Source organism: Actinomadura violacea, assembly GCF_017573465.1.
Taxonomy (GTDB): domain Bacteria; phylum Actinomycetota; class Actinomycetes; order Streptosporangiales; family Streptosporangiaceae; genus Spirillospora; species Spirillospora violacea.
On sequence record NZ_JAGEPF010000013.1, the window covers coordinates 56852 to 112841 of the forward strand.

Here is a 55990-nt window from a genome sequence, read left to right on the forward strand (position 1 = left end):
CCGCACATCGCCGCCGCCACGCGTTAGAACCGGACGAGGACTGCGGTGGCGTCGTCGTGGCGCTTGCCGCGCGCGAAGGTCTCCGACTCCTCCGCGACCCTGGTCCGCCGGACGAGTTCGCGCGGGCCCTCCTCGTCCAGGACGCGCAGGAGACCGTCCCAGTCCAGCCGGCCGAACCGCTCCACCAGCCGGGACGCGCCGTCGCTCAGCACCGCCGCCCGGCGCAGCCCCGCGACCGGGACCTCGCCGGTCAGCCCCTCGTACGCCGCCTCCGGCTTCGTGCTCGCCACCCAGAACCCGCCGGGGCTGTTGCGCGCCTTGCGGACGGCCTCCAGGGTGTAGCTCGGCAGCCGGTCCACCCGGTCGTCGCGGATCACCCGGACCTCCCCGACGTCCAGCACGATCGGCGAGTCCGCGAGCACGAACCACTCCACCGCCCCGCCGCGCCGGCGCAGCAGCGACACCGTCGCCGACGGGCTGTCCGGGTTCTCCAGGTCGCAGGTCCCGGTGTGCGCCTCGCCCGTCACCTTGATCGCCTCGGCGACCAGGTCCGGCAGCGGCTTGCCGTCCTCCATCGCCATCCGCGCCGCGATCTGCCCGCCGAGCCGCCGCACGAGCCAGGCCGGGTCGTGCGCGCAGCCGCTGTCCACCCCCGCCGGCGCCGTCGCCCCGTCCAGCAGCACGACCCACCCCGGGCCGGCCGCGACGAAGTCCTCGTTCGGCCGTCCCGGCGTCGCCTCGCTCACATAACTCACCTGCACGAAGCCAGGTCTACCCGCTCTGACCGCACCTGCCCGAAACGTCCAGGAAATCCTCACCCTCCGTCCCGGGAACCTCGCTCGGGACGGGGCCGGCGGAGACCGGCAGTGGGGACGGGGTCAGTAGACGAGCGCCTGCACGTCCGGTGCGGTGATCTCCTCGACGAACGTCGGGGCGCCCGCGATCCGGATGCCGGGCAGGACGTCGTCAGGGCCGATGTTCCGGCGCGCGGCGCACTGCGTGCAGAGCGTGACGCGCCCGGCGGCGAGGATCACGGCGAGCAGGTCGTCCAGCGGCGTCGCGTGCTCCAGTTCGAAGCCGGCGGCGCGGCCGGGCAGGGAGAACCACGCGGACTCGCCCGTCAGCCACAGCGAGATGGGGACGCCACTGGCCGCCGCGGCCGCGGCCACCGTGAACGCCTGGTTGCACCGCTCCGGCGCGTCCGCCCCCGCCGTCACCTTGATAACCAGAGGTCTCGCCATAAGGCGACTCTAGCCCCGCGCGCCCGCGTAGCATCGTGCGGCGTGGGCGGCATGGTGAACGCGGGTGTCCTGGTCCTCGCTCTCGCGCTGGTGGCGGTGGCGGCCGTCCTGCTGGCGGTGCGGCTCAGCCGCCTGAAGTGAGCCGCCGCCCGGAACGGCCGGCGGGCGTGCACGCGTCCGCGCCGCGGATGGAGCGATGATCCGCCCGCGCCGCTACGCTCGGTGCTCATGGAGTTCGAACTGCACCCCGACCTTGAGCCGCTGAAGTTCCTCCTGGGCACGTGGGAGGGCGCCGGCGTCGGCGGCTATCCCACGATCGAGGGCTTCAACTTCGGGCAGGAGATCTCCTTCACCCACGTCGGCAAGCCGTTCCTCGTCTACGCGAGCCGCAGCTGGCTGATCGAGGAGGACGGCACCCTCGGCCGCCCGCTGGCCATGGAGACCGGCTACTGGCGCCCCCGCCCGGACCACGGGGTCGAGGTCACGCTGTCGCACCCGACGGGCATCGTGGAGATCTACGTCGGCAACGTCGCGTTCAACCGCGTCGAGCTGCAGACCGACGTCGTGGCGCGCACCGAGTCGGCCAAGGAGGTCACCGCGGGGTCGCGCCTGTACGGCATCATCGGCGAGGACCTCGGCTGGGCCTACGACATGGCCGCCATGGGCCAGCCGCTCCAGTCGCACCTGTCCGCGCAGCTGAAGCGCGTCGGCTGACGGCCCGGGCCCATAGAGGCCCGGAAATGGAACGATCCCCGGACCTTCCCGCGGGTGCGGGGCGACGGACAGGACTGGTCCATCGGTCCGGGGATCGGGTAACTGCCTGGTATTCGCCGGTCACCGTCGCGACCGGTTGCCACCGCCCGGAGGCGGCGGCGCCGAGGCGGAACGGCGACTAGCGGACAGTCACCTCGCGAGTCCCAGAATCAACCATTTCTTGGACCACCTCCTTTCGCGCGTACTCCGCACGCTATGCGAGCCGCGGCCGTCGGGGCAAACGAGTTTTCGGCGGGCCCGTCCGGCATACACTCGGGGTATGGTCGAGTCGTGGCAGGAGGAGCTGCGGGCCAAGGGGTACCGGGTCACCCCCCAGCGGCAGCTGGTGCTCGAGGCCGTCACCAACCTCGAGCACGGGACCCCCGAGGACATCTGCACCGAGGTGCAGCGCACCGCCCGCGGCGTGAACATCTCCACCGTCTACCGGACGCTGGAGCTGCTGGAAGAGCTGGGCCTGGTCAAGCACGCCCACCTCGGCCACGGCCCGCCGAACTATCATCTGGCCGCCGAGGCCGAGCACATCCACCTGGTGTGCCGCGGCTGCCACACCGTCCAGGACGTCGCCCCTAAGGCCGCCGCCGGTCTGGCGGAGGTGCTGGAGCGCGATTTCGGGTTCGAGACGGACGTGCACCACCTCACGGTGTACGGGCGGTGCAAGGACTGCCGCGCGACATAGTCTGGCTCCATGGAGAGCCCGCTGCTGCAGTCGCCCGGGGCCGTCGCCACCGATGAGCCCGACCAGGAAGTCGCCGCGCACTACGGGGAGCCGTCGCAGGAGCAACGCGCGCTGGAACGCGGCGCGGCGTTCGTCGACCGCGGCGACCGCGGCGTGGTGCGGGTCTCCGGGCCGGACCGGCTGAGCTGGCTGCACAGCCTTCTGAGCCAGCACCTGGACGGGTTGAAGCCGTTCGAGCCGACCGAGGCGCTGCTGCTCAGCCCGCAGGGCCACATCGAGCACCACATGTTCCTGATCGACGACGGCGAAGCCGTGTGGATGCACGTCGAGCCCGGGCGGGCGCCCGCGCTCGCCGAGTTCCTCGACCGGATGCGGTTCATGCTGCGCGTCGAGGTCGCGGACGTGTCCGATGAGTACGCGGTGATCACCGGACCGCAGGACGGCGGCCTCGCGTGGCCGGACGTCGCGGGCACCTTCACCCGGATCGTCCCGCGGTCGGACGGCTTCCCGGACGGTCTCCGGCCCGCCGGCATCTGGGCGTACGAGGCGCTGCGGATCGCCGAGCGGCGCCCCCGGTTCGGCCTCGACACCGACCATCGGACGATCCCGCACGAGGTCGGGTACGTCGAGACGGCCGTCCACCTGAACAAGGGCTGCTACCGGGGCCAGGAGACGGTCGCGCGCGTCCACAACCTGGGGCGCCCGCCGCGGCGGCTGGTGTTCCTGCACCTGGACGGCAGCGTCGACCGGCTGCCCGCGCACGGCGACCCGGTCGAGGTCCCGGGCGGGCGGACGATCGGGTTCGTCGGGTCGGCGGCGCGCCACCACGAGCTCGGGCCGATCGCGCTGGCGCTGGTGAAGCGCAACGTGCCGGTGGACGCGGAGCTGCTGGCGGGCGGCGTGGCCGCGGCCCAGGAGGTCGTGGTGTCGCCGGACACCGGCGCCAACGCGCAGATCGATCTCCGGAGGCGCCCGGCAAATCGGGGGTAAAGCGGCGGCCCGCGGGGCAAAATCGTCTGATAACGACGATTTCTGACCGGCCACCGCCCGGGGAAGGTGGATTCCTGCCGATGGTCGCGAACCTGGGGAGAGAGAAGCCGCCGGCCGCGCGCCGGGGCGCCCGCCGCCGCCGTCCCCGCCGGGAGTCCGCCCTGCTGTGGTGGGCCCTGTTCGCGGCGGTCGCCGTCGCCGCCTGGTACCTGCACTCCTGGCGGGTCGCGCTGCTCGGACTGCTCGGCTGGTGCCTGTACGAGTTCCTGCTCGTCCCGACCCTGTGCCGGGTGCTGACGCGTCAGGGAGCCCCGTGCGTCGAGCGCGCGCGCGGACGGCTGTTCGCATGCGGCCGGAGCCACCAGCACGTGAAGAACGACGCGCTGTGGAAGCTCATCGGCATGCGCAACCCGTCCCGCAGGAAGCCCGACCCGGAAGACGGATCCCGCGACACCGGGGTGGTCGTCCACTCGGCGGACGTGCGCGGACGCCTCGTCCCGGCCGACCGGTCGATGATCCTGCTCGCGGGCGCGGGGACGGTCGCGAGCGTCGTCGGGATGCTCTACGGGTTCGGCTGACCGGCGCCCGCGGGCGCCGGTCATCGGCTGAGGGGTCCGCGGGCTCCGTTCAGATGTCGACGACGAGGGTGATCGGGCCGTCGTTGACCAGCGCGACCGCCATGTCCGCCCCGAACACCCCGGTCTCGACCTTCGCGCCGAGCGCGCGCAACTCCTGCACGACCGCGTCCACGAGGGGCTCCGCCACCGGGCCGGGCGCCGCCGCCGTCCACGTCGGACGCCGGCCCTTCCGCGCGTCCCCGTACAGTGTGAACTGGCTCACCACGAGAAGCGGCGCGTTCAGATCCGAACACGACTTCTCGTCCCTGAGGATGCGCAGGCCCCACAGCTTGGCCGCCATCCTGCGGGCCTTCGCCTCGTCGTCGTCGTGCGTCACCCCCACCAGGACCATCAGGCCCGGCTCGTCGATCCGCCCCACGACGCGCCCCTCCACGGACACGCTCGCCTGACCCACCCTCTGGACTACGGCACGCATGACCATGCATTCTGCCGCTTATGGGAGCAACGACGCTCATCACGGTGGCGCCCACGGGCGCGGAGTCCGCCAAGGCGGATGTCCCGGCCCTTCCCGTCACCCTGGATGAACTGGTTCAGACGGCCAAGGAATGCGAGGCGGCCGGCGCGGCCGTCGTCCACGTGCACATCCGCGACGACGACGCGCGGCCGACGCTCGACCCGTCCCGGCTGCGGGACACGGTCGCGGCGCTGAGGGAGAGCACGGGCCTTATCGTCCAACTGTCCACAGGGGGCGCGGTGACCGACCCCTATGAGGACCGCCTGCGCGTCCTGGACGCGGCGCCCGACATGTGCTCGCTCACCTGCGGGACGGTCAACTTCGGCGACGACGTCTTCATGAACCCGTGGACGTTCATGGTGGAGCTGTACCAGCGCACCCAGGAACTCGAAGTCGTGCCCGAGTTCGAGCTGTTCGACCTCGGCCAGGTGGCGTCCCTGCACCGCCTGCTGGACAAGCACGGACTCCCGTACGGCGGCCACGTGCACTGCGACCTCGTCATGGGCGTCCCCGGCGGCATGCCGGGCGACGCGCGCACGCTGGTCGCGGCCGTCGAGGCGCTCCCCGAAGGGGCCACGTGGTCGGCCACCGGCATCGGACGCACGTCCCTGCCCGTCCTGTTCGCCGCGCTCTCGGCGGGCGGGCACCTGCGGGTCGGCATGGAGGACACGGTCACCTTCGCCAAGGGGCAGCCGGTGACCGCCAACGTGCAGCTCGTGGAGCGCGCCGCGTCCGCCGCCGCTCTGGCACAGCGCCCCGCGATGCCCGCCGCCGACGCCCGGGCCCTCCTCGGCGTCAAGCGCCGCTGACCGGTTCGGTTATCCACAGAACACGGTTCGGGTTCACTTCGGTGCGATGGGTAACCACCATGGTGACACGCGGGCCCGCAGCGGCCCGCGTTCACCGACGACAGGGGGGGCGCAGTGCAGATCAATCCCGTACTTGTGGAGGTCGAGCGGTCCGGGTTCGTGGAGTCGCGGCACCGCGGCGCCGCGATCGGCCTCGGCGCCGACGGCGAGCCGGCGGTCCGCGCCGGCACGCCGGAGGAGCCGGTCTTCCCGCGCTCGGCCAACAAGCCGCTGCAGGCCGTCGCGATGCTGCGGTCCGGCCTCGACCTCGACGGCGAGCTGCTGGCCCTCGCGGCCGGCAGCCACTCCGGCGAGGACTTCCACGTCGAGGGCGTCGAGAAGATCCTCGCCGGCGCCGGCCTCGGCGCCGCCGACCTGCGCTGCCCCGTGCAGTGGCCGCTGGACCAGGAGACCCAGCAGGAGGTCGCGCGGACGGGCGGCGGCCCGTCCCGGTTCCGGATGAACTGCTCCGGCAAGCACGCCGCCATGCTCGCCACCTGCGTCGCCGCGGGATGGCCCACCGAGGGCTACCTCGACCACGGCCACCCGCTGCAGCTCGCCGTACGGGCCGTCGTCGAGGAGCTCACCGGCGAAACGGTCGGCGCGGTCGGCGTCGACGGCTGCGGCGCGCCCCTGTTCGCGGTGTCGACGGCCGGCGTCGCCCGCGCGTTCCGCGCGCTCGTCGTCGCCGCCCCCGGCACCCCCGAACGCCGCGTCGCCGACGCGATGCGCGCGCACCCGCAATGGACGTCCGGCACCCGCCGCGAGGAACGCCTGCTCATGGACGCCGTCCCCGGCCTGCTCGTGAAGTGCGGAGCCGAAGGCGTGGACGCCTTCGCCTTCACCGACGGCCGCGCCGGCGCCGTCAAGATCGACGACGGCGCCATGCGCGCCCGCACCCCGGTGACCGTCGCCCTCGTCCGCGCCCTCGGCATCGACCGCACCGGCGCCCTCGACGACCTGGCGACCGTCCCCCTCCACGGCGGCGAAGCCCAGGTGGGAGCCATCCGCCCGGCCCCCGAAGCCTTCCCGCCACCCCCCTGATCGCCCATCCCGGGGGTTGTGAAAGGCCCCGGCGGTGGGCCGGGGCCTTGACGGGGCTGGGATTCGGTCAGCTGCCGTGCTTGCGGTCCTTCAGGGACTCGACCTCGTTCTTCAAGGTCTGCGCCTCCTTGATGATCTTGGCGCGTTCCTTGAGGGTCTTGTTGGCCAGGCCCCTGCCGGTGGGGACGCGGGGCTCACGGCCCGGCTGCGGGTTCTCGTACCGGAACTCCTCGTCCTGCTCGGACGTGGGCGGGTAGCTGTGCGAGAACATGCCCGGGCGGTAGTAGTACAGGCCGCCCTGCTCCATGCCGCGGTGGTTGGTCTGGTCGTTGCGGCGCTCCGGGTGGACCTTCCTGGACGACGCGGTGACCGTGACGTAGAGCCAGGCCAGCAGGCCCACTGTCGCGAGCACCGGAATGATCCATGCCCAGAAGATCGGCCCGGTGGGGTCCGCGGTGCTGGCGTGGACCATGGCGAACATCCCGTCCACCTCCCGATGGTCGGCCGTTGCGGGGACGACTACGGGTGTGTCCGTTAATTCGCCGCATTAACCTCGGGCGCCGGTATTGGAGGTGGTGAGCCGAGGGTGCGGATGCGTCCGGCGGGCAGGCCGGGGACGGCGAGCGCCCCGCAGACCGCGAGGACGGCGATCATCGGGACGGTCCACCCGCCGGTGGCGTCGTGCAGGGCGCCGATGGCGAGGGGGCCGAGGGCCGCGATGATGTAGCCGACGCCCTGCGCCATGCCGGACAGCTGCGCGGCGACGCCCGCGTCGTGCGCGCGGAGCCCGATGAACGACAGCGCGGTGGCGAACCCGAGGCCCTGGCCGACACCGAGGACGACCGCCCACAGCCACACCGTGCCGATCGGCGCCCAGGCCGTCCCCGCGAACCCGATCGCGCACAGCGTGCACGTGAGGGTCACGAGGGGGCGCTGGTCGCGCATGCGGCGGGCCAGGATCGGGACGCCGAGCGAGCCGACCGCCTGGATCGCCGCGGTCAGCGCCAGGACGTAGCCGGCGGCGGTGTCGCTCATCCCGCGGTCCTGGCAGATCGTCGGCAGCCAGCCGAGCACGACGTAGGCCAGCAGCGACTGGAGGCCCATGAAGACCGTGACCTGCCAGGCCAGGCCCGTCCGCCACACCAGGCGGGCGGCGCCCGGCGGGGGAGGCGCGGACGGCGCCGAGCGCGCGGCGCGGGAGGCCCGCACCGCTTTCGGCAGCCAGATCAGGCCCGCGATCGCGGCGGGGACCGCCAGCAGCCCGAGCGGCAGCCGCCACGAGGAGCCGAAGGCGTCCTCGGCCGGCACGGCCAGCCCGGACGAGATGGACGCGCCGCCGCTGACCGCCAGCGTGTACACGGCGGTGACGGTGGTGATCGAGGCCGGGTGGTCGCGCTTGATGATCGCGGGCATCGCGATGTTGCCGATGCTGATCGCGATGCCGGCGACCAGCGACCCGGCGAACAGCGGGAAGGGGGCGTCCAGCAGCCGGAGCAGGAGCCCGGTGATCAGCAGGGCCATCGCGGCGACCAGCAGCGTCTCGCTGCGCGGCGGCCGCCGCAGGAAGGGGGCGACCAGGCCGTAGGAGCCGAAGAACGCCAGCGGCAGCGTGGTGAGCGCGCCCGCGGCCGTCCCGGACAGGTGGAAGGCGTCCTGGATCTCGGTCAGCACCGGACCGACCGCGGAGATCGCCGGCCGCAGGTTGACCGCGACCAGGACGATCAGCAGCACCGATCCGATCAGCCCGGTCCGCCGCGCCGTCACCGCTCCTCCCCGTGGCCGAGCAGGGCGTCCAGGACGGCGAGGGTCGGTTCGACGACCGCGGCGGCGGCCCGCGCTGCGGCGTCCGCGTCGGAGGCGATGATGGCGTCCAGGACGGCGCGGTGCGCGGCCGGGCCGGCCTCCGGCACCTCGTGGTCGAGGCGGACGGCGCGCATCGTCTCGCCCAGGCGGACGATGAAGAACCGCATCGCCTCGATGAGCACCGGGTTGGCGCTCGCCTCGGCGACGCCGAGGTGGAAGCGGGCGTCCGCGGCGCCGAACTCGGCGGCGCCGTGCTCGTCCGCGCCGGTCGCCTCGTCGCGAGCCCGCAGCAGTTCCTCGAGCCGTTCCAGGTCGGCGGGGGTGCGGCGGCGTGCCGCCAGCCGCGCCGCCTGCACGTCGTAGGCGAGCTGCACCTCGAAGACGTCCCGCACCGTCGCGTGCGCGACGCCACCGAGGAGCGGGCGCGGGTCCGCGCTGCTGCGCACGTAGGTGCCGTCACCGCGGCGCACCTCCAGCACGCCGCAGTGCGACAGCGCCCGGATCGCCTCGCGGACGGCGGGCCGGCTCACGCCGAGCTGCGCGGCGAGGTCCAGCTCGCCGGGGATGCGCTCGCCGACCGCCCAGGAACCGCCGCTGACCTGCTGCTGGAGCTGGTCGAGCACGGCGTCGACGGTCGAGCCGCTCGGGACGGGACTCAACGCCACCATGACCTCCCTCTGTAAGATGTCAGACATCTTACGAAACGCTCCCGCGGGCGGGAGGCTCGGGGGGCCGTGCGGGGGCGCGGGTCCCGGGCGTCCGGACGGTTGAAACCCGGACAGCGGGTACCGACCTGGGGCGAGGAGGTGTCGCCACATGCTCGGCAGTTCCGTTCACATCGGGGACATCTACCTGTACACGATCGGCCCGGTCGTGATCTTCCTGGCGATCGCCGGCTGGCTCTTCCTCACGATCTTCGCCTCGAAGGAGCGCCACCGGTCGGCGGGCCGGGACCCGCAGATGCCGAAGCGCGGCGACGTGACCGGCGGCATCCTGCGCGGCAGCCCGTCGCAGCGCAACCGGCGCGACCCGGCGCTCACCCCGGCGGAGCGGGAGCTGGCGCACCTGGAGGCCGAGCGGGAGGAGGCGGCGCGCCGGGAGGCCGCCGCACGCGACGCCGCCGAGCGGGAACGCGCCGCGAACGCGCGCGCCGCCGCCACGTGGCGCAAGATCGGCCCGCTCCGCTGGATCCACAAGCGGCACGCCGGGAACATCCGCCAGGCCAGGTGAAGGACGGATCCCCCCGAACGCGGCGCCCGCCGGAACGGACCACACCCACCCCACGGCCGGCGGGCGCCGTTCGAGCCCGCGGCGGGCGCCGAGACCCCTCCCGGCACCCGCCGCGGGTCCGCCCACGCCCGCCGCGGGGTCGTGGTCAGAGGCCTCGGGACTGGGAGATGGAGCCGGACGTGGCGAGGGTGAAGGTGCGCATCGACTCGGCGAAGTTGGACAGGTCCCACTCGGCGGGGCCCTCGTACCAGTAGAGGTTGTCGGCGCCCTCCGCGCGCTCGCCGGCGTCCTTGACCGTCTCGGCCCACTTGCCGACGACGTCGAACACGACCGCGTACGGCAGGAAGCGGGAGAACAGCGCGATGCGCTGGCGGGACGCGACGTCGTCGCCGTCCGGGATCGCGCCGCGCTCCAGGAACGCGCGGAACCCGATCGTGTGCGCGAGGACGGTGGAGCCGCGCGCGGTCTTGGCGGGCATGTACTGGCCGCCGTAGGCGAGCGCGGCGCCCGCGATGATCAGCGCGAGGCCGGCCAGCGCCCATTCGGTCGTGACGGCGAGCGCGACGGTCGCGGCGATGCCGAGGACGGTCAGCGCGATGCCGAACACGGTCCAGCGGGACCGGACGGTGTCGGGCCGCCGCGCGAACCAGCCCTGCTTCACCACGTCGTCGTACATGGCGGCGCGCACCTGCGCGAGCTTCGTGGCGAACGTGCCGCCGAGCTCGGACAGCTTCACCGCGTCGCGGGGCGCGCCGTCGCGGCCGGTCATCAGGGCGTCCAGCAGGATCCGCTCGTAGGGGAGCAGGTCGACGACGGGACGGTCGAGGCGGCGCAGCGTCCAGTCGAGGCGGCCGGTGCGGGCCCGGTCCTCCTCCTCGATCAGCAGGTAGCCGCGGACGGCGAGGTCGACGATCGTGGCGGTGACGTCGATGACGTCGGCCTGCTCGTCGATCAGCGTGCCGATCTGTCCGGGCCGGACCCCGTTCGGCGGCTCGAACTCGGTGCCGACGACCGGCGCCTGGTCGCCCGCGGAGGCGTGCTTGCCGACGACGCGGGCGTCGCGTCCGCGCAGCAGGTAGAGGGCGAGGACGCCGCCGCCGAGCAGCACCAGCAGGCCGAGCAGGACGCCGCCGGTGACCGCGTTGACGGAGAACGCGGTGGCGACCGTGTGCCGCCGCTCGTAGATCGCGTGGCCGCCGGTGGTGCCGGGCGGCAGCCCGGCGACGACGGTGAGGTACTCGCCGGGCAGCATCTCGCGCTGGGTGTAGATGCCCTGCGTGTGGGCGTGGTTGGTGTAGTACTGCGTGCAGCCGATGGTGCTCTCGAGCGGCCCGGCGAAGCAGTTGACGCTGCGGATCATCGCGGTGGCGTCGACGGTGGCGGTGGCCTCGTCGACGGGGACCCGCCAGCCGCCGGCGGCGGGCCAGCGCAGCTCCTCGGCGGAGCCGAGCTGGTCGATGGCGCCGCGCAGGTCGTATTCGAGGACGACGGTGTGCGCGCCGGTCAGCTTGCCGCCGGACACCTTGACCTTGGTGTCGGTGTCCCCGGACGAGGTGGAGACGCGGGTCGGGCCGCCGTCGGGGCTGGTCGCGCGGAGTGCGGCGAGCTGGTAGACGCGGTCCTGGGAGACGCTCTCGTGGGTGCGCGTCGGGAACGTCCGCTGGAATCCGGAGCCCCCGGCGAACTGGTAGACGATCGTCTCCTTGACGCGGACCACGCCGCCCTTGCCGGGGGTGAGGGCCACGTCGTCCTTCAGCACCCGCTCGGCCGCGGCGGCCTGCCGCGCCGGGGCCGCGGGGCGCGCGTCCGCCGATGCGGATGCGCAGGTCGCGACGGGGATGAGGGAACCGGCCGCCAGCGCGAGCACCACCGGTCGCAAACGACACAACGCCGCAAGAGCAGACATGGCCGCAAATGGTATCGGCAATGCGTGCGATGATTCTGCGCTATGGCAGGTCAATACCCCCCGCCGCCGGCGCCTCCGTACGGTCCGCCTGCCTACGGTCCGCCGCCGCAGTACCGGTACGTCCCGGCGCGCAGGCCGCCGCGCCGCAGCGCGGGCGGGACGATCACGGGGATCTTCGGCGGGCTGACGGCGGTCGTCGTCCTGGGCATCCTCGGGTTCTCGCTGTTCGGCGGCGAGGGCGGCATCGGCACGCACGTCCGTTCGGCCGCGCCGCGGACGGCGTCGCGCAGCACGGCGACCGACAACAAGCTGTACGCGACGGGCGCGCTGACGCCGGTGCACTGCGTCCTGCCCGGTCTGGTGCCGGGCTCGGCGTCGATGCGCCGGTTCATGAACGTGTTGAGCGACTGCCTGGACGCGTCGTGGAGCAAGCAGTTCAAGAAGGCCGGGATGCGGTTCGACACCCCGAACCGGGTGTTCTGGCAGACGCCGGGGTCGAGCCCGTGCGGGAGCTATCCGGCGCCCGGCGCGTCGGCGTTCTACTGCCCGGCGAACAACACGATGTACGTGGGCCTGACGAACGTGGTGGAGACGTCCGGCGGTGAGCCGCTGTCGCACTACGCGGTGTTCGCGCGGGTCATCGCGCACGAGTACGGGCACCACGTCCAGGACCGCGCGGGCATCCTGCTGTACGGCGACTCCGAGATGGAGAAGGGCGACACCGCGACCCGGACGGAGGCGAGCCGCCGCATCGAGCTGCAGGCGCAGTGCCTCGCGGGGTCGTTCCTCAGCTCGGAGCGGGCGACGCTGCCGATGACGCAGGCGCAGTACACCGCGATGATCATCGATGTGCGGGGGCGCGGCGACGAGCGGCTGCCGCCCGACCAGCGCGACCACGGGTCCGGGCGGCACTACGCGGGCTGGGTGATCGCCGGGTTCAAGGGCCGGGACCTGTCGGTCTGCAACACCTGGACGGTCCCGCCCTCCGACGTGAGCTGAGCCCCGCCGCGCCGGCCGCCGCCCCGCGCGGGCGCGCACCCCGCGCGGGCGCGCACTACTCACCGGTAGTTGAGCACCGGTACTCATGCCCGGCGCGCGCCGCCGCCGCAGACTCGTGGCATGACGAACTCCACTCCGCCCGCGCAGGCGGGCAGCGCCGCGTTCTTCGTCCAGGCCGCCATCTCGTTCGCGGTCTCCAGCATCGCCGTCGCCGCCGGCGTGATCTACCTGCCGGTGAGCGCGTGGGTCCGGGCGTTCCTGGCGCTCGGCCTGCTGTACGTGATCACCTCGACGTTCACGCTGGCCAAGTGCGTCCGGGACCGCCAGGAGAGCCACGCGGTCACCAGCCGCGTCGACCAGGCCCGGCTCGACAAGCTGCTCGCCGAGCACGACCCCTACGCCACCCCGTCCCTGTGACCCGAGGCCCGTCCGTCCGCCCGTCCGAGCGCGCAGAGCACCCGGCCTCCCGCCTGCCGGGTGCTCTGCGCGTTTCGGGACCGGAATGACAGCGGCCACCATCACCCTCTGGTCAATCGACGCCAGGGGCTCGCCGGGTCACGAACCGATGGTCTTCCAGAAGGCGCACTGGTGTTCCGCGCTGCGGTCGGTCCGGCCGATCGTGGTGGTCGCGAGTGATTGCACCCAACCGTCGCCCTGGAAGGGCATCCAGCGGGGTCGCCCGCTGCCGTTGGGGTCTCCGGTGGCGGCGAACCGGGTCCAGTAACCGATCATGGTCGTGGAGAGCCGTTGCTGGGCAGGCGTCTGCGGGCCGGGGAGCTGCTCGTCGTTGAACAGGTACTGCAGTTCGGCTCCGTGGAACGCGCCGGTGGGGAAGTTGGGTTCGGGCAGGGTGCTGAACCACGGCGCCGTCTCGTCCGCGAACTCGTAGGAGTAGAGCGCGGTGTGCGCGGCGAGTGCGCGGTCCCGGTCCTGGGCGGTGCATCCCCAGGCCCAGTCGGTCACGACCGCGGACAGCGCCTCGCCTGCGGAGTGGAACTTGGCGACCGGATACCGGGCCAGGACTCGCCGCAGGTCGGCCGGGCTGAACAGAGCGGCGAGCTGCTCGCGGTAGCCGTGCGGAGTGGTGACCTTTCCGGTGGCGGCCTCGATCGCCGCGGTGAACAGGCGGTGTTCGTCCCGAGTGGTTCCCTGCATGACAGGGACACGGTTGAAGCGACCGGTCGCGAAGGCGCGCTCCGGGCTGATTGGCAGGAAACCCCCACCGACGGTGGGACCCGACCCGACACCGACGTCGGACAGCTTGGCCAGTTCGCTGACGGGCTTGGCGCGCAGGCAGGCCGCCGCGGTCGCCGGGTTGGTGCAGCCGACCTTGGCCGCCACCTCGAGACCGTTCTTCTGACGGACGGCGCGGGGCAGCGGGAACCAGGTCGGAGGCCCCGGCGACCACTTCTCACCGGTGCACTGCGCGCTCTGCACGATCGCCCGCTGGAACAGCCCCGCCGATGTCGGCGCGGCGAGCTGGGCGCAGACGCTGGTCCCGCCCGCGGACTCGCCGAAGATCGTGACGTTGCCGGGGTCGCCGCCGAACGCCGCGGCGTTACGCTGCACCCAGCGCAGTGCGGCCTGCTGGTCTTCGAGACCGAAGTTCCCGGACAGGTTCCGGGCCTTGCCGTGGTCGAGTGCCGGGTGGTCCAGGAATCCGAAGACTCCGAGCCGGTAGTTCGGGCTGACCACGATCACGTCGCCGCCGGCGGCCAGCCGCTGCGCGCCGTACAGGCTGCCGGCGCCGCTGAGGAACCCGTTGCCGTGGATCCACACCATCACCGGCAGTTTGCGTTTCCCGGCGGCGCGCGGCGTGGTGACGTTGAGGAACAAGCAGTCCTCTGTCGTGCTGGGCTCGTCGATCAGCCCGGCGGCCTGGGCGCAGCGGTTGCCGGGCTTGGTGGCGTCTCGCACTCCCCGCCACGGCTTGGCCCGTTGCGGCGAGGCCCAGCGCAGGTCGCCCACCGGTGGCGCGGCGTACGGAATCCCCTGGAACACCCTGGCAGTCGAATCGACCCTGCCGTGGACGGCGCCGGCATCGGTCCGGACCACGGTAGAGGCGGCAGGGCCGTTGCCGCCGCGGTCCGGTGACAGCGCGTCGGCCGCCCCTCCGCCGGCGATCGAGCTCGAGAGCAACGCCGCGGTCAGCAGCACCACCAGACTGCCGAGCCGTTTGGCGCGCCGGCCCGGCGCGCGGTGTCGATGCAGCGGTTCCATGTCGCACTCCCCCTGACGACCCTTATTTGTGTGTGGGTCACACTAATCTAAGTGTGAGGCATACACGAAGTCAAGGTAGAGTCGGCGGAACAGGGATCCCCAGGTCGAGCGGAGGAGGCCACCGGATGCCGGCCACGGAGGACTCCGACCTGCCGCCGGGACTGGCCTTGGCGTGGGGCCTCCCCGCCAAGACGACCAAGCTCGGGCGCAAGCCGTCGCAGAGCATCGAGCAGATCGTCGGCGCGGCCGTCGAACTGGCCGATGCGGACGGATTCGGCGCCTTGTCGATGCCCAAGATCGCCCAGCGGCTCGGGCTGACCGCCAACGCGATCTACCGCTATGTGAGGTCCCGGGACGAGTTGCTGGTCCTGGTCGCCGAGGCCGCCTGGGGTCCGGCGCCCGACCTGGCGCCCGGGACGGAAGACTGGCGCGACGCGGCGAACGTGTGGACGCGGGCGATGATCGACCGGTGCGACGTCCACCCCTGGCTGTGCGATCTCCCCGTCCGCGGGGCCCCGGTGACGCCGAACCTGCTGGACTGGGCAGAGGCGATCCTGGAAGCGCTGACCGGCGCCGGGCTGACCCCCACCGAGGCCCTGGGGTGCGCGTTCGTGCTGGACGGCTACGCGCGGCAGATCGGCGGCATACGTCGCGACCTGCGGTACAGCACCGCGACTCCGACGCAGTCGGACACCGTGACCAGGTTCCTCCTGCCCCGGCTGCGCGAACGCGGTCACTCGGTCCTGGCGTCCATGATGGACGGCGACGACTACACCGACGACGTCGTCGAGGATGACGTCGCCTTCGGGCTCGACCGGATCCTGGACGGGATCGGCGTACTGGTCACGGCGAAACGCGCCGCGGAGTCTTAGGCGGCCGGCGCGCGAGGTCGATGCCGACCACCTTGGCGACGTGACGGTCACACGTGACTGTGAGGGGACTCACGGCGAAGTGCTAGCTGACGTGCTTGCAATAGCAAGCACTATGACGCAGGGTGGAGACATGGCAAGTTCGAAGGTCGGCTCGATCGGGGAGTACATCCGGGAGCAGCGGACGCGGGCGAAGATCTCGCTGCGCCAGCTCGCGGACGTCTCGGGCATTTCCAACCCGTACCTGAGCCAGATCGAGCGCGGGCTGCGCAAGCCGAGCGCCGAGATTCTGCAGCAGATCGCCAAGGGGCTGCGGATCTCCGCCGAGGCGCTGTACGTGCAGGCCGGAATCCTGGAGGAGCGCGAGGCCGACACCGACGTGCAGGCCGCCGTCCGGGCCGACCTTCTCCTCACGGAGCGCCAGAAGCAGGTGCTGCTCGACATCTACGAGTCGTTCCGCAAGGAGAACGAAGCCACCGGAGTGTTCGGAGCCGCCGAACACGACGCCCCAGAGCAGGACGGAAAGGAAGAGGTCGGATGACGCTGGCCAGCAGTCTCCGCGAGAACAAGGCCGTCTACGCCGTGGCCGGCGCCGGCGACCTCGCGGTCGAGAAGCTCCGCGAGGTCCCCGAGCAGGTGACGCGGTACCAGGACCGGGCCCGCGAGGCCGCGACCAAGGCGCAGGGCGAGGTCCGCGAGACCGTCGGGCGCTACCGCGGCGAGGTCCGCAGGACCGTGGACCGGTACCGCGGCGAGGTCGGCCGCGTCCAGGAGCGCGTCGACGCCAAGGACCTGCCCGGCGCGGCGGTCGCGTACGTGACCCACGTCGGCACCCTCACGGTCGGGTTCATCGACGAGCTCACCGAGCGCGGCAAGCGCGTCGTGCACCGCGAGGCCGCCGAGGCCGCCGCGATCGCCGAGGCGGACGCCAAGCCCGCGCCCAAGGCGCGCGCCGCGCAGCCGAAGAAGGCCGCGCAGGCCCGCACCACCAAGAAGAGCGGCGCCTGAGGCGCACCCGCCTGAGCAGCGGTTTCAGGGCCCGTCCGGGAACACCCGGGCGGGCCCTGACGTCTTTGTCTGTGAACGGGACGCGGCCCCTCGGCCCGCGGGCCCGGCCGCGGGCGCGCGGATCCGGCCCGTCCACCGCGGTTCCGGGCCCGGGCTGGACGGGCCGCATAGGGTTGGGACGCAAGTGTGCGCGACGCGAGGGTCGCCGTCCGAGACGAGCGGGAGTGCTGATCACCGATGGCGGACTTCAGTGTGCTGGACTACTTCTTCTGGCTGCTGCTGATCATCGCGTTCGTGATGGAGGCCTGGGCGCTGATCGACGCGCTGACCGTGCCGCAGGGCGCGTACGCGGCGGCGAGCAAGCAGAGCAAGAAGCTGTGGATGATCATCCTGATCGTCGCGGCGGTCGTCGGCGGCGCGTACGCGGCCGTGCCGTACGCGCTCGGCGTGCACCCGATCGCGCTGCTGCTGAACATCCTGCCGGTCGCGGCGTTCATCGCGGGCGCCGTCTACCTGGCCGACGTGCGGCCGGCCGTCGCCCCGTTCAAGAAGCGCGGCGGCGGGCGCGGCAAGACCAACATGGGCCCGTACGGCCCCTGGTGAGCGGCCCGCGGTCCTAGGGTGATCGCATGAGTGCGGAGACCCTCGGCCGGACGACCCGGCTGGAACTGGACGATCAGGCGCTGCGCGAGTGGGAGGCCGTCGTCCTCGCCGCGGACCCGGACGGGATCGTCCTGGACCGGTCGGCGTTCTACCCGGGCGGCGGCGGGCAGCCGCCGGACCACGGCGTCCTGCTGTGGCAGGGCGTGCAGACGCGGATCGCGGGCGTCCGCAAGGGCGATGACCTGGTGCTGGTCCCGGCGGAGGGCGATCCCGTCCCGCCGGTCGGCACGGTGGTACGCGGGGCGGTCGAGAACGAGCGCCGCACCGCGCTGATGCGCACGCATTCCGGACTGCACCTGCTGTGCGGGGTGGTGTTCCGCGACTACGGCTGCCTCGTGACGGGCGGCAACATGGAGCCGCTGACCGCGCGGATGGACTTCGATCTGCGCGAGGTGCCGCCGGGGTTCAAGCAGGCCGTCGAGGACGCCTGCAACGAGGAGGTCGAGGCGGACCGGCGCATCGACGTCCGGACGCTGCCGCGCGACGAGGCGTTCGCGATCCCCGACATCATCCGGACGGCGACGAACCTGGTGCCGGCGGAGGTGCGGGACGTGCGGATCGTCGACATCGTCGGGCTCGACACGCAGGCGGACGGCGGCACGCACGTCGGCTCGACCCGGCAGATCGGCCGGATCACGGTGGCGAAGGTGGAGAACAAGGGGCGCGGCTTCCGCCGCCTCCGCATCAAGATCGGCGACTGACCCCCTGCCGGACGGCGGGGAAGCGGGCCGGGCACCGGGAGCGGGCGCCTCCGCCCCCGGTGCCCGACGTTCTAGGGGGACGGTTCGTCCCAGGGGCGGTTCAGCTCGTCGACGGAGCCGAGGCCGTTCTCGACGATGCCGACGGCGCGGTCCAGGGCGGTGCGCATGGACAGCGGGTCCCAGCCGTGGCGGCGGCAGTGCACCACGACGGCCTGCATCCCGCCGACGGCGACGCCCGCCGCGGCGACGGCGTCGATCTCGTCTATGCCGGGGCACAGGTCGCGTAGCAGCCCCTCGATCTTCTCCTGGGTGTCGGTGAGGCGCTGCAGCGCGCGCGCCTGCAGGCCGGGGCGTTCCAGGATCAGCGAGATCTGGACGGCGCCGTACTCGCCGTGCTCGCTGACGATCGCCTCCAGGACGTCGACGACGCCGCGCCGGATCGTCTGCAGCGGGGACTCGCCGCGGACGGGGGCGGCCAGCCGTTCGGCGACCTCGGCGAGCCGGTCGTCGACCTCGGCGAAGACGACGTCCTCCTTGCTCGGGAAGTAGCCGAAGAAGGTGCGGGGGGCGACGTCGGCGGCGGCGGCGATGTCGGCGATCGTCGTCTCCTCGTAGCCGCGCTCGGCGAACAGCCGCAGCGCGGCGGACGCGATGGCGTGCCGGGTGCGGCGCTTCTTGCGCTCGCGCAGTCCGGTCCGCTCGTCCATGTGACGGACGTTACCACGACTGCAAAGTTGCATCTATTGCAAATATGCACGCAGACGTGCTGTTCTGCGAGCATGGCCGGATTCCTGGACGCTCTGGGGCGTTTCTGCGTGCGCCGGCGGCGCACCGTCTTCGAGCTCTGGTTCGCGCTGATGCTCGGCGCCGGCGTCCTCGGCCTCGTCCACGGCGGCATGTTCGTCCAGCAGAGCAGCCTGCCCGGGACGGAGACCCAGCAGGCGATCGACACCCTCGCGCGGGACTTCCCGTCGCAGACCGGGCCGACCGCGACCGTCGTGTTCGCGCAGACGCCGGAGGCGAGCCCGGCGGACTGGCGGGTCGCCCTCACCATCGGGCAGTCGATCGAGGACATCGGCAAGCTCGACCGGGTCGCGTTCGTCCAGAACCCGTACGTGCAGGGCATGGGCGGGCTGAAGGACGACAAGGCCGTCGTCGTGCAGCTCAACTTCAAGGGCACGATGAGCGAGCTGACCGCCGCCGACCTCGACGACCTCCGCCAGGCCGTCGACCCGGCCCGGATGACGGGGCTGGACGTGAAGTTCGGCGGCATCGCCGCGATGCTGCTCAACCAGCCGAAGACCGGGCCGCAGGAGGGCGCCGGGCTGTTCCTGGCCATGCTGGTGCTGCTGCTCGCGTTCGGGTCGGTGCTCGCCGCCGGCGTCCCGATCGTCGTGTCGCTGTGCGGGCTCGCCGTCGCCTACTCGCTGATCCACTTCTCCGCGTCGCTGTTCCAGGTCGCACCGACCGCGCCGGAGGTCGCGGCGATGCTCGGCATCGGCGCCGGCATCGACTACGCCCTGTTCATCGTCACCCGGTACCGGCAGCAGCTCGCCGAGGGCGACGACACCGAGACGGCCGTCGGGCGCGCGATGGCCCATTCCGGCCACGCCGTCGTGTTCGCCGGCGGGACGGTCGTGTTCGCGATCTGCGGGCTGTTCCTGTCCGGCGTCGCGTTCATCGGCCGGATCGGGCTCGCCACCGCGCTCGCCGTGGCGATCATGGTGGCGGCCTCGCTGACGCTGCTGCCCGCCGTGCTCGGCGCGCTCGGCCCGCGCATCGACCGGTACCGGCTGCCGCGCGTCCGCCCGGACCGCTCGTCCGCCCGCTGGACGGCCTGGGGCCGGCACGTCGACCGGCACGCCTGGCCGTACGCGATCGTCGCGACGCTGGTGCTGCTCGCCCTCGCCGTCCCGACGCTCAGCCTGCGGTTCGGCGTGATGGCCGACAGCATGTCGTCGAAGAAGATGGAGGCGCGGCAGGCCTACGACATCGTCGCGCGGGAGTTCGGCGCCGGGCACTACAGCCCGTTCGTCGTCGTCGCGGAGGCGCCCGGCCCGGAGCGGACCGTGAAGCGCAAGGCGCCGGTCGTGAAGGGACCCGAGGGGCTCGGCGGCCTCACCGGCCCGCCCGCCGAACCGGCCGCGCCCGCCGCGCCCGCGGTGAAGGGCGCCCCCGACCTGTCCAAGAAGCCCGACAAGCAGGCCACGCTGATCGCGCAGGAGCTCAAGCAGCGGATCTCCGAGGTGCCGGGCGTCGTGTCCGTCGGCGAGCCCGTCGTCACCGGCACCACCGCGACGCTGCTGGTCATCCCGCGCGACGCCCCGCACGAGCGGTCGACCACCGACCTCGTCCACCGGCTCCGCGACACCGCGATCCCCGCCGTCCGGGACGCGCACCCCGGCGCGAAGGTCTACCTCGGCGGCGAGAACCCCGCGATCATCGACCTCGCCGACACCGTCGGGTCGCGGATGAGGACCGTGGTCATCGCCGTCGTCGGCGTCGCGCTGCTGCTGCTGGTCATCGCGTTCCGCTCGATCGTCGTGCCGATCAAGGCCGCGCTGATGAACCTGCTGTCGATCGGCGCCTCGTTCGGCGTCGTCACCGCCGTGTTCCAGTGGGGCTGGGGCGTGCACCTGCTCGGCGTCGACCAGGCCATCCCGATCATGTCGTTCGTGCCGCTGTTCATGTTCGCGCTGATCTTCGGGCTGTCCATGGACTACGAGGTCTTCCTGCTGTCGCGGATCAAGGAGGAGTACGAGCGGTCCGGCGACCCGCACGAGAGCGTGGTGATCGGCATCGGCGCCACCGCCCGGCTGATCACCTCCGCCGCGCTCATCATGATCTTCGTGTTCGCCGGGTTCGTCCCGCAGCCGGACCCGACCGTGAAGATGATGGCGCTCGGCCTCGCCATCGCGGTCGCCGTGGACGCGACGGTCGTCCGGCTCGTGCTGGTGCCCGCGCTGATGAGCCTGCTCGGCCACTCCAACTGGTGGTGGCCCGGCCGGGGCCGGCCCGTCCCGCCGCCCCCGCCGTCCCCGGCGCCTATCGCCGAGCAGCTCGAACTCGAACCGATCCCCTGACCGGCGCCCGTCCCATCGTGATCGGTAAGGGATAATGGGCGCATGACCGGGCAAGACGACCTGCTGTTCTCCATCCCCGAGTCCGGCTGGTGGAAGATCGCGGTCGCCGCGACGGCGTTCTTCCTTCTGACCATGCGCGCGCTGCCGTTCGGGCTGAAGATCCCCGCCGACGTGCGCGCCGAATGGGCCGAGCAGGGGCGGCGCCGCAAGTGGGCGTTCTACCTGCTGACCCCGCTGTTCGCCGCGGGTGTGCTGTCGATGAACCTGCTGCGCTCGGGCCCCGCGTCGCCGGTGCTGTTCCTCTACAGCGTCGCGTTCGCCGCCATCCCCCTCGCCGTCTTCCCCGTCCGCGGCCGCATGCTCCGGGCGTACCTCGCCCAGCGCGGCGCCCCGGACGTCCCGGAGAAGACCGACTGGCCCGCGGTGGCCTGGATCGTCGCCGTCCTGTCCGTGGTGCTCCTCGGCGCCGTCATCGCCCTGATGTCCTCCCCCTTCGGCCCGCCCTCCTGACGCCCGGACGGTGCGTCCCGCGCCGCGATGAGTTCCGCCGCGTCCGCCGGTCCACCTCTTCAGGCGACCACCGACGACCGTCAGGAGCAGCGAAGATGGGGAAGATCAGCACCTGCCTGTGGTTCGACGGCAAGGCCGAGGAGGCGGCGCGGTTCTACACGTCCATCGTGAAGAACTCGCGCGTCACCGGCGTCGTGCCGTACGGCGAGGTCGGCCCGAGCGAGCCGGGCTCGGTCATGATCGTGATGTTCGAGCTGGACGGCCAGCAGTTCATCGGCCTCAACGGCGGCCCGCAGTTCACCTTCGACGAGGCGGTCTCCGTCCACGTCACCTGCGACTCGCAGGAGGAGATCGACGAGCTGTGGGAGAAGCTCACCGCGGACGGCGGCGAGGAGGGCCCCTGCGGATGGCTGAAGGACAAGTACGGGCTGTCCTGGCAGATCGACTCGAGCGCCCTGCACGAGATGATCACCGCGCCCGACCAGGAGGCGGCGGCCCGGGCGACCAAGGTGATGTTCACCATGAAGAAGCTGGACGTGCAGGCCCTCCAGGACGCGTTCGACGGCAAGTCCTGACCGGCTGCCCCAGGGCGCGTGGCCGGGACCGCGGGTTCGGCGGTCCTGGCCGCGCGGCCTAGGCGTCCGCCGGGTCGCCGGGCGGGTTCTCGAGGAACCACTCCACGATGCCCGGCATCCGCGGCTCGAAGGCCCCGGGGACGGAGATGTTGAGCGCCCCCGCGCGCTCGTCCGTGCGGTTCTGGAAGTCGTGCGGCGTGCCGCCGGGCGCCACCACGAACGACCCCTTCGGCGCGTCGACCCAGTGGTCGCCCAGGAAGAAGCTCATCGTGCCGTCGAGGACGTAGAAGACGTCGTCCTCCGGATGGGTGTGCGCCCCCGGCCCCGTGGTGCGCGGTTCGAGCCACCACTCCGAGATCGAGTACCGATCGGCCGTCTCCGCCCCGTCCGCCTTGAACACCGCGTTGATGCGCCCCATGCCGTAGTGCCGGCCCTCGCCGGGCGCGCGGTGGACGGGACGCCGCTGATCCGAGTTCGCCTGCATCCCTGAACGGTAGGCATCCGAGGCCGCCCGGGTCTTGGACGAATGGGAAGCCCACGCCGCACCCCGCGGATCGGCCAGTCCTGCCTGCTCAGGTCCATTTGTTCAGTTATAACTGGACAGCTTGGCCTGATGAAACTACCGTGGAGGGCATGGACGAATCGGGCGGAACGGAACGCGCACCGGAAGGAGCCGCACGGCGGTGGCGGCCATGACCTCGGTGCTCACCCAGGTCGCGGGCTCGCTGCGCCGGCGCCGCCCCGGCAGGGGCGGCCCGCCGGACGGGTTCGACCGGCGGCTCCTCGCGCCGATGATGCTCGGCACCGTCCTGAACCCGGTGAACTCGTCGATCATCTCCGTCGCGCTGGTGCCGATCGGCGCCGCGTTCGGGGCCCCGCCGTCGCGCACCGCGTGGCTGATCTCCGCGCTGTACCTGGCGACGGCGATCGGGCAGCCGGTGGTCGGGCGGCTGATCGACCTGTTCGGGCCGCGCCGGCTGTTCCTCGCCGGGACGGCGCTGACCGGCGTCGCCGGGCTCGTCGGCATGCTCGCGCCGAACCTGTGGGTGCTGATCGGCGCGCGGGTGCTGCTCGGGTTCGGGACGTGCGCCGGCTACCCGGCGGCGATGTCGCTGATCCGCAGCGAGGCGCGGCGGACCGGGCACGACAGCCCGGCCGGCGTCCTCACCGCGCTCGCGGTGACCACGCAGACCATCGCGGTCGTCGGGCCGTCCCTCGGCGGGCTGCTGATCGGCGTCGGCGGATGGCGCACCACGCTCGCGCTCAACATCCCGCTGGCGCTGGCCGGGATCGCGCTCGGCCTCCTGCGCCTGCCCAGGACGCCGGCACCGGAACGCGCCGAGGGCGAGCGCCGCCTCGCGGGGCTGGACCTGGTGGGCATGGGCTTCTTCGCCGTCATGCTGATCTCGCTGCTGGTGTTCCTGATGGAGCCCGCCGTCGGGCACCTGTACCTGCTGGCGGTGGTCGCCGTGGCCGCGGCGGCCTTCACCGTCCGCGAACTGCGGGTGGAGGCGCCGTTCATCGACCTGCGCGTCCTCGGCGGCAACAAGCCGCTGCTCCTCACCTACGGGCGCGCGCTCCTCTCCTACATCGTCACCTACGCGTTCCTGTACGGCTACACGCAATGGCTGGAGGAGGGACGCGGACTGTCCGCGTCGCAGGCGGGGCTCGTGCAGCTGCCGCTGTTCGGGACCGCGATCATCGTCTCCACCCTCACCGGACGGCGCCCGGAGATCCGCGGGAAGCTCCTGGTCGGCGCGGCCGCCCAGGTCGCGGCATGCGCGCTGCTACTGGTCCTGCACTCCGCGAGCCCGATCTTCGTGATCGTGGCCGTGGCGCTCGTCATCGGCGTCCCGCAGGGGCTGAACAGCCTCGCCCTCCAGAACGCCGTCTACCACCAGGCCGACCCGGAGCGGCTGGCATCGTCGGCCGGGCTGCTGCGCACCTTCGGCTACCTGGGCGCCATCGTCGCGTCCGCCGCCGGCGGCACGTTCTTCGGGCAGCGCGCCGGCACCGCCGGGATGCACCACCTGGCCTGGTTCATGCTCGCCGTGTCCGTCGCCTTCCTGCTGGTGACGGTGCTGGACCGCTCCCTCGGCCGCGTCGGCCGAGCCACCCGAGAGATGGAGAAGTCATGACGAACACCGCTCTGCTCGCGATGGACCTGCAGAACGCGATGGTCGGGCGCATCGAGGACGACGCCTACCTGCCGCGCGTCGCCGGGGCCCTGGACGCCGCACGCAAGGCCGGTGTGCCCGTGCTGCACGTCGTCGTCGGCTTCCGCGAGGGCCACCCCGACAAGCACCCCCGCAACAAGGCGTTCGGGGCGCTGCCGGACGGCGCCTTCACCCCGGGCGACCCGAACGCCGCGATCCACCCCGGCGTCGACCCGCGGCCCGGCGAGTCGGTGATCACCAAGAAGCGGGTGAGCGCGTTCGCGGGCAGCGACCTGGACCTGGTCCTGCGCTCGCGCGGGATCGACCACCTCGTGCTGGCGGGGATCGCGACCAGCGGCGTCGTCCTGTCCACCCTGCGCCAGGCCGCCGACCTGGACTTCCGCCTCACCGTCCTCGCCGACGGCTGCGCCGACTCCGACCCCGAGGTCCACCGCGTCCTCACCGAGAAGGTCTTCCCCCGCCAGGCCGACGTCGTCACCGTCGCCGCCTGGACGGGAACCCTGACCGAAGGCTGAAAGAACGCCGAGTGGACGGGGAAGAGCGCGTTAACCCTGCGCTAACCTTCGCCGGCTCGCCTTCTGCCGCCGCCCCGAACCCGCCTATGGTGCGATGACCAGGGAAAACGCCGGTTTCTCAGCACTCTTGGGTTCGGGGAGGCACTTTCCGGGCCCGGGGAAGGGGGGCGGGTCCATGGCATCGAAGGTGATCCTGCACATCGGGCAGCAGAAGTCGGGCACCACCTACCTGCAGGACGTGCTCGGGCACATCGCGGAACCGCTCGCGCAGGAGGCGGGCATCCTCTATCCGGACTCGATCAGGGAGGTCCTCCCGGACGCGATCGAGAACCACGAGCGCGCGACCCGGGGGCTCCTCGGCGGCGAGTACCCGTGGGTCTCGGCCGGCGACGCGGCCGGGGAGCGCGACAAGTGGGTGCGGCTGATGGACAAGGTCCGCGCCTGGCCGGGCACGGTGCTGCTGTCCGCCGAGGCGCTCTCGGTGATCCGCTCGGCGGCCGTCGTGCGGCTGCTCGGCGAGTTCGGCGCCGCCCGCGTCGAGGTCGTGATCACCACCCGCCGGCTGGACCGCTCGCTGCCGTCGCTGTGGCAGCAGCACGTCCGCAACGGCCGGCACTCCACGATCGAGGAGTACTTCGAGGCGCTGGTCGAGCAGCGCGAGCGCGGCCCGCGGGCGATCGAGGAGGAGCTCGACCTGCACCTGTGGCGGGCGTTCGGGCTCGGCGGCCTGGTGCGGCGGTGGGCCGCCGCGGTCGGGCCGGACCGGATCCGGGTCGTGATCAACCCCGGTTCGCCGCCGGACCTGCTGTGGCGGCGCTTCGCCGCCGCCGTCGGCGCGCGGCACTGCGCCGGGCGGGCGTCCGACGATGTGCGGACGCGCCGCACCCACGGCGGGCTGACCAGCGAGGAGACCGAGCTGATGGTCGCGCTGAACCGGCGGCTCGACGATGCGGGCTGGAGCACCTTCGAGCGCCGGGCGCTGCGCGAGCAGATCCTGCTGAACGGCCTGCTGGTCCGCGACGAGCGCGGCGGGCCGGTCGCGCTCCCCGCCTCGGTGCGGGACCTGGTGACCGCGTGGGCCGAGGAGGACCTGGCCGCGCTCGCCCGCAGCGGGGTGGAGGTCGTGGGGCGGCCGGACGAGCTGCGGCCCGCGCCGGAGCCGCCGGACGTCCGCGCGCCGGCCTCGTCCGAGCAGGTCGCGGAGGCCGCCGCGGCGGCGATCATGGCGGTAGCGCCGCGCGGCCGGTACGGGCCGGAGCCGCGGCCGAAGACCCTGAAGACCTGGGTCCGGACGCATGTCCGGCCGGAGCAGGACGTCCCGGGCCCGTCGCGACCGGACGACGCCCCGGGCGCGGGCGCGCCGCAGCCGGACGCGCCGCGGTAGGCCCGGTCAGGCGGGTTCCGGGCCGGCGGCGGAGGGTTCGATCGGGAAGAGGATCGGGCTCAGCAGGTACTGGGCGCGGCCGGGCGCAGGGCCGTTCGCGAGCCGGGGCGCGATCGCGGCGCGCATCCCGGCGATCAGGTCGAGCAGCTCCTCCTCGCTGAGCCAGACGGCGTGCTGCCGGTATCCGACCAGGTCGGCGGCCGGGTCGCTGCCCTCGCGGTCGAGGTAGGCGCCGAACTCGGCGAGCAGGGCCGCGGTCGCCGCCGCGAACCCGCGCCGGTGGTCCTCGCGGGTGAGCGGCGCGTCCGGGTCGATCACGGCGCGGTCCTGGCGGAGCCGGTAGCGGCGCTCGACCGCGCCGCGCACCCGGCGCTCCCCGGCCACCTCCAGCACGCCGCCGCCGACCAGCAGGTCGACGTGCCGGTAGACGGTCGCCCTCGACACGTCCGGGATCCGCGCGACGAGGTCGGACGCGGTGAGGGTCCGGCCGCCGCGCATGGCGTGGACGACGCGCAGCCGGACGGGGTGGGCGAGCAGCTCCAGGGTGTCCATGGCCCTACGATCTCATCCGTGTTACCTTTCTCAAAATTGAGAGGAGTCGGGATGGGAGACGCGGGGGCCGTCGCGGCCAGGGTCGTCCGGTCGCTGCGGGACGGGCGGTTCGCCGAGGTCGAGGCGCTGTTCGCGGCGCCACTGCGGGCCGTCGTGCCGGCCGGGGCGCTGCGCGTCGCGTGGACGGAGGAGATCGCGCGCCACGGCGCAGTGACCGCGATCGGGGACCCGGCGGACGAGCCGCTCGGCACGGACCTGGTCCGGGTGAGCGTCCCCGTCGAGTGTGCGCGCGGGGCGCTGACCGTCGTCATGTCGGTGGACGGCGCCGGCCTGCTGAACGGGTTCCGCCTAGCGCCCGGCGGCGCCGCCGCGCCGTGGAGCCCGCCGCCCTACGCCGATCCGTCCGCGTTCGAGGAGCGCGAGGTCACCGTCGGCGACGGGCCCCTGGCCGTCCCCGGGACGCTGACCCTGCCGCGCGGGGACGGGCCGCGCCCGGGCGCCGTCCTGCTCAGCGGCGGCGGACCGTTCGACCGCGACGCCACCAGCGGCCCCAACAAGCCGCTCAAGGACCTCGCCTGGGGCCTCGCCACCAGGGGCGTCGCCGTGCTGCGCTTCGACAAGGCGACGCACGCCCACCCCGCCGAGGTCGCCGCCGGCCCCGGCTTCACCATGGCGGACGAGTACGTCCCGCACGCCGTCGCCGCCGCCCGCCTGCTGCGCGCCGAGCCGGGCGTGGACGGCGCGCGGGTCTTCGTCCTCGGCCACAGCATGGGCGGGAAGGCGGCGCCGCGCGTCGCCGCCGCCGACCCGTCCGTCGCCGGCCTGGTGATCATGGCGGGGGACGCGCAGCCGATGCACGAGGCCGCCGTCCGGGTGACGCGCCACCTCGCGTCCCTGACGCCCGGCCCGGACGCGGACGCCGCCGTCGAGGCCATCGCCCGGCAGGCCGCGAGGGTCGCCGACCCGCACCTGTCCCCCGGGACGCCGGCGGCGGACCTCCCCTTCGGCCTCTCCGCCCCGTACTGGCTGGACATGCGCGCCTACGATCCCGTGGCGACCGCCGTCGACGTGCGCAAACCCATGCTGATCCTGCAAGGCGGACGCGACTACCAGGTCACCGTCGAGGACGACCTGTCCCGCTGGCGGGCGGCCCTGGCCGATCGTCCCGACGTCACCGTCCGCATACACGACGCCGACGACCACCTGTTCTTCCCGGGCACCGGGCCGTCGACGCCCGCCGGCTACGACCGCCCCCAGCACGTCGACCCCGCCGTGATCGAGGACATCGCCGCCTGGCTGGACTCCTAGGGCCCGTCCGGCGCGCCGGACTCGTCGCCGAGGCCGAGCAGCAGCGTGCGCAGGAGCGCGGCGAGCCCGTCCTGCTGGTCCCGGTCGAGCGCGGCGAGGATGCGCCGCTCGTTCTCGACGTGCGCGACGACGGCGCGGTCGATGAGGTCGCGGCCGGCGGGCGTGAGGTCGACGATGACGCTGCGCCGGTTGCCGGGGTCGACGTCGCGCGTCACGTAGCCCTTGGCGACGAGCCGGTCGAGCCGGTTCGTGACGGCGCCCGAGGTCACCATCGACGAGCGGGCGAGCGTGCCCGCCGTCATGCCGCCGGGCGTGCCCGCCCGCCGGAGGGTGGCGAGGACGTCGAACTCGCCGCGCTCCAGCCCGAACTCGGCGAACAGCGCCTTGAGTTCGCGCTCGGCGATGCGGGTCACCCGGGTCAGGCGGCCGAGCACGCCCATGGGCGAGGCGTCGATGTCAGGGCGCGCGCGGGCCCACTGCTCCAGAACGAGGTCGACGGCGTCACGCCCCACCTAATTCTCCTCAACGTTGAACTGTTTGACATGAAGGTATCACCGGGTTACCTTCCTCGACGTTGAACATTTCAACGTTGAGAGGTTTTTCGGATGTCCTCCACCGACGCGCGCCCGCACTCGATCCTGCGGGCCTGGCTGGGCGTGGCCGCGATCACGGCCAGCCTCTTCACCTTCCTCACCACCGAGCTGATGCCCGTCGGCCTGCTCACCCCGCTCGGCACCAGCCTGGACGTCCCCGTCGGCGTCGCCGCGCTGATGGTCACCCTCTACGGCGTCTCCGCCGGCCTCGGCGTCACGTTCATCGTCGCCTGGACCCGCCGCGTCGACCGGCGCGTCCTGCTGTCCACGCTGCTGGCCGTCCTCACCCTCGGCAACCTCGTCACCGCCATCGCGCCGAGCTTCCCGCTGGTCCTGACGACGCGGCTCGTCATGGGCTTCGCCAGCGGCGTGTTCTGGGCCATCGGCGTGAGCATGGCGATGCGGCTCGTCCCGGAGCGGCACGCGAGCCGGGCGTCGGCGATCGTCATGTCCGGCATCTCGATCGCCACCGTGGTCGGCATCCCGCTGGGCACCCTCCTGGAGGACCTCACCAGCTGGCGGACCACGTTCCTCATCTGGTCCGGCCTCAGCCTACTGGTGTTCGCCGCGGTCGCCGCCGCCGTGCCGTCGCTGCCCTCGGCGAACGCCGTCTCCGTCCGCGAGGTGTTCGGGCTGCCGCTCCGGAACGCGCCGCTGCGGACGGTGCTGTTCATCGTCGTGCTGTTCGTCCTCGGGCACTTCGGCGCGTACACGTTCGTGCGGCCGTTCCTGGAGGACCACACGTCCGCCGCGCCCCTCTTCATCACCGCGGTACTGATCGTCTTCGGGATCGGCGGCGCCGCCGGGAACTTCATCGCCGGCCACACCGTGAACAAGAGCCTGCGCGGCAGCTTCGTCACCGGCAGCATCGGACTCGTCGCGTCCCTGCTGCTGCTCCTCGCGTTCGGCGACGGCAAGGCCGGCGCGGTCGTCGCCCTGGTCCTGTGGGGGCTGTCCTTCGGCGTCGTCCAGCTGTCCCAGGTCAACATGACCCTCGCCGCCGCGCCCGAGACGTTCGAGGCGGCGATGTCGCTCAACACCATGGCCTACAACACCTCCATCGCCCTCGGCGCGCTCTTCGGCGGGCAGCTCGCCGACAACCTCGGCGTCACCAGCGTCGTCTGGTTCGGCGTCGCACTGACCGCCGGCGCGCTGCTCCTGGCGCTCGGCACCGGCCGGAGGCCCTCACGCGCCGTCCCGCATGACGCGTCCGCCGCGGCCGCGCCCGCGCTGAAGGACTGAACGGCGGACGCCCCCGCTCGCCGCCGCCGTCACCGCGACCGCGGCGGCGAGCAGCGCCGCCCACCCGGAGAACAGCAGCAGCTGGACGACCGCGAGGCACGCGACGACCGCCGCCACCCGGACCGGCCCGCGCAGCATCCGGACCGCCGCGCCCATGCAGCCCAGGTAGACGGCGAGGAACAGCGCGGTCGGGACGGCGACGAACTGCGCGGTGCCGACCAGGCCGCTGCCGGCCAGGCCGAGCAGCAGCCCGCCGGTCGCGGCGATCGCGGCGACGAGGCCGGCGGGCCGCTTCTCCCCCGTCCCCGCGGGCCGCCACAAGGCCGACGCCATCGCCGTCGCGCCCGTCAGGTAGGCGTTGGTCGCGGCCAGCGTCAGGACGACCGCGCCGACCGCGGCGATGGCCCGCCCGCTCTCCCCGACCGCGACCTCCAGCAGGGCCGCCACCGGCACGGAACTCCCCGCCCGCGGTCCCAGCACCCCGACCGTGGCGGCGGCCAGCGCCAGGTAGAGGACGGCGGTCACGGCGAACGCGGCTCCCACGACCCGCGGCAGCTGCCGCCGCGGATTCCGCAGCCGCGCCGTCAGCGGAGCCGCGGCTTCCCAGCCAACGAACGCCAGCATCAGCGGCGACGCAGCGCGGACGATCGAGCCCCAGCCATGCGGCGCGAACGGATGCCAGTACGCCGACCGCGCCGACGGCGCCGCACCGCCGACGGCGAGCACCACCAGCGCGACCAGCACCGCGACCAGCACCAGCTGGAGTCGCACGCCCGTTCTCGCCCCGGCCAGGCGTATCGCCAGCACCATCACCAGCAGCACCCCGGCCGCCGCGAACGCGGTCCGGTGCCCCGCCCGCAGCAGCTCCGCCACGTACGCGCCGCCGATGAGGCACACCACGGGCGCCCCGGTGACGACCCCGCCGAGGAAGCACCACGCGGCCGCGCGCCCGGCCCACGGCCCGAGCCCGGCGGCCGCATAGCCAGCGACACCGCTCGTCGACCCCACGGTGGCGCCGAGACGGCTGAACACGATCGCGATCAGGCCGGACAGCACCAGCAGGCCGCCCCAGGCCAGCAGGGAGGCGGGCCCGGCGGCCCGCGCCGCCAGGCCCGGCAGAAGCAGCAGGCTGGGGCCGAGCAGAGCACCGACGTACAGGGCGGTGGCGCCGAGCGTGGACAGATCGTTCCGGTCCGAAGTCATGCCAGGAGCATCGCCCGAAATGCGCGGCACGCGATGGCACGTTCTGGCCTGTACGGCCTTGCGAACGCAACGCTGTGCCGAAACTGGTCGATTAACCTGCGTTCCATGCCGCAACAGGGTTACGACCGCATCGATCGCGCCATCCTCGACCGCCTCCAGCAGCACGGCCGCACCGCCAACGTCGACCTCGCCGAGGACGTCCGCCTCTCCCCCTCCTCCTGCCTGCGCCGCACCAAGGCGCTGGAGGACGACGGCGTCATCGCGGGATACCGCGCCGAACTCGACCGCGGCCGGCTCGGCCTCGGCCTCACCGTCTTCATCGCCCTGAAGGTCGACCAGCACTCACGCGAGACGTCCCGGACGATCGAGGCCGCGCTCACCGCCATCCCGGCCGTCGTCGCCTGCTACGTCGTCTCCGGCGAGGCCGACTTCCTCGTCGAGGTGGCCGTGCCCGACCTCGCCGCCTACGAGCAGGTGCTCCTCGACGAGATCCTCGCCATCGGCCCCGTCCGCGACGCGCGCAGCACCTTCGCCATCCGCACCGTCCTCAGCCGCGGCCCGCTGCCCCTGGCCGGCTGGCCGCCCCAACGGTGACCCGGCCGCGAGCAGCTCCGCGAGACGCTCCGCCACACCGATGATCCGCTCCAGCTCCGGCCCGCCCCGGGCCACCCGGAACCCGTGCCTGCGCGCCCAGAACACACCCCGGACGGCGTGCAGCACGGCCCACCGCCGCACCCGTTCCCGGTCCAGCTCCGCCGCCTCCGCGAACACGTCCATCGCCCGGTTGACGGCCTTGTCCAGGTCGCCGGCCTGCATAAACGCCGGGACCCGCGCCTTCAGCAACGCGCCGGCGTCGAAGGCGGGATCCCCGACGCAGCCCTTCGGATCCACGGCCAACCACGGCTCGCGATCGCCGCGCAGGATGTTCCCGGGATGCAGGTCGCCGTGGACGAGCATGTCCGGCTGAACCCGCCCGAGCTCCCGCACCGTCGCCACCGCCGCGTCCAGCACACCCCGGCCCAGCCTGTGCGGCAGGTTCCGCGCGTCCTCCGCCAGCTGCTCCTCCCACGCGTCCGCCCGGTCCCGCAGCCGCGGCAGGCCCGGCGGCGCCGGGACGGCCAGCCGCCGCGCGACCCGTCCGGCGATCCGCATCACCTCGTCGTCGTCCTCGACCGCCCGCAACGACGTCCAGGCCCGCTCCAGCAGCATCGCGAACCGGCCGTCGTCCCGCTCATGCAGCAGCACCGCCCCGCGCCCGCCCCACGCCGCGAACGCGTCCGGCTCATGGACGTTGCCCGGATGCGGGAACGACACCTTCAGCACGGCCGCCTCCCCGCCCGGCCGCCGCACCGGCACGATGACCCCGACGCCGCCGTGCATGACCTCGCCGTCCGGCGCACATCCCCAGCGCGCGAGCAGCGCGTCCACGATCGCGGGCAGCTCGGCCAGCCACGCCGCGCCCGCCTCCCCTTCGCGCTCCACCGTCTGCCGCGCGAACACGTCCGGTACAACGATCACGCGCGCACGCTACGCGCCCCCGCAGCTCCGGCGCCATGCGAACGCCCGCCCTCGCCGTGCCCTGCGCGTCCCGAACGGCGCGACGCTGAGGCACCCCATGGACGGCCAGGTCCGCGCGCCGGTGCATCATTGGTGCGCACGCCCCCGAGGAGGAAGTCCCATGTCAGAGGTGCCGCAGGTCCGGCTGAGGACGTACCGGCTCGCCCGCGGGGCGTACCTGCGCGGCACCGGCGGCGAGCTGGCGCTCCGGCTGCCCGCGTACTTCGGCCGGCGCCCCTGGCGGGTGCCGATGTCCGAGGTCGGCGTCGTCGACCTGACCTCGCCGCGGACGGCCCTCCAGAAGGCCGGGGACGTCCACGCCGAACCGGTCGTCGCCCCCTACCTGTCCACGACCGGCCCGCTCACCCGTCCGACGACGCTGCTGCTCTTCACCACCCCGCAGCGCGTCCCGCCGCTGCGGCTGCTCGCCGCGATCGCGCCGAACTCGCCGCTGCCGTTCGGGTACCGCGCGTCCCGGTCCGCGGAGGGCGGGCGGCTCGACGGGGTGCTCCTGCGGGCCGCCGATCCGGGGGACGCCGCCGACCGGCTCGTCGCGGCGGGCGCCCAGCGGGTCGACGACCCGGCCCTGTGGCTCCGGGAGCACCGCAAGCGGGTGACGGACCCGGTGCGGGCGGACGCGATCGCCTTGTCCGAGAAACGCGCGCGCGCCACCGGGACGGCGGCCGCTGCGCTGTTGATCCTGACGCTGGTCACCGTGCAGTGGGCGTCCGACCACGACGGCCCGAACTGGTTGTGGCTGATCGCCGCCATCGCCGGGACCACCACGGCCGCGCTGACCCTGTTGGCCACCCGTGCCCAGCGGCGGGCCCGGAAGGCCGGTTCCACCTGAGTCACCGCGGCCGGCACCGGGCGCCCGGTCATCCGGGTTCGTACGGGCCGCCGCCTTCGGTGTTGCGCGCCACGTAGAACAGCAGCGCGACCACGCCGACGGCTCCGAACGCGATCAGCGGGGAGATCCGGAACAGTCCGGCCACGATCAGGGCGACGGAGGCGAGCAGGCCCAGCACGCCCGCCACGACCACGATGACCACGAGCCGGCGAAGCAGCCATCCCAGCGCCTCGTCGATCCGCCGCAGCCACGTCACCGCGGCTCGACTCCCTCGTACTTGCTGCACCCGCACGGGGTGCCGCTCTCGGTCTGGATGATGCTGTCCTCCCAGCCGATGGTGGTCTGGGTCGTGTAGGGCGGCCCCTCCACCCAGCAGCTTCCCTGCCCGTTCCCGTGGGACGTCCAGTTGTGACCGCAGCGGCGGCAACTGTAGGAAGTCGCGCTGTGCCAGTCGATCGACGTCCCACCGGGCCGGCTGATCACCGGGCGGGCGCCTTCCCAGGACGCCGGGCCGAACGGCTCGTCCGTCAGCGCCCTGGACGGCCCCGACGCCACCGGCCTGGACGGCCCCGAGGTCATCGGCCCGGACGGCGCTTTCCGTTTCGACGGACGGTCGGTGTCCAGCAGGAGGCTGACCGCCATCGGCAGGACGACCAGAACGCCGAAAGCCGCCAGCACATAAGGCCAGTACGGGATCAGCGCGTGGACGATTCCGGCGATGACCAGCACCACGCAGGCCAGCAATGCGAGAAGCACCGCGACGCCCGCGACAACGGCGACGCCGATCACCGCCCTGCCGGACGCCTCGTCCATCCGGCTCGTCCAACCGCGTTTCCGCACGGGATCCCCCGAGAACGTCGCCAGCAGGGCCAGCGTACGTGCGGGCGGACCATTCCGGGAGGCGCGTCACCGAACGTTCACGCAGCCGCCACGATCCCGGGTCAGCCGAGCCCGGACAGGTCGCGGGCGACGACGGAATTGCGGTCGGACACCCGGTTCCCGAGCGACAGCTGCGGCCAGAGCCCGGACAGTTCCTGCCGGCTCCGCTCGCTCCACGCCCGCGCCTCCGGGCTGCGCGTCTTGTAGAAGTTCAGCGCGTACCCGCCGCTGTGGACGCGCAGCAGCGTGAAGCCGCCGGGATACTCCTTGACGGCGCCGACCTCCTGCTGGACGACCCTGGGCGCGAGCGGGAACACCGACCGCTGGTTCCGGTGCGTATGGCCCGCGTGGTGCAGGAAGACGCCGGGAGTGCGGGCGTAGGCGCCGAGAATGCCCAGCGATTGGCCGGCGTCGAGGGAATGGGCGCCGGTGACCGACAGCGGGTCGTTCTCGGTGAAGAGCGGGTGGTGCCCGAAGACGAGCGTGGGGCGGTCCGGGTCCTTCTTGAGTTCGGCCTCGAACCAGGACCGCTGTTCGGCGGACAGGCCGCCGGAGTCGCCGCCGTCGCCCGGCTTGTCATAGGTGTCGAGGCCGATGACGCGAAGGCCGCGCAGCTCGCGGGCGAAATGGCTGGGACCGGACGGGAAGAAGGCGTCCTGGAAGCAGTCGTTGCCCTGGTACCGGCCGACCGTACAGGTCGAATACGCGGCGCCTTCGTGGGCGCGGTCGTGGTTGCCGCGGGTGACGAGATAGTCCCGCGTATAGGTGCCGAACGTGTCGAGAATGCCTTTCGCGTTCCGCAGGTCGGCCGGGGCGGCCTCGCTGGAGACGTCCCCGGCGGCGAGGAGGTGCTCGGCGCCGCGGGCGCGGGCGTCCGCGATCAGCGCCCTCGCCATGATCTCCGGGTACGGCGGGTGCCCCGGCACCTGCGAGATCCCCTTGATCCACGGAAGCTGCCCGATGAGCCCGGCGACCGTCTCACCGAGATGCAGGTCGTTGCAGAGCGCGATGGAGAACAGATGCCTGCCGGGCGGCGGCTGCGGCGTGGTGAACGCGAACACGTCCCCCTGCGGGGCGCCCGCGGCCTGGCCGCCCGCGAGCCCGGTCGCGGCGGCGGCGAGCCCATTGGACCGCGCCTTGTAGTAATAGGTGCGGCCCGGCTCCAGACCAGTGAGCTCGACGTAGTGGTACGGCGTGCCGGACGGTCCGTGCGCCGTCCGGGTGAGGCGGGACGGGTGCGTCCCGAAGAGCACCTCGGCGTCGGCGGGCGCGGGCCGCATGCGCCCCAGCCCGTCGTCCGTGCCGGGCACGCCGGTGTACCAGGTGAGGACGGCGGACGTCTCGGTCAGCGTCACCAGTTCGAGGTTCACCGGACGGGCGGCGCCGGCGGCGCGCGCGGAGGGCGGGTCGAGGGCGGGCAGCAGCCCCGCCCCCGCCACGACGGCGCTCCAGCGCAGCAGGTCGCGGCGGCTCGGACGGCAGCAGATCATGATCGCCACGGTGGCAGCCGGCCGGGGGCGCCGCCAGCCCCCTGACCGAACGTTCACCGGATCGCCGCCGACCAAAGTCGGCGGCTGGGTCAGCCGAGGACGGCGGCGAGGCGCTCCTCGCGGAGGCGGCCCGCCCAGGAGTCGTCGATCGGCTGCAGCTCGGCGCCCACCGCCCAGCGCAGCAGCAGGTCGGCCAGGCCCGGGTTGCGGACGAGCGCCGGGCCGTGCATGTAGGTGCCGAGGACGTGGCCCGCGTAGGCGCCCTCGAAGCCGTCGCCGTTGCCGATGCCGTGCAGGACCTTCGCGAACGGCCGGGCGTTCGGGCCGAGCCGCGTGGCGCCCTGGTGGTTCTCGAAGCCGGTGATGCGCGGCACGTTCAGCTCCGCCGCGACGTCCCCCGCGATCTCGCCGACCGCGCGCTGCTCGCCGCGCCCGGACCGGATGTCGAGCAGGCCGAGGCCGCGGACCGGCTGGCCCTCCTCGCCGCCGAACTCGTGGCCGAGGATCTGGTAGCCGGCGCACACCCCGAACACCACCGCGCCGGACTGCACGGCGCGGGCGAGGCCGCCGTCGCCGAGCAGCCGCTGCGCGGCGAGGATCTGCGGCCGGTCCTCGCCGCCGCCGAGCAGGTAGATGTCGCCGTCGGCGGGGACGGGCTCGTCCGAGCGCAGGGTGATGGTCTCGGTGGGGATGCCGCGCAGCGCCGCCCGCCGCTCCAGGACGATCGTGTTGCCCTGGTCGCCGTAGGTGCTGAGCAGGTCCGGGTAGATCCAGACGATCTTGATGCGGTCAGACGACACGGCCGTACCTCGTTCGGATGCTCTGGAAGGCGGTGTAGTTGGCGATCACGTCCAGGTGCCCGGGCGGCACCGCCATGACGGCCTGGTCGAAGTCGTCCACCATGGTGAACCGCACGTCGGCGGCCTCCAGCCGGGCGGCGAGGTCGACGCGGCGCTCGCCGGCGACCCACACGGGGCGGCCGCGCAGGATGCGGTAGTCGACGTCCCACAGCCAGGACGTGTCGCGGCCGTCGGGGCCCTGCGCGTTGATCGACAGGGCGACGGGGCCCGGCGCGGGCTGCAGCACGTCGAACGCCTCCAGCCAGCCGGCCGGGTTCTTCGACAGCAGCAGCCGCAGCGTGCGGCCCTCGTGCTCGACGGTGGTGTAGCGGCCGGCGACCGACCTGACCTGCGCCAGCAGCGGCAGGGCCTGCTCGGGCGGGACGCCGAACTGCGCGACGACCGCGAGCGCGACCAGCGCGTTCGACCGGTTGGCGCGGCCCGGCAGGGACAGCTGGTCCAGCGAGAACGCGCGGCCGTCCGGGCCGGTGATCTGGTCGCCGCGCAGCGCCCAGTCGGGGCGGGGGCGGCGGAAGTGGCACTGCCGGCACGCCCAGTCGCTGTCCTCGTCGGTGTCCTGCCGGTCGAGGGGGCCGCCGCACTCGGGGCAGCACCAGGAGTCCTCGCGCCAGTGCTGGCCCGCGGCGACCCAGGTGACGCTCTTGGCCGACGACGCGCCCCAGGTGACCAGCGGGTCGTCGCAGTTGGCGATGACGTGGCTGTTCGGCGACGCCTCCAGCGCGCGCCGCCACTTGCCGGCCAGCTGCCAGATCTCGCCGGCGCGGTCCATCTGGTCGCGGCTGAGGTTCATCAGCGCGACGAGGTTCGCGCCGGTCTCCTTCAGCACCATCGGGACGTACTTCTCGTCGCACTCCAGCACGCCGTAGCGGGCGGTGGGCGCGGAGGCGAGCGCGGACACGTGCCCGGTGGGCATGTTCGCGCCGAACGCGTTGGTGGCGACCTCGCCCAGCGGGGTCATCGCCGAGGTGATCAGCCGGGTCGTCGTCGTCTTGCCGTTGGTGGCGCTGACGAGGACGAGCTTGCGGTCCTTGGCGAGGCGGGTGAGCAGCTCGGGGTCGAGGCGCAGGCCGACCCGCCCGCCGATCACCGAACCGTCCCCGCGGCCCGCCATCCGGGACATCTTGGCGGCCGTACGACCGAGCGCGACGGCCAGCTGCGAACGCAGCGGAAGATCGCTCATGGACTCCGTCTTCTCTGGATGCGCCTGTCTCGTTCAGCTACGCGGTCTTGTTCTCGGGTGCGCCCTGAACCGCTCCGAGCCTAGCCGCTGCGCGCACCGCTCGCGGCGCGGCGGCCCCGTCGCCGCGGCCGGTCTGCGCGGTTCTCCGGCGGCGCGCCGCCGGCCGTCCTAAGATGTGAGCGGTCTCACAGGGTTCCCGGTAAACCACCGGCGGCAATCTTGACCCGTACGGAGATGTCGTGATTCGGTGCGACCCCGTCAGCGGTGAGTCCAGATTCCCATCCACGCGCCCTCGAACGACATCACCCACTACTTTTGTCGGGAGCCCTGCCGGTTTGCGGGGAAGGGGCTGCCCGCCCGAGCCGGCGGGCCGGAATGCGCAGCGTGGCAAGCGGCGACAAGGCGAGGTCAGAGCGATGCAGTGTCCGACGTGCGGTTCTCACACGCCCGGGACGCTCGGCAAGTGTTCGAACTGCGACGCGCCCATCGACGTGTACTCGGTCGGGCCGCTGCCGGCGCCGGTGCAGGACGGCCCGGCCGCCGCGCTCGGCGAGAAGGCCATGGGTGAGAGGACCGTGATGGTGCCGCCGCCGACGCCGGCGTGGGCGCCCGCCAGCGCGCCGCCCGGCGACCCCGAGTCCACCGCGACGTGGACGTTCGACCCGGACGCGGAGGGCTACACGCCCACCGGCGGCCTCCCCTCGCTGCCCGGCGCGAACGCGGCGGGGAACGCGGCGGGGCAGGCAGTGGGGAACTCGAACGGGAGCGGTGCCGGCGCGCCGCCGCCGCCCGCGTGGGCGGGCGAGCAGCCGAACGGCAACGGGCAGGCACCCGCGTACGGCCAGGCGAACGGGCAGTCGAACGGGCACGCGCCGGTGAACGGCAACGGGCAGGCGCCGGTGAACGGCCAGGGGACCGGGCAGCAGCCCGCCCTCGGCGCCGCGCCCGCCGCGCCGGCGCTGCCGCCCGCCGGCGGCTTCGGGGGCGGGTCGCTCGCCCCGGACGCGCCGCCGCCGCCCGTCGAGTCGATCGTCCCGGAGTCGTGGTTCGCCCAGCCGCGCAAGCCCGACCCGCAGGACGCCGGGGACGCCACGCAGGTCTACGGGTCCCCGCAGCCGCAGCAGCCCGCCGCCCAGGGATGGGGCGCGCCGCTGCCGGCCGCGGGCGCGCCGCCGCAGGGCGACCCGGCGATGATGGACGCGGACGCGACGCAGCTCGCGCCCGGCGGGCCGATGGGCGCCGCGCCGCTCGACGGCCGCACCCGGATGGACTTCGGCGCGGGCGGCGGGTTCGACCAGACCCGGATGGATCCGGGCGGTACGTCCGTCATGGGCGCTCCCCCGATGGGTCCCGGCGGCCCGGGCGGGCCGGGCGGGTTCGGCGGATACGGGGACCCGCAGGGCCAGGGCATGCCGATGGGCGGCCCGATGGGACCGATGGGCCAGATGAACCCGATGGGCCCCGGCGGCCCCGGTTACCCGCAGGGGCCGGGGCGCTCCGGCGGCGGGACGAGCAAGCCGCTGCTGATCGGCGTCGCCGCCCTCGTCGTCGTCGCGCTCGCCGCGGTCGCGTTCGTCGTGTGGCCGTCCGGCGGGAAGGACGACGACGCGTCGCCGAAGGCGGGCAAGTCGTCCAGCAAGCCGGTGTCGCAGAACGAGCGGATCAGCAGCGCGGAGAAGCAGCAGGCCCAGGCCATGAGCGCGGTGCTGGACGCGAGCGTCGACGCGCGCCGCGTCCTCGCCGGCGCGCTCAGCCGGGCGGGCCGCTGCAAGGACATGCCGGTCGCGGTGCAGGGGTTCCAGAACGCCGTCCAGCGGCGGCAGAACCAGCTGAACCGGACCCGCGGCCTCAAGGTCGGCCAGCTGACGAAGGGCGAGCAGCTGCGGTCCTCGCTGGCGCAGGCGCTGCAGGCGTCGCTGCAGGTCGACCAGCTCCTGCTGCACTGGGCGCAGAGCCAGGCGCACTGCCACGGCAAGCCGAAGCCGAACGCGGCGCACGTGCCGGGGCGCGCTCAGGGCGAGCGGCGCGCGACGCTGGCCAAGCAGCGGTTCGTCGCGCTGTGGAACCCGGTGGCGCGCAAGACCGGCCAGCCGGTGCGCAACTGGGGACGTGTGTAGCCGCCCGCGGCCGCACATCTCCCCGCTACGCGCGGGAGTGACCGTCCGATCACAACCGGGTTGCGACCGGCGGAGGGCGCGTCCGTTCGCGGGGACGGCGCAGTATCTTGTCCCCGATGCACCTCACGGGGTAAGGGGCGGTTATGCGGTGTCCGGGCTGCGGTAGCGACACCAATCCGGCGCTCCCCCGTTGCACGCGCTGCAACGCGCCGCTGCACCCGTCCCCGCCGGACGGCCCCGGCCACACGATCTCCGCGGGCGACGAGACGTCGCGCGACCCGTCGGAGTTCGGTGCGGCCACCGAGCGCGACGCGTCCGCCAGGGACGGATCCGACAGGGACGACGAGGCGACGCGCGACTACGGCGTCCCGCCCGCGCCGCCCGTCCCGCCCGCGTCCGGGAACCCGTTCGGCAAGCCCGGCGGCGGCGTGCCGCCGAACGTTCCCGGGCCCGCGCCCGGCGGGTTCGGCGGCGGCTACGGCGAGCCGCTGCCGCCACCGTGGACGCCCGTCCCGGACGCGCCGGAGCACGGGCAGTGGCAGCCCGGTTCGGACCGCACCAGCCCGATGCCGCCGTCCGGGGAGCTGTCGACGCCGCTGGGCCCCGAGCCGTGGGCCGAGCAGACGACGCGGCTAGGGCCGGAGCCGTGGGCCGAGCCCGCGATCTGGCAGCCGCCCGCGCCGGCGAAGAAGAACACCGCGCTGTACTTCCTCGTCGCGGCAGGCGTGGTGCTCCTCGTCGTCGTCGCGCTCGGGATCGTGTTCTGGCCGAGCGGCTCGGGCAAGCAGGCCGGGTCCGCCGCCGGGCCCGCGTCCTCGTCGTCGGGACAGCCCGTCACGACCGACGACGAGAGCCCGACCGGCTCGCCCTCGCCGTCCGGCGACATGAAGGCGCAGGCCGGCGTGATCGACGGCCTGCTGGACGACATGGCGCAGACCCGTTCCGAGCTCGGCACCGTCGTCGCCGACGGCTGCACCACCGACGGGCTGCAGCGCATCCACGACGAGCGGCAGGCACAGCTGGACAAGGCCAACGGCCTGGACGTCGGCGCGCTCGACAACGGCGCCGCGATGAAGGACGCGCTGGTCCGGGCGCTGCGGGCGTCGGTCGAGTCGAACCAGCGCTACCTGGACGTCGCGCCCGGCTGCCCGTCCGACGACGAGGTGGCCGGCGTGAACCAGCAGGCGTCGGACGCCAAGAACGAGTTCATCGGCCTCTGGACGCCCATCGCCTCCCAGGCCGGCCTCCCGGCCCGCGACGGCGACAACATCTGACGCGATCCCGGCCCGGCGCCGGGGAGATCCTCAGGCGCCGGTGCCCGGGCCGGGTTCGGGGTCGGGGTCGCGGGACAGGAACGGCAGGCCGGAGGACGGGTCGGCGAACGGCTCGACGAACCGTTCCGGCCAGCTCAGCACGGGTTCCAGCCAGTCCTCGACGCGCATCGTCCGGGCTGCGTCCTCGATCTGCTCGTCCTCGGGGAGGCCGATCGCGACGACGGCGAGGTCGGCGTAGAAGGCGGCGTGGCCGTCGTCGCCTTCGAGGGCGGTGAGGGCGAGCGGGCGGTTGCGGTCCAGTTCCATGGACAGCGGGTGGCGGCGGAGCGCGCGCAGCCGGTGGCCGAGCTTCGGCTGCGGCGGCTGCTTGAGGCCGGGCAGCTGGTAGTCGAGCGGTGGGGCGGGCGCGTGCTTGTCGGGGGCGCCCGCGCCGTAGGGGAACAGCCGGTCGAGCTCGTGCAGCCAGCGGACCTGCGGGATCACCCAGTTCGGGCCGGGCGCCGCGCCTGCCGTGCCGCCGCCGAGGAGCCGCTGCGCGGCGCCGGCGGCGGTGGCGGTCAGCTCGGCCGGCGGGTAGCCGGTCCGCAACGCCCATGACCGGCAGGTCACGGCGCGTTCCAGGACGGTCGCGAGCGCGCACTCGCGCAGCCGCGGCGTCAGCCGCGACCAGGCCCGCGCCAGCTCCGGCGGGACGGCGGGCACCGGACGGTTCACCACGTGCGCGAGGACGAGGGTGTCCGCCCACAGCCGCAGCCACGCCCAGTCCGGGTTGCCCGCGACGAGGTCGGCCTCGCGCAGCTCGTAGAGGGTGCAGGCGCGGCCCGACCGGCACTCGCAGCCGCACGCCGCCGACCGGCGGCCGTCCACGGGAGGCGGCGGGCCGGGCAGCTCGGCCTCGCGGCCCTCGCCCAGCGGGACGCGGACGCGCAGCGGCCGGTCCATCCCGTCGGCGAACACCGCCGCGACGCCCGGACGCAGCGACACCACCTCGCGGGACTGGTCGGCGTCCAGGTTCATCGCCGCGCCGACCTGGTGCCGGTCGTCGTGCGCGGGCAGCCGGTGCACCACCTTCAGCGCCGTGTTCTTGATCACGTCGGGGACGAGCTTGGTCGGGATCTGCTCGGCGACGATGATGCCCTCGCCGTACGCGCGGATCTCCGCGAGCATCCCGGCGAACAGCTCGACGGCGTGCGAGCTGCCGCGCTCGGGCCCGCGGTTGCGCAGCAGCCGGTGCGCCTCCTCGATCACGATGACGTGCCGCAGCGCCGGGCCGTCGGAGCGGTCGCGGCGCCGCTCGCGCATCCGCAGGTGCTCGACGATCCGGATGATCAGCGTGCCCATCAGGAACGCCTTGTCCTCGTCGTTGGCGACGTCCTCGATGGCCAGGACGATGTTGTCGCGCAGCATCCCGCCGATGTCGGCGGGATGGCCGCCCTCGAAGAACCGCCCGGCCGAGCCGATCCGCAGCGAGCGGAGCCGGACGTCCACGAAGCCCTGCACGTCGGCCATCAGCTCGCGCCCGTACCCGACGTCCTGGATCACCTGGAGCGCCGCGTTCTGCAACTGCTCAAGCGTCGGGACGGCCGGTTCGATCAGCGAGCCGGGAACGCCCGCGCCGGTCACCACGTCCCAGCCGTTGGTCTCGTAGACGCGCTGCAGCGCCTGCGCCATGATCTGCGGGAACGGCTCCTCGGCGTCGAACGCGGCCTGGAACAGCGCGCGGACCATGTCGATGTGCGCCTGCACCGGGTAGCCGGGCTCGGGCGCGAGCGGGTTCACCGACAGCGGCACCGACCCCGGGTCGGACGGGTTCACGACCGTGACGGGGCCGCCGAGGTCCTCGATGCGGCCCGCCATCGCCGCGTACTCCGACTTCGCCGGCTCGATCGCCAGCCACGGCACGCCCGCGCGGGTCAGCTGCTCCAGCAGGTGCCGGACGGTCTGCGACTTGCCCGCGCCCGTCGCGCCCGTCACGAACACGTGCCGGTTGATCGTCGAGCGCGGGACGGTGAACGTGCCGACCTGCCGGTCCTGGCCGTCGAGGATCGCGCCCAGCTCGATCCGCGCCTCCGGGCGTGCGGGCGCCTGGTCGTCGGTCTCCGACGTCACGTCGAAGTACCCGGCGTCCAGGACGCGCAGGCCCGGCACCTCGCGGCGCGGCAGCCCGGCGAGCGCCGCGAGCGCGCCCGCCGTCGCGACGAACGGGAACCGCTGCTCGGGCTCGGCCGCCGCGCGCACCGGCGCCGGCTCCGCGCCCGGCCGCAGCATCTCCTCGAACGTGCCGCTGCCGTGCCCGGACCGCAGCCGGTACGGGTGGTGCCCGAGCTCCATCGACCCGACGAGGACCGGCGCGATCTGCCCCAGCTCCGCCTGCGTCGCCGCGCCCGCGACGACCCGGACCTGCCAGAGCCCCGCCTCCCGGAACGCGTCCAGCTCGGCGAGCCGCCGGTCGGCGCGGGCGACGGCGAGCCGGGCCTGCTCGTCCTCGCCGCGCCGCAGCATCCGCAGCTCGTGGTGCAGCTCGCGCATCTCGGTGTCGATCAGCCGCTCGTCGCACGGCTCGGCGACCACGAACCAGCCGAACGGCCGCTCCATCAGCGTGACGAGCGTCGCCTCGAACAGGCCGGGCCCCGCCCTGCCGCCCTCCGGCGAGGCCGGGCCGGTCTGCGGGGCGAGCCGTCCGGGGCAGCGCGTCCACGCCATCCGGGCCGCCTGCCGCAGCCAGCCGTCGCCGATCCGGACGCCGCGGGCGCCGCTCGGGAACAGCAGGCCCTGCGCCTCCCCCTCAGCGCCGGGCGCGCCGATCGGGCCCGCGTTGGTGATCAGCTCCAGCGGTGCGCCGCCGCCCGCCGACAGCCATCCGACGACGAACGGCCTACCGCGGCGCGCTGCCGACAGCGCGGCGGGCAGCACGCTGACGAAGTCCCACTCGGCGGACGCGCCGCGCTGGGGCGCCGGGACCGCCTGGATCCGGTACCAGGGCCCCGGCAGCGCCACCGGCTCGCCGCCCCACCCGTCGCCGCCGCTCCCGCCCATCCGCGGCGGCGGGCCGGGCGGGACGCCCGCCCCCCGTCCGTACGGGGGCATACCGGGCGGCATGGAACCAGGGGGGAACGTCACGCGCCCATCCTTCCCCGCGCCCCCGAACCGCGCCACCGCCCCGCCGCCCCCGTTGAGTTGCGGCGTGTCGTCCTTATGGCGGCGGGTTTAAGGCCGACACGCCGCAAGTCGACGAAGGGCGGGTCAGGCCGGCGGGTCGGCCTTGTGGCGGCCGTTGGGCTTCAGGGGCGGGACGATCCGGGGACTGCGGGGCGCGGCGCCGCGCGGCAGCGCGTGCCGGGCCCGCGGGGCGGCCGGGGACGCGGCGGGCGGCGCGTCCGGCGGCGTCTCCGGCGGCGTCTCCGGCTCGGCGTCCGCCGGCCCGCCCGGGTCGCCGTCCGGCTCCCCTTCGCCGGCCGCCTCGTCGCCGGCGGCGCGTTCGAGGGCCTCCTGCTCGCGCAGGTACTCCTCGAACTCCATCGAGTGCGCGGTCGGCAGCGTGATGATGCCGGGGTTGGCGTCGACCAGCATGATGCGGCGGCCCGCCGTCCCGGAATGGGTGAACACCATCGCGGTCGGCGGCAGCTCCTGGAGCTGCGGCGGCTCGACGAGCAGCTCCCGGAACCGCTGCTTCGCGGCGCCCCCGGCGGTGACCGTCCGGCCCCACGCGGTCGCCGAGCTGATCCCCTCGACCAGCACCGAGTCGTCGGCGGCGGGCGCGGGCAGCGGCGACCAGACCGGGTCGGTGAGGCCGTCGCCGCGCGGCCGGGCGTAGGCGACGGTGCTGGCGTAGCTCTCCCCCGCCACGTCGAACAGCGTCTCGCCCGCCGAGTCGGTGATCTCCGCGACGAGCAGCGGCTGGTCGGTGCCGATGTGCTCGGCGGCGACGCGGGCGTCCTCGGGGTTGCCGAGCCGCATGAACCCGACGGCGGCGTGCCCGCGCCGGCCGAGCCGCTCCCGGACGTGCCGCGGGATCGACCGGTACAGCAGGACGAGCCCGGTCCCGGTCGCCTCGCAGGCGTCGATGAGCCGGTCCAGGACGTCGCCGCGCAGCTTCTCCGCGCCGCACAGGAACAGCGTGTGGTCCCAGCGCCCGCCCGGCGGCGACTCGCGGATCCGGTGCGTCAGCGCGGTCGTCACGTAGGTGCCGAGGACGCGGTTGGTGAGGACGCCGGCGCGGCGGTCCATCGACACGACGTGCAGCCGCGAGGGCGGCAGCCCGACCGGCTCCGTCGCGAGCTTCTCCAGCTTGCGCAGCTGCGCCTCCAGCGCCCACGCGCGGCGCACCACGATCCGGTCGGTGGCGTCCCGGCCGAACAGCGTCGCGACCCGCTCCAGCTGCTCGTCGGTGAGCAGCCCCTTGCGCAGGTCGTCGCGCGGGTCGCCGACCTGGGCGAGGACGCGCAGCGCCGCGGTGATCCGCGGGATCGTCGCGTCCGGGCCGAGCACCTCGATGAGCCGCTCCAGGATCGCGTTGTCGAACGACAGGTCGCGGGTGCCGCCCTCCTCCTCGCCGGCGCTGACCACCAGCGACAGCACGTCGGCGAGCGCCTCCGGGCTCAGCCCGCGCGACATGTCCAGGCGCGGCAGGTCGGCGGGCAGCACCCAGACGAGCGGGTCGTCGCCGCGGTCGGAGGCCAGCCGCAGCAGGTCGTGCGCGACCGCGCCCTCCGACAGGTCGATGACGGTCAGCCGGGCGCCGACCGCGAGCCGCGCCGCGCCCATCGTGGTGACGGCGGCGGACCAGCCGGCGAGCGTCCCGCCGACCACGTCCACCCGGTCGACGCCGGGCGGGACCGCGACCGGGTACCACTCGCGCTGGCTCTCGTACGCGCGGTGCCGCCGCTCCCATTCGCGGCGCGCGTCGTCGTAGGCGCGCTGCGCCGCGTCCCGCTCCCGGGCGCGGCGGGCCTGCTCGCGCTCGGTGCGCTCCCGCTCGCCGGCGAGCCGCTCCCGGACGGCCCGCTCGTCGCGCCACAGCGCGCCGCCGGTGATGGCGAGGACGACCGCGCAGGCCAGCAGCGCCACGCCCGCGAACGCCCACGGCAGCATGCCCGCGATGCCGCAGGCCAGGAACAGGGCGACGCCGGCGAGGGTGCCACCGGTGGCGAGTCGCAGCGGATGCGCCGCCAGGTGCTCGCCGGGCCGGCGCGCGGGCGGCCCGGCAGGCGGCCGCTCGGCCGGCTCGGGCACGCCGGGCGGCGGGCCCGGGTCCGGGTGCAGCTGCGCGTAGCGCCAGCCCACGTAGACGCGGTCGGCCTGTGTGAGCCGCGCCATCGCGGACCCGCTCGCCATGTCCGTCACGTCGTGAGACCCCTGGGAGTCGCGGAACGGGGGAAACGCCTGGGGGTTGCAGTTCGGTCGGCTGTGCCGGTTCGTCGGTCGGGGGTCGGTTCGTCGGGAGGGTCGGTTCGCCTACACGGCAAGAGTAAAGAGCCTGCCGGGGTCGCGTGTCACGTTCGCCCGAACATGGGCCGAGAAGTGCGACACGAACCGCCAATTCGGTCACACGGTTCACCTGCGGCGAACACCGGACACCCCACCCGCCCCACGGTGGCCGCACCCGGCCACGCCGGCCGCCGGCCGGACGCCTCGGGGCCGCCGCGGCGGGCGGCCCCGAGGCGGTCACTCCTGCGGCTCCGCCTTCCCCGGAAGGAACGCCTCCAGCGTCATCGTCCGATGCGGGTACTTCCAGTCCAGGCCGCCGAACCTGATGTACATGCCCTCCGGCCGGCCCGGCAGGAAGTAGTTCCCCGCCCACTGGTCGGGGTTCGTCACCGGCGCGTCCGGCGGGAACTGCGCCCCGATCGGCTCGTACTTCACGTCGGCGCCGAACATGGCGTAGGCCGCGGCGTCCACGAAGTTGGAGTGCGCGATGTCGCCGCGCAGGTGGGTGCCCTTGAGCGCGAGGCTGTGCACCCGGTCGCGGGCGAAGTACAGCGCGCTGAGGTCCTTCACGACCTGCCCGAACGCGTGCGCGCCGTCGTGGTGGACCATGGCGCGCACCGGGCTCTCCTCCAGCAGCACCTTCTCCACGTAGGTGGGGAGGTCGCCGTGGAACATCCGGACCCGCCCCATGGCGCCCGGGAAGATCCGCCGCAGCCGCTCGTAGGTGAACTGCAGGTAGGCGTGGTTGACGTCGACGAGGTCCAGCTCCAGGCCCATCGGCTCGACGCAGCCGGCGAGCACGACGGACGAGCCGCCCATGAAGACGCCGACGTCGACGAGCCGGGTCAGCTCCTGGTGGTGGGCCTCGGCGCGGCCGAACAGGTCGAAGTAGTGCTTGTTGCTGCCCTGGTCCTCGTAGCCGAGGCCGCCGGCGCCGACCCGGGCGGCGATGCGGTCGAACACCGTGTTGTGGCCGGCGAACGCCTCCAGGTCCGCGCGGTGCCCGCCGAGGATCGGGATGCCGAGGACCTCGTGCAGCTTCTCCGCGTCGGCGAGGGCGGGGTCCGGTTCGAGGAACGTCCCCCACGTGGCGCTGTGCATGGCGACGTCGGTGACGTAGTCGCCGGCCGCCCGGTTCTTCGCCGCCCGCTCCGCGGCGGACGGTCGCGCCGGCGCGCCCGCGGTGGCGCGGCCGAGCTCGGCCCGCAGCTGCTCGATCTTCTGCTGCTGGACGGCGATGGCCTCGGCGAGCCGGTTCGCGTCGTCCGCGCGCGACACGGCCTCGTACTGCAGCTGGAGGACGCGCGAGTACAGCGCGATCCGGTTGTTCTCCATGGTCGCGAGCAGCGCGGACGAGGTGAACGGCCGCAGCGCCTCGAAGATCCGCTCCGCGCCCGGCGCCCCGTCCCGGACGAGCACGCCGAACCCGAACACCGCCGGGACGATCTCCAGCCGCCAGCCGGCGCCGCTCCCGGCCACCGCGTCCTCGACGGCCGTGAGGACGCCGTTGCGCTCCCCGCCGGCGTGCGCCGCGGCGGTGAAGGCGCCGCGGCCGACGAACCCCGCGGGGGTGACGTCGTCGTGCCAGACCGTCGGGCCGTCCGCCGTGTCCGGGTGCACGTCCCCTGACGGCAGGGTCGTCGGCTGGTAGTAGAAGTCGCGGCGGCTCGACGGCCACAGCACGTCGTGCAGGACGACCACCGCGTCGGGGGCGTTCCGCATGATCCAGTCGAGTTCCGCGCGGACGACCGCGTAGTTGTGGTCGCCGTCCAGCACGTACAGATCGGCGGTGGGCAGCCCGTCGAGCGCCGCCGGGGAGTGCTCCTCGACCAGGTTGAGCCGCGGGTCGGCGTCCAGGACCGCGCGCAGCCCCTCGTCCGGGCTCGGCTCGACGCAGTACACCCGCGCGCCGAGGTCGGCGTACACGGAGCTGACCTGGCCGGACTCCACACCGACCTCGACGACCGTGCCGATCTCGCGGGAGGCGAACAGGACCGCGAACAGCTCCCGGAACACCGACATCGAATGCAGCAGCATCGGCAGCTCGCGGGCCGCGCGGGCCTGCCGGTGCGGGTCCTCGCGGGACCCCCTCATCTCCTCGCCGTGCTCAACCATCGCCGAGCTTCCTCCTGGCCACTCGTGACGCCCCTGCCGCCACGCCCCGCACGCCCGCGGCGCGGTACTCCTCGCGGAGCCTGTCGGTGAGCCGCGCGGTCCGCGCGGCGCGCGCGGCCTTCCGGTCGACGGGCATCCGCGGCGCCATGCCCGTCATCGACTGCGGCAGCATCGCGAACGCGACGGTGATCTGCCCGGACGACACCACCGGCGCCCCCGCGCGGCGGGCGAGCGGCAGCCACACCGCCGCGTAGGAGGTGTCGAACTCCATCAGGTTGCCGCCGAGGTAGCGGCAGTCGGCGTAGTGCAGGCCGACGAAGTCCTCGGGCTTGTCCCAGCGCAGCACCTGCTCGGTGCGGCGCCCGCCGGCGACGACCCGCGCCTCGATCCAGTCGACCCGCACGATCGCGGGCCGGCCGGGGATCGCCAGCGAGATGTCGACGGTGTCGTGGTGCTCGAACGCGAACCGGGCGAACGACAGCCCGTTGTGGTTGATCCGGACGCGGCGCCGCATCGGATCGTGCCACCGGTCGTCGGCCGTCCGGTACCGCAGCCGCGTCTCGTAGCCCTCGCCGGACGGGTCGAAGTCCGCGGCGCGGATCGCGCCGTCGGCGATGGCGCGGGCGGCGGCGCCGAGCCCGGTGTCGGACGCGGCGAGCAGCGCGGGCCAGAAGGAGTCCCGCATGTGCAGGTCCTCCAGGTCGCCGGGCGACAGGTACGGGATCGCGGGCTTCAGGTCGGCGGGCAGCAGCGTGGTGACCAGCGTGGAGCCGAAGTTGTCCTCGTGCACCCAGTTGCCGAACACGGCGGCCTCGTCGGCGGTGGGCGAGCGCAGCGCCGAGATGAGGATCCGCGACAGCCGGTCCCGCGCGGCCGGGAGCGTGAGGCTCGGCCAGGTGCCCTCGGACGCCGCGACGTACCGGTTCCAGCGGCGCTGGAACGCCAGGATGCCGTCCTGGACGGTCCGGCGCTCGGCGTTCTGCGACGGCGAGTCGGCGGTGTCGCCGAGGACGGGCCCGCCCTCCTCGGTGAAGCCGATCAGCGACCCGCACAGCGCGTTCACGCACTGCTCCACGATCTCCGGGCTGCGGGTGACCGTCGCGGCGACCTCCGCCGGGTGCCCGGCCTGCGCCAGGTAGCCCTCGGCGCGCAGCCCGGCCAGGTACAGCCGCTCGGCCCGGTCGTCGGTGGCCAGGTAGTACCCGGACGGGGCGATGTCGATCCCGGCGATCCGCAGCACCCGCGCGAGCTGCCGCTGGATCGTCCCGCCCCAGCCGAGGTCGACCAGGGTCAGCTCGGTGCCGTCGAGCGCGCCCGCCTCGCGCAGCGACCGGATCAGCCGCTCGCGCGCCGCGGTGACGGTGACCGCGAGCCGGTTGCACAGGTGCGGGGTCTCGGTCAGCGCCTTGCTGACCCGGTCGGCGATGTCGCCGTTGTCGACGACGGTGTCCAGCTCCGTCGCGAGGCCCGGCACGTCGCCGGGCTGCAGTTCCAGCACCGACAGCGCCTGCCGGACGGTCAGCTGGTAGCCGCTGCGGACGAACGCGTGCACCGCGTCGGTGTCGAAGGGGTCGAGCCCGGCCAGCGACGTCACGAACCGCGACAGCCAGACCGGCCTGGCCTCCAGGTCCCAGCCGCGGGCCCGCGCCGCGTCGTTGATCAGCGCGGACAGCAGCTCGCCCTCGCGCATCGGGCACCACAGCATCCGGGTGCCGTTCGCGACGGCCCGCTCGGCGATCCACTCGGCGAAGCCGGTCAGCACCGGGCCGAGCACGCCCGCCCCGTACCGGTGGGCGGTCTCCAGCGCGGAGGTGGCGAACGGGCCGCCGGCCTGCACGGCCTTGGCCCGCAGGCTGGTCAGGCCGAGGTCGCCGTGCCGCTCGTCCAGGTCGGGGGCGTGCTCGCCGGCGGGGCGCAGCGGCTCGTGCTCGCGTTCGAGCACCTCGGTGTAGGCCTCGTCCAGCCGCCGGTAGTGGACCGTCCGCACGCCGAGCCCGGCCGGCACCTCGTCGTCGGCGACCTCGTTGTCGCCGACGTGCACGATCTGCTCCGGGCTGCGGCCGAGGTCGCGCAGCACGATCTCCCACAGGCCGGACGCCTTGTCGGTGCCGTGCTGGTTGGACCGGAAGATCCGGACGTCCTCCATCGGGCCGAGCTCGGGCCGGTCGAGCAGGTGCGCGAGCTGGTCCTGGGTGAAGTAGGTGTCGGAGACCAGGACGACGTCGATGTCCTGCTTGCGCGCGGCCTTGACGACCTCGGCGACGTCCAGGTCCACCACGGTGATCTCGCGTTCCAGGGCCACCTCGGCGGCGACGAGCCGGTCCAGCTCCGCCGGGGCGAACAGCCCCTCCGGCATGGCCCGCCAGATGTCGAACAGCGAGACCTCGGTGCCGAGGGTGTCGCGGCTGCGGCGGGCCCGCTCCTCGGCGCCGATCCGCATCCGCCGCAGCGTCGCGTCGCTCACCCACGCCGGGCACAGGCCCTGCTCGCGCAGCCGCGCGCCGAGCAGAGCGAACGCGTCGGTGGGGCGCGGCACGCGGCGCCACAGCACGGTGTCGAAGATGTCGAGGGACAGCACGGAGCACGTCCCGTCGGCGACGATCCGGTAGACGTTGTCGAGCAAGGGATGACCGGCCTCGTTCGCGCTCATCGCCGCTTTCCTTCCCAGTGTTCCGGCCTGGCCCCCCGTCCGGGCCGGCGACCGCGCCGCGCCGCGGCTCGGGACACCTTATCCGCCGATCTATCCACCGATTTCTCCCATCGCCGCCGCCCGGCGGGCCTGCCGGTCCTCCCGGACGAGCCGCCCGGCCTCCTCGGTGGGCCCGTCGTAGACGACCCGGCCCTGCCGCATCGTGACGCCGCGGTCGCACAGCCCCACCAGCATCTGGATGTCGTGCGCGACGATCACCATCGTCCGGCCCTCGCCGCGCAGCTCCCGGATGCGCGCGAGGCACTTCTCCCGGAACGGCGGGTCGCCGACCGCCAGCACCTCGTCGATCAGGAACACGTCCGGCTCGGTGTGCGCCGCGATCGAGAACGCCAGCCGCATGAACATGCCGGAGGAGTAGAACTTCACCTGGTCGTCCAGGAACCGCTCGACGCCGGAGAAGTCGACGATCGCGTCGAACTTGCGCTGGATCTCCGCCCGGGACATGCCGAGGATCGCGCCGTTGAGGTAGACGTTCTCGCGGCCGGTGAGCTCGGGGTGCAGGCCGGCGCCGACGTCGATGAGCCCGGCGATGCGGCCGCGCACCCGCACCGACCCCTCGTCGGGCTGCATGACGCCCGACATGAGCTTCAGCAGCGTGCTCTTGCCGGACCCGTTGAGGCCCATCAGCGCGACGGTCTCGCCCTGGTGCAGGGTGACGCTCACCCGGTCCAGCGCGGTGAACCGGTCCGACAGCCGCTGCCTGCGGAAGGCGCGCACGCTCATCTCCTTGAAGGAGTGCGCGTGGCGCAGGGTGAAGTGCTTCGACACGGAGTCGATCACGATCGAGGGGGTCAACGGCTACAGCTCCTGGGCGAAACGCTTCTGCAGGCGGGCGAAGACCAGCCGCCCCGCGATCAGGATCAGCACGCTCGCGGTGAGGGCGATGCCGGCGCGCCCGTACAGGTGCGGCGGGAAGACGAAGGTCCCGTCCGTCCCGGGGTACCAGCAGGCCCGCTGGAACAGCGAGATCGCGCTGACGAGCGGGTTGGCGAGGTACAGGTCGAGCACCCATCCCGGGGCCTTGCCGCTCACGGCCGTCCACGGGTAGATCATCGGCACCGACCAGGTGATGACGATCATCGAGATGTCGACGACCTGCTCCAGGTCGCGGAAGAAGACGTTCACCGCGGCGAAGATCAGCCCGACGCCGAACCCCAGCACGATGACGATCGCGAGGCCGAGCGCGCCGGCGCCGAGCGCCGCCGCCGACGGGCGCCACCCCGCCGCGAGCGAGGCCACCATCACGATGATGACGCCCGGCAGGAAGTGCACCAGCGAGACCAGCGTGGACGCCGTCGGGAACAGCTCGCGCGGCAGGAACACCTTCCGCACCAGCGGCGCGTTCCCCGTCACCGACCGGGTCGTCGAGTGCAGCGTCTCGGTGAACAGGTTGACCAGCACCATCCCGGAGAACAGGTAGACCGGGAAGTCCTCCAGCGACCGGTTCGTCCCGAGGAAGACGCCGACGACGTAGAAGTACACGAGGAACTGCACCGCCGGCCGCACGTACGACCAGCCGAGGCCGAGGAACGACCCCTTGTACCGGGACCGCAGCTCCCGGCGCACCAGGAGCCGCAGCAGGTACTTGTTCCGGAAGGTCTCGCGCAGGCCGCCGCTGTCGCCCGGCGGCCGCAGCGGGACCGGCTCCGTACCGGTGACCGTCATTCCCCGCCGGACCTCGAAGGACGCACGGGAGCGGACTGCTCCGCGGACTCGAACGTGCGGCGCCACGCCTCCGGCGACGCCAGCTCGTCCATCGCCGCCCGGTACCGTCCGGTCAGCTCCGGCCACTCCCGGCTGAGCCGGGCGTGCAGCACCGACGCCCGCTTGAGGATCCGCCGGAACCGCTCCGGGTCGCGCTGGTACCAGGCCACCTTCGTGCCGTCGGCCGAGGAGACCAGCGCGCTGTCCACCTGCGACAGCAGCCCCCAGTGCCGGTCGATGTGCGGGACCACCACCTGCGGGTTGCCGCGCGCGCCCGGGTCCAGCGGGCGCAGCTGCTTGACCGTGCCGAGCATCGCGCTCGCCAGCACGTTCACCTTGCCGCGCGGCGCCTTGAACCCGCGGCCCCGCTTCGGCGGCTTGTTGCGGCGGACCGGCGGGAACTCCTCGTGGCTCGGCCGGTTCTGCGCGTCGGGGAACGCGGTCCGGAACGCGTTGATCTCGGCGAGCTTGCCGGCGATCCCCCCGTGCAGGTGCCCGGGCCCGGTCAGCACGTCCTCGATCGCCGACAGCATCAGCTCCGCGGCCGAGTACTGCATCGCGAGCGCGTGCTTCACCGTGATGATGAAGCTCTCCTTGACCAGGTTGCCGCCCCGGTCGTACGGGGAGTGCAGCAGCGCGGTGACCAGCCGGTTCCGCTCGTGGAAGTACGCCTGCCAGTCGATGCCGTCGTCCTTGTCCTGCCACGGGACGTGCCAGGCGGCCATCCCCGGCAGCGACACGGTCGGGAAGCCGGCCGCGCCGGCCCGGACGCAGTACTCCGCGTCGTCCCACTTGATGAACATCGGCATCGACAGGCCGATCTTGCGGAGCACGTCGACCGGGATCATGCACATCCACCAGCCGTTGTAGTCCACGTCGACGCGCCGGTGCAGCCACGGGGTCTGCCGCAGGCTCCCCGCGCTCTTCTTCGCGCGCGCGTTCGGGCCGGACGCCTCGATGAGCGCCTCCGGGACGGCCGGCTTGGCGAAGTCGTGCTCGCGCCAGGTGCTCGGCGCCTCCTCCCACCACCACCGGTACTTGGCGATGACCTCGCCGTAGGCGTGCAGCTGCGAGCGGACGAACAGGTTGAACATGTGGCCGCCCACGATGGTGGGCGTGCGGGCGAAGTCGGAGAACGCGACGGCCCGCAGGACGCCCTCGGTCTCGGTCACCACGTCGTCGTCGAGGAGCAGGACGTAGTCGCTGGTCCCGGCCTGGAGCGTCTCGTCCATCGCGCGGGAGAAGCCGCCGGACCCGCCGAGGTTCGGCTGCTCGATCAGCCGCAGCCGGGCGCCGAGCGCGTCCGCCGCCTCCGCGAACCGGTCGTCGTCGCGCACCTTCTCGTTGCCCTGGTCGACGACGTAGATCCGGTCGACCACGTCGAGCACCTCGCCCGCGCGGCCGAGCGCGAGGAGCTGGTCGACGCAGAACGAGGGCCGGTTGAAGGTGGTGATGCCGAGGCTGACCCGGCCCTGCCGGACGTGCCCGCCGCCGGTGCCCGGCGCCGCGCACCACTCGGCGCGCTCCAGCACGGCGTCGCGCTCGCCCGCGAGGATGTCCAGCCAGTACCAGCCGCCGTCGATGAACGGGCGGAGGCTGAGCTCGAACGTCTCCTCCTGCGAGGTCTCGGAGTCGATCCGGACGGAGGCGACCCGCTGCGCGTGCCCCTTGGAGCTGGACCGGTAGACGATCACGGTGCCCTCGCCGCGGGCGCGCACGCGCAGCACGACGTCCTCGACCGACGTCCAGCGCCGCCAGTAGCTCGCCGGGAAGGCGTTGAAGTAGGTGGCGAACGAGACGCGCCGGCCGACCGGCACGACCACGCTGCGGCGTCCGACGTCGTCGCCCGGCGCGTCCAGGGCGGCCTCGGCCTCGGTCGAGGCGGCGACCGCGTCGGCGCCCCGTGCGATCTCCCCCTCCACGTACAGCTTGAGCACGTCGAGGTCGCGGTCCACCGGCATCACGACGCGCTGCAGGACGCGCAGGGGCGCGTCCTCGCCGTCGCTTCCGCCCGTGCCCGGCGCTTCGGTCAGATCCGTCACTCGTCCTCGCCTCCGTTGTCAAGACGCGCACCATCGGCGAAATGGGGACGCAGCCGGTTGTCGACCATGCTCAGGGCGCTCGCGATCGCCATGTGCATGTCGAGGTACTTGTAGGTGCCGAGGCGCCCGCCGAACAGCACGCCGTCCTCGCCCCGGGCGAGGTCGCGGTAGGCCAGCAGCCGGGCGCGGTCGGCGGCCGTGTTGATCGGGTAGTACGGCTCGTCGCCGCGGGCGGCGGAGCGCGAGTACTCCCTCATGATCACGGTCTTGTCGGCGGGGTAGCGGTCCCGTTCGGGGTGGAAGTGGCGGAACTCGTGGATCCGCGTGAAGGGGACGTCCTCGTCGGCGTAGTTCATCACCGGGGTGCCCTGGAAGTCGCCGGTCGGCTTGACCTCCATCTCGAAGTCCAGGGTCCGCCAGCCGAGGTCGCCTTCGGCGTAGCCGAAGTAGCGGTCGAGGGCGCCGGTGTAGACGACGGGGACGTTGCCGACGACGTCGTCGCGCATGTCGAGGAAGTCGGTGTCGAGCCGCACCTCGATCCGCGGGTGGTCGGCCATCCGCTCCAGCCAGGCCGTGTAG

Annotated in this window: 53 protein-coding genes and 1 pseudogene (2 of these 54 cut by a window edge); 27 read left to right on the forward strand and 27 right to left on the reverse strand. The window is 73.5% G+C overall.

The features are described from left to right. On the forward strand, positions 1-27 hold the final stretch of the coding sequence (locus tag J4709_RS21430) for a hypothetical protein (RefSeq protein WP_208243470.1). It extends 1008 nt beyond the left edge of the window; the window shows 27 of its 1035 coding nt (coding positions 1009-1035); its start codon lies beyond the left edge, outside the window; the stop codon is at positions 25-27. Here the strand turns inward: J4709_RS21430 and J4709_RS21435 are convergent. Together J4709_RS21435 and J4709_RS21440 are read right to left on the reverse strand one after the other, a co-directional pair. Next, on the reverse strand, positions 24-746 hold the full coding sequence (locus J4709_RS21435) for a protein phosphatase 2C domain-containing protein (protein WP_307801407.1): 723 nt from the start codon (positions 744-746) through the stop codon (positions 24-26). The genes J4709_RS21430 and J4709_RS21435 overlap by 4 nt on opposite strands. Positions 747-878: 132 nt before the next feature. Continuing rightward, positions 879-1241, reverse strand: a complete 363-nt coding sequence (locus J4709_RS21440) for a DsrE family protein (protein WP_208243474.1) — start codon at positions 1239-1241, stop codon at positions 879-881. A gap of 228 nt (positions 1242-1469) precedes the next feature. On the opposite strand from J4709_RS21440, the gene J4709_RS21445 reads away from it, so the two are divergent. The 4 genes from J4709_RS21445 to J4709_RS21460 all read left to right on the forward strand — a co-directional run bounded on the left by J4709_RS21445 (position 1470) and on the right by J4709_RS21460 (position 4259). Beyond that, positions 1470-1955, forward strand: coding sequence for a heme-binding beta-barrel domain-containing protein (locus J4709_RS21445; RefSeq protein WP_173098529.1), 486 nt, complete (start codon positions 1470-1472; stop codon positions 1953-1955). Between the two features lie 319 nt (positions 1956-2274). Beyond that, complete coding sequence (locus J4709_RS21450; RefSeq protein WP_208243476.1) at positions 2275-2691, forward strand: Fur family transcriptional regulator; 417 nt, start codon at positions 2275-2277, stop codon at positions 2689-2691. Between the two features lie 9 nt (positions 2692-2700). Then, complete coding sequence (gene ygfZ / locus J4709_RS21455; RefSeq protein ID WP_208243478.1) at positions 2701-3681, forward strand: CAF17-like 4Fe-4S cluster assembly/insertion protein YgfZ; 981 nt, start codon at positions 2701-2703, stop codon at positions 3679-3681. An 80-nt stretch (positions 3682-3761) separates the two neighbouring features. Then, positions 3762-4259 carry a hypothetical protein gene (locus J4709_RS21460; RefSeq protein ID WP_208243479.1) on the forward strand — a complete coding sequence of 166 codons (498 nt, stop codon included), beginning with the start codon at positions 3762-3764 and terminating at the stop codon, positions 4257-4259. Positions 4260-4308: 49 nt separating this feature from the next. Here the strand turns inward: J4709_RS21460 and dtd are convergent, their stop codons facing one another. Continuing rightward, entirely contained in the window at positions 4309-4734 is a 426-nt protein-coding gene (gene dtd, locus J4709_RS21465) for a D-aminoacyl-tRNA deacylase (RefSeq protein WP_208243480.1), read from the reverse strand. 20 nt (positions 4735-4754) lie between these two features. Between dtd and J4709_RS21470 the strand changes: the two genes are divergently transcribed. Together J4709_RS21470 and J4709_RS21475 are read left to right on the forward strand one after the other, a co-directional pair. Then, on the forward strand, positions 4755-5582 hold the full coding sequence (locus J4709_RS21470; RefSeq protein ID WP_208243481.1) for a beta-keto acid cleavage family enzyme: 828 nt from the start codon (positions 4755-4757) through the stop codon (positions 5580-5582). A gap of 114 nt (positions 5583-5696) precedes the next feature. Further along, complete coding sequence (locus J4709_RS21475; protein WP_208243482.1) at positions 5697-6665, forward strand: asparaginase; 969 nt, start codon at positions 5697-5699, stop codon at positions 6663-6665. Between the two features lie 67 nt (positions 6666-6732). Here J4709_RS21475 and J4709_RS21480 read toward each other — a convergent pair whose 3' ends face one another. The 3 genes from J4709_RS21480 to J4709_RS21490 are packed head-to-tail and all read right to left on the reverse strand — an operon-like array spanning position 6733 to position 9163. Next, positions 6733-7155: a hypothetical protein gene (locus J4709_RS21480; RefSeq protein ID WP_208243483.1), complete on the reverse strand. Its 423-nt coding sequence runs from the start codon at positions 7153-7155 to the stop codon at positions 6733-6735. Between the two features lie 44 nt (positions 7156-7199). Beyond that, entirely contained in the window at positions 7200-8429 is a 1230-nt protein-coding gene (locus J4709_RS21485) for a CynX/NimT family MFS transporter (RefSeq protein ID WP_208243484.1), read from the reverse strand. Further along, entirely contained in the window at positions 8426-9163 is a 738-nt protein-coding gene (locus J4709_RS21490; protein ID WP_208243486.1) for a FadR/GntR family transcriptional regulator, read from the reverse strand. Before J4709_RS21490 ends, J4709_RS21485 begins: the two co-directional genes overlap by 4 nt. Positions 9164-9284: 121 nt before the next feature. Between J4709_RS21490 and J4709_RS21495 the strand changes: the two genes are divergently transcribed. Continuing rightward, positions 9285-9698 carry a hypothetical protein gene (locus J4709_RS21495; RefSeq protein ID WP_208243488.1) on the forward strand — a complete coding sequence of 138 codons (414 nt, stop codon included), beginning with the start codon at positions 9285-9287 and terminating at the stop codon, positions 9696-9698. Positions 9699-9843: 145 nt separating this feature from the next. On the opposite strand, the gene J4709_RS21500 is transcribed toward J4709_RS21495, so the two are convergent. Continuing rightward, on the reverse strand, positions 9844-11604 hold the full coding sequence (locus J4709_RS21500) for a DUF2207 domain-containing protein (RefSeq protein WP_208243490.1): 1761 nt from the start codon (positions 11602-11604) through the stop codon (positions 9844-9846). A gap of 42 nt (positions 11605-11646) precedes the next feature. On the opposite strand from J4709_RS21500, the gene J4709_RS21505 reads away from it, so the two are divergent. Then, complete coding sequence (locus tag J4709_RS21505) at positions 11647-12603, forward strand: neutral zinc metallopeptidase (RefSeq protein ID WP_208243492.1); 957 nt, start codon at positions 11647-11649, stop codon at positions 12601-12603. Positions 12604-12723: 120 nt separating this feature from the next. Next, complete coding sequence (locus J4709_RS21510; RefSeq protein ID WP_208243493.1) at positions 12724-13020, forward strand: YiaA/YiaB family inner membrane protein; 297 nt, start codon at positions 12724-12726, stop codon at positions 13018-13020. A 138-nt stretch (positions 13021-13158) separates the two neighbouring features. On the opposite strand, the gene J4709_RS21515 is transcribed toward J4709_RS21510, so the two are convergent. Beyond that, the gene (locus J4709_RS21515) at positions 13159-14823 is read right to left on the reverse strand and encodes a carboxylesterase/lipase family protein (RefSeq protein ID WP_208243495.1); all 1665 of its coding nucleotides are present in this window, start codon (positions 14821-14823) and stop codon (positions 13159-13161) included. Between the two features lie 125 nt (positions 14824-14948). Here J4709_RS21515 and J4709_RS21520 point away from each other — a divergent pair, with 125 nt between their 5' ends. The 5 genes from J4709_RS21520 to J4709_RS21540 all read left to right on the forward strand — a co-directional run bounded on the left by J4709_RS21520 (position 14949) and on the right by J4709_RS21540 (position 18064). Then, on the forward strand, positions 14949-15695 hold the full coding sequence (locus J4709_RS21520; RefSeq protein ID WP_208243496.1) for a TetR/AcrR family transcriptional regulator: 747 nt from the start codon (positions 14949-14951) through the stop codon (positions 15693-15695). 130 nt (positions 15696-15825) lie between these two features. Next, positions 15826-16233: a helix-turn-helix domain-containing protein gene (locus J4709_RS21525; protein ID WP_173098515.1), complete on the forward strand. Its 408-nt coding sequence runs from the start codon at positions 15826-15828 to the stop codon at positions 16231-16233. Beyond that, positions 16230-16700 (forward strand): hypothetical protein, encoded by a 471-nt coding sequence (locus J4709_RS21530; RefSeq protein WP_208243498.1) that lies wholly within the window; start codon positions 16230-16232, stop codon positions 16698-16700. Before J4709_RS21525 ends, J4709_RS21530 begins: the two co-directional genes overlap by 4 nt. Before the next feature lie 237 nt (positions 16701-16937). Then, entirely contained in the window at positions 16938-17303 is a 366-nt protein-coding gene (locus J4709_RS21535; protein ID WP_232383847.1) for a DUF2516 family protein, read from the forward strand. Positions 17304-17329: 26 nt separating this feature from the next. Beyond that, positions 17330-18064, forward strand: a complete 735-nt coding sequence (locus J4709_RS21540) for an alanyl-tRNA editing protein (RefSeq protein ID WP_208243500.1) — start codon at positions 17330-17332, stop codon at positions 18062-18064. 71 nt (positions 18065-18135) lie between these two features. On the opposite strand, the gene J4709_RS21545 is transcribed toward J4709_RS21540, so the two are convergent. Then, the gene (locus tag J4709_RS21545; protein ID WP_208243502.1) at positions 18136-18771 is read right to left on the reverse strand and encodes a TetR/AcrR family transcriptional regulator; all 636 of its coding nucleotides are present in this window, start codon (positions 18769-18771) and stop codon (positions 18136-18138) included. A 72-nt stretch (positions 18772-18843) separates the two neighbouring features. On the opposite strand from J4709_RS21545, the gene J4709_RS21550 reads away from it, so the two are divergent. The 3 genes from J4709_RS21550 to J4709_RS21560 all read left to right on the forward strand — a co-directional run bounded on the left by J4709_RS21550 (position 18844) and on the right by J4709_RS21560 (position 22232). Then, positions 18844-21147 (forward strand): MMPL family transporter, encoded by a 2304-nt coding sequence (locus tag J4709_RS21550; protein WP_208243504.1) that lies wholly within the window; start codon positions 18844-18846, stop codon positions 21145-21147. 42 nt (positions 21148-21189) lie between these two features. Next, on the forward strand, positions 21190-21657 hold the full coding sequence (locus tag J4709_RS21555; RefSeq protein WP_208243506.1) for a hypothetical protein: 468 nt from the start codon (positions 21190-21192) through the stop codon (positions 21655-21657). A gap of 95 nt (positions 21658-21752) precedes the next feature. Next, positions 21753-22232 (forward strand): VOC family protein, encoded by a 480-nt coding sequence (locus J4709_RS21560; RefSeq protein ID WP_208243508.1) that lies wholly within the window; start codon positions 21753-21755, stop codon positions 22230-22232. Positions 22233-22290: 58 nt separating this feature from the next. On the opposite strand, the gene J4709_RS21565 is transcribed toward J4709_RS21560, so the two are convergent. Then, a complete protein-coding gene (locus tag J4709_RS21565) occupies positions 22291-22716 on the reverse strand; it encodes a cupin domain-containing protein (protein ID WP_232383848.1) in 426 nt (141 codons plus the stop codon). A 208-nt stretch (positions 22717-22924) separates the two neighbouring features. Between J4709_RS21565 and J4709_RS21570 the strand changes: the two genes are divergently transcribed. The 3 genes from J4709_RS21570 to J4709_RS21580 all read left to right on the forward strand — a co-directional run bounded on the left by J4709_RS21570 (position 22925) and on the right by J4709_RS21580 (position 26308). Continuing rightward, positions 22925-24370, forward strand: a complete 1446-nt coding sequence (locus J4709_RS21570) for an MFS transporter (protein WP_232383875.1) — start codon at positions 22925-22927, stop codon at positions 24368-24370. Next, positions 24367-24924, forward strand: a complete 558-nt coding sequence (locus J4709_RS21575) for a cysteine hydrolase family protein (RefSeq protein WP_208243512.1) — start codon at positions 24367-24369, stop codon at positions 24922-24924. Before J4709_RS21570 ends, J4709_RS21575 begins: the two co-directional genes overlap by 4 nt. Before the next feature lie 175 nt (positions 24925-25099). Continuing rightward, positions 25100-26308 (forward strand): hypothetical protein, encoded by a 1209-nt coding sequence (locus tag J4709_RS21580; RefSeq protein WP_208243514.1) that lies wholly within the window; start codon positions 25100-25102, stop codon positions 26306-26308. Between the two features lie 6 nt (positions 26309-26314). On the opposite strand, the gene J4709_RS21585 is transcribed toward J4709_RS21580, so the two are convergent. Further along, positions 26315-26860 carry a helix-turn-helix domain-containing protein gene (locus J4709_RS21585; RefSeq protein ID WP_208243517.1) on the reverse strand — a complete coding sequence of 182 codons (546 nt, stop codon included), beginning with the start codon at positions 26858-26860 and terminating at the stop codon, positions 26315-26317. 51 nt (positions 26861-26911) lie between these two features. On the opposite strand from J4709_RS21585, the gene J4709_RS21590 reads away from it, so the two are divergent. Further along, positions 26912-28168, forward strand: a complete 1257-nt coding sequence (locus J4709_RS21590) for an alpha/beta hydrolase (RefSeq protein WP_208243518.1) — start codon at positions 26912-26914, stop codon at positions 28166-28168. Here J4709_RS21590 and J4709_RS21595 read toward each other — a convergent pair. Then, positions 28165-28680 carry a MarR family winged helix-turn-helix transcriptional regulator gene (locus J4709_RS21595; protein ID WP_307801412.1) on the reverse strand — a complete coding sequence of 172 codons (516 nt, stop codon included), beginning with the start codon at positions 28678-28680 and terminating at the stop codon, positions 28165-28167. The genes J4709_RS21590 and J4709_RS21595 overlap by 4 nt on opposite strands. A 93-nt stretch (positions 28681-28773) precedes the next feature. On the opposite strand from J4709_RS21595, the gene J4709_RS21600 reads away from it, so the two are divergent. Then, positions 28774-30003, forward strand: coding sequence for an MFS transporter (locus J4709_RS21600; RefSeq protein ID WP_208243520.1), 1230 nt, complete (start codon positions 28774-28776; stop codon positions 30001-30003). Here the strand turns inward: J4709_RS21600 and J4709_RS21605 are convergent. Then, positions 29947-31206, reverse strand: a complete 1260-nt coding sequence (locus J4709_RS21605) for an APC family permease (RefSeq protein ID WP_208243522.1) — start codon at positions 31204-31206, stop codon at positions 29947-29949. The genes J4709_RS21600 and J4709_RS21605 overlap by 57 nt on opposite strands. Positions 31207-31311: 105 nt before the next feature. Here J4709_RS21605 and J4709_RS21610 point away from each other — a divergent pair, with 105 nt between their 5' ends. Continuing rightward, the gene (locus tag J4709_RS21610; protein WP_208243524.1) at positions 31312-31800 is read left to right on the forward strand and encodes an Lrp/AsnC family transcriptional regulator; all 489 of its coding nucleotides are present in this window, start codon (positions 31312-31314) and stop codon (positions 31798-31800) included. A gap of 93 nt (positions 31801-31893) precedes the next feature. On the opposite strand, the pseudogene J4709_RS53460 reads toward J4709_RS21610, so the two are convergent. Further along, a pseudogene (locus J4709_RS53460) lies at positions 31894-32724 on the reverse strand (aminoglycoside phosphotransferase family protein); the annotation flags it as partial. A 160-nt stretch (positions 32725-32884) separates the two neighbouring features. On the opposite strand from J4709_RS53460, the gene J4709_RS21615 reads away from it, so the two are divergent. Continuing rightward, positions 32885-33613, forward strand: coding sequence for a hypothetical protein (locus tag J4709_RS21615; protein ID WP_208243526.1), 729 nt, complete (start codon positions 32885-32887; stop codon positions 33611-33613). A 28-nt stretch (positions 33614-33641) separates the two neighbouring features. Here J4709_RS21615 and J4709_RS21620 read toward each other — a convergent pair whose 3' ends face one another. The 5 genes from J4709_RS21620 to J4709_RS21640 form a co-directional block, all read right to left on the reverse strand. Next, positions 33642-33869, reverse strand: a complete 228-nt coding sequence (locus J4709_RS21620; RefSeq protein WP_208243529.1) for a hypothetical protein — start codon at positions 33867-33869, stop codon at positions 33642-33644. Then, positions 33866-34453, reverse strand: coding sequence for a hypothetical protein (locus tag J4709_RS21625; protein ID WP_208243531.1), 588 nt, complete (start codon positions 34451-34453; stop codon positions 33866-33868). Before J4709_RS21625 ends, J4709_RS21620 begins: the two co-directional genes overlap by 4 nt. Before the next feature lie 101 nt (positions 34454-34554). Next, positions 34555-35982, reverse strand: coding sequence for a purple acid phosphatase family protein (locus J4709_RS21630; RefSeq protein ID WP_232383877.1), 1428 nt, complete (start codon positions 35980-35982; stop codon positions 34555-34557). An 89-nt stretch (positions 35983-36071) separates the two neighbouring features. After that, positions 36072-36782, reverse strand: a complete 711-nt coding sequence (locus J4709_RS21635; RefSeq protein ID WP_208243536.1) for a type 1 glutamine amidotransferase — start codon at positions 36780-36782, stop codon at positions 36072-36074. Beyond that, entirely contained in the window at positions 36772-38022 is a 1251-nt protein-coding gene (locus J4709_RS21640) for a MurT ligase domain-containing protein (protein WP_208243537.1), read from the reverse strand. The genes J4709_RS21635 and J4709_RS21640 overlap by 11 nt, the downstream gene beginning before the upstream one ends. 416 nt (positions 38023-38438) lie before the next feature. Here J4709_RS21640 and J4709_RS54810 point away from each other — a divergent pair, with 416 nt between their 5' ends. Then, on the forward strand, positions 38439-40139 hold the full coding sequence (locus J4709_RS54810; RefSeq protein WP_208243539.1) for a hypothetical protein: 1701 nt from the start codon (positions 38439-38441) through the stop codon (positions 40137-40139). A gap of 143 nt (positions 40140-40282) precedes the next feature. Beyond that, positions 40283-41413: a flagellin family protein gene (locus tag J4709_RS21650; RefSeq protein WP_208243541.1), complete on the forward strand. Its 1131-nt coding sequence runs from the start codon at positions 40283-40285 to the stop codon at positions 41411-41413. Positions 41414-41443: 30 nt separating this feature from the next. Here J4709_RS21650 and J4709_RS21655 read toward each other — a convergent pair whose 3' ends face one another. The 8 genes from J4709_RS21655 to glf form a co-directional block, all read right to left on the reverse strand. Beyond that, positions 41444-44533, reverse strand: coding sequence for an ATP-binding protein (locus tag J4709_RS21655; protein ID WP_307801413.1), 3090 nt, complete (start codon positions 44531-44533; stop codon positions 41444-41446). A 123-nt stretch (positions 44534-44656) separates the two neighbouring features. After that, entirely contained in the window at positions 44657-46747 is a 2091-nt protein-coding gene (locus J4709_RS21660) for a hypothetical protein (protein WP_208243543.1), read from the reverse strand. A 330-nt stretch (positions 46748-47077) separates the two neighbouring features. Beyond that, entirely contained in the window at positions 47078-48955 is a 1878-nt protein-coding gene (locus tag J4709_RS21665; RefSeq protein ID WP_208243545.1) for a class I SAM-dependent methyltransferase, read from the reverse strand. Beyond that, positions 48948-51605, reverse strand: a complete 2658-nt coding sequence (locus tag J4709_RS21670) for an HAD family hydrolase (RefSeq protein ID WP_208243547.1) — start codon at positions 51603-51605, stop codon at positions 48948-48950. Before J4709_RS21670 ends, J4709_RS21665 begins: the two co-directional genes overlap by 8 nt. Before the next feature lie 90 nt (positions 51606-51695). Continuing rightward, positions 51696-52460: an ABC transporter ATP-binding protein gene (locus tag J4709_RS21675; protein WP_232383851.1), complete on the reverse strand. Its 765-nt coding sequence runs from the start codon at positions 52458-52460 to the stop codon at positions 51696-51698. A 3-nt stretch (positions 52461-52463) separates the two neighbouring features. Then, entirely contained in the window at positions 52464-53330 is an 867-nt protein-coding gene (locus J4709_RS21680) for an ABC transporter permease (protein ID WP_208243548.1), read from the reverse strand. Beyond that, positions 53327-55411, reverse strand: a complete 2085-nt coding sequence (locus J4709_RS21685; RefSeq protein WP_307801416.1) for a glycosyltransferase — start codon at positions 55409-55411, stop codon at positions 53327-53329. The genes J4709_RS21680 and J4709_RS21685 overlap by 4 nt, the downstream gene beginning before the upstream one ends. Continuing rightward, a protein-coding gene (glf, locus tag J4709_RS21690; RefSeq protein ID WP_307801417.1) for a UDP-galactopyranose mutase crosses the window boundary here: on the reverse strand, positions 55408-55990 show its 3' portion. Its footprint extends 587 nt past the window's final position; only the last 583 of its 1170 coding nucleotides appear in the window; the start codon falls outside the window, past its right edge; it ends in the stop codon at positions 55408-55410. The genes J4709_RS21685 and glf overlap by 4 nt, the downstream gene beginning before the upstream one ends.

Excerpts from the sequence above, each read along its gene's own strand:
- J4709_RS21550 (WP_208243504.1), top strand. The coding sequence starts at position 18,844 with ATGGCCGGATTCCTGGACGCTCTGGGGCGTTTCTGCGTGCGCCGGCGG.
- J4709_RS21605 (WP_208243522.1), bottom strand. The coding sequence starts at position 31,206 with ATGACTTCGGACCGGAACGATCTGTCCACGCTCGGCGCCACCGCCCTG.
- J4709_RS21460 (WP_208243479.1), top strand. The coding sequence starts at position 3,762 with ATGGTCGCGAACCTGGGGAGAGAGAAGCCGCCGGCCGCGCGCCGGGGC.
- J4709_RS21615 (WP_208243526.1), top strand. The coding sequence starts at position 32,885 with ATGTCAGAGGTGCCGCAGGTCCGGCTGAGGACGTACCGGCTCGCCCGC.
- J4709_RS21630 (WP_232383877.1), bottom strand. The coding sequence starts at position 35,982 with ATGATCTGCTGCCGTCCGAGCCGCCGCGACCTGCTGCGCTGGAGCGCC.
- ygfZ (WP_208243478.1), top strand. The coding sequence starts at position 2,701 with ATGGAGAGCCCGCTGCTGCAGTCGCCCGGGGCCGTCGCCACCGATGAG.
- J4709_RS21515 (WP_208243495.1), bottom strand. The coding sequence starts at position 14,823 with ATGGAACCGCTGCATCGACACCGCGCGCCGGGCCGGCGCGCCAAACGG.
- J4709_RS21490 (WP_208243486.1), bottom strand. The coding sequence starts at position 9,163 with ATGTCTGACATCTTACAGAGGGAGGTCATGGTGGCGTTGAGTCCCGTC.
- J4709_RS21520 (WP_208243496.1), top strand. The coding sequence starts at position 14,949 with ATGCCGGCCACGGAGGACTCCGACCTGCCGCCGGGACTGGCCTTGGCG.
- J4709_RS21670 (WP_208243547.1), bottom strand. The coding sequence starts at position 51,605 with ATGAGCGCGAACGAGGCCGGTCATCCCTTGCTCGACAACGTCTACCGG.
- J4709_RS21610 (WP_208243524.1), top strand. The coding sequence starts at position 31,312 with ATGCCGCAACAGGGTTACGACCGCATCGATCGCGCCATCCTCGACCGC.
- J4709_RS21545 (WP_208243502.1), bottom strand. The coding sequence starts at position 18,771 with ATGGACGAGCGGACCGGACTGCGCGAGCGCAAGAAGCGCCGCACCCGG.
- J4709_RS21445 (WP_173098529.1), top strand. The coding sequence starts at position 1,470 with ATGGAGTTCGAACTGCACCCCGACCTTGAGCCGCTGAAGTTCCTCCTG.
- J4709_RS21555 (WP_208243506.1), top strand. The coding sequence starts at position 21,190 with ATGACCGGGCAAGACGACCTGCTGTTCTCCATCCCCGAGTCCGGCTGG.
- J4709_RS21600 (WP_208243520.1), top strand. The coding sequence starts at position 28,774 with ATGTCCTCCACCGACGCGCGCCCGCACTCGATCCTGCGGGCCTGGCTG.
- J4709_RS21535 (WP_232383847.1), top strand. The coding sequence starts at position 16,938 with ATGGCGGACTTCAGTGTGCTGGACTACTTCTTCTGGCTGCTGCTGATC.
- J4709_RS21585 (WP_208243517.1), bottom strand. The coding sequence starts at position 26,860 with ATGGACACCCTGGAGCTGCTCGCCCACCCCGTCCGGCTGCGCGTCGTC.
- J4709_RS21540 (WP_208243500.1), top strand. The coding sequence starts at position 17,330 with ATGAGTGCGGAGACCCTCGGCCGGACGACCCGGCTGGAACTGGACGAT.
- J4709_RS21560 (WP_208243508.1), top strand. The coding sequence starts at position 21,753 with ATGGGGAAGATCAGCACCTGCCTGTGGTTCGACGGCAAGGCCGAGGAG.
- dtd (WP_208243480.1), bottom strand. The coding sequence starts at position 4,734 with ATGCGTGCCGTAGTCCAGAGGGTGGGTCAGGCGAGCGTGTCCGTGGAG.
- J4709_RS21440 (WP_208243474.1), bottom strand. The coding sequence starts at position 1,241 with ATGGCGAGACCTCTGGTTATCAAGGTGACGGCGGGGGCGGACGCGCCG.
- J4709_RS21505 (WP_208243492.1), top strand. The coding sequence starts at position 11,647 with ATGGCAGGTCAATACCCCCCGCCGCCGGCGCCTCCGTACGGTCCGCCT.
- J4709_RS21590 (WP_208243518.1), top strand. The coding sequence starts at position 26,912 with ATGGGAGACGCGGGGGCCGTCGCGGCCAGGGTCGTCCGGTCGCTGCGG.
- J4709_RS21500 (WP_208243490.1), bottom strand. The coding sequence starts at position 11,604 with ATGTCTGCTCTTGCGGCGTTGTGTCGTTTGCGACCGGTGGTGCTCGCG.
- J4709_RS21530 (WP_208243498.1), top strand. The coding sequence starts at position 16,230 with ATGACGCTGGCCAGCAGTCTCCGCGAGAACAAGGCCGTCTACGCCGTG.
- J4709_RS21565 (WP_232383848.1), bottom strand. The coding sequence starts at position 22,716 with ATGCAGGCGAACTCGGATCAGCGGCGTCCCGTCCACCGCGCGCCCGGC.
- J4709_RS21570 (WP_232383875.1), top strand. The coding sequence starts at position 22,925 with ATGACCTCGGTGCTCACCCAGGTCGCGGGCTCGCTGCGCCGGCGCCGC.
- J4709_RS21580 (WP_208243514.1), top strand. The coding sequence starts at position 25,100 with ATGGCATCGAAGGTGATCCTGCACATCGGGCAGCAGAAGTCGGGCACC.
- J4709_RS21450 (WP_208243476.1), top strand. The coding sequence starts at position 2,275 with ATGGTCGAGTCGTGGCAGGAGGAGCTGCGGGCCAAGGGGTACCGGGTC.
- J4709_RS21510 (WP_208243493.1), top strand. The coding sequence starts at position 12,724 with ATGACGAACTCCACTCCGCCCGCGCAGGCGGGCAGCGCCGCGTTCTTC.
- J4709_RS21660 (WP_208243543.1), bottom strand. The coding sequence starts at position 46,747 with ATGGCGAGCGGGTCCGCGATGGCGCGGCTCACACAGGCCGACCGCGTC.
- J4709_RS21640 (WP_208243537.1), bottom strand. The coding sequence starts at position 38,022 with ATGAGCGATCTTCCGCTGCGTTCGCAGCTGGCCGTCGCGCTCGGTCGT.
- J4709_RS54810 (WP_208243539.1), top strand. The coding sequence starts at position 38,439 with ATGCAGTGTCCGACGTGCGGTTCTCACACGCCCGGGACGCTCGGCAAG.
- J4709_RS21575 (WP_208243512.1), top strand. The coding sequence starts at position 24,367 with ATGACGAACACCGCTCTGCTCGCGATGGACCTGCAGAACGCGATGGTC.
- J4709_RS21680 (WP_208243548.1), bottom strand. The coding sequence starts at position 53,330 with ATGACGGTCACCGGTACGGAGCCGGTCCCGCTGCGGCCGCCGGGCGAC.
- J4709_RS21470 (WP_208243481.1), top strand. The coding sequence starts at position 4,755 with ATGGGAGCAACGACGCTCATCACGGTGGCGCCCACGGGCGCGGAGTCC.
- J4709_RS21525 (WP_173098515.1), top strand. The coding sequence starts at position 15,826 with ATGGCAAGTTCGAAGGTCGGCTCGATCGGGGAGTACATCCGGGAGCAG.
- J4709_RS21650 (WP_208243541.1), top strand. The coding sequence starts at position 40,283 with ATGCGGTGTCCGGGCTGCGGTAGCGACACCAATCCGGCGCTCCCCCGT.
- J4709_RS21665 (WP_208243545.1), bottom strand. The coding sequence starts at position 48,955 with ATGGTTGAGCACGGCGAGGAGATGAGGGGGTCCCGCGAGGACCCGCAC.
- J4709_RS21495 (WP_208243488.1), top strand. The coding sequence starts at position 9,285 with ATGCTCGGCAGTTCCGTTCACATCGGGGACATCTACCTGTACACGATC.